This is a genomic window from Candidatus Zymogenus saltonus (genome assembly GCA_016929395.1).
Taxonomy (GTDB): domain Bacteria; phylum Desulfobacterota; class Zymogenia; order Zymogenales; family Zymogenaceae; genus Zymogenus; species Zymogenus saltonus.
Map to the genome: position 1 here is coordinate 1 of JAFGIX010000011.1, position 57,671 is coordinate 57,671.

At 52.0% G+C, this 57,671-nt stretch carries 51 protein-coding genes (1 of these 51 running past the window's edge); 37 read left to right on the plus strand and 14 right to left on the minus strand.

The window, feature by feature from the left end; all coding sequences use genetic code 11:
• Positions 1 to 391: 391 nt before the first annotated feature.
• A complete protein-coding gene (locus JW984_02505) occupies positions 392 to 916 on the plus strand; it encodes an NYN domain-containing protein (GenBank protein ID MBN1572047.1) in 525 nt (174 codons plus the stop codon).
• Between the two features lie 8 nt (positions 917 to 924).
• Positions 925 to 1,779, plus strand: a complete 855-nt coding sequence (locus tag JW984_02510; protein ID MBN1572048.1) for a discoidin domain-containing protein — start codon at positions 925 to 927, stop codon at positions 1,777 to 1,779.
• A 60-nt stretch (positions 1,780 to 1,839) separates the two neighbouring features.
• On the opposite strand, the gene JW984_02515 is transcribed toward JW984_02510, so the two are convergent.
• Positions 1,840 to 3,258, minus strand: coding sequence for a patatin-like phospholipase family protein (locus JW984_02515; GenBank protein ID MBN1572049.1), 1,419 nt, complete (start codon positions 3,256 to 3,258; stop codon positions 1,840 to 1,842).
• A 461-nt stretch (positions 3,259 to 3,719) separates the two neighbouring features.
• Between JW984_02515 and hrcA the strand changes: the two genes are divergently transcribed.
• The 4 genes from hrcA to dnaJ all read left to right on the plus strand — a co-directional run bounded on the left by hrcA (position 3,720) and on the right by dnaJ (position 8,738).
• A complete protein-coding gene (gene hrcA / locus JW984_02520) occupies positions 3,720 to 4,760 on the plus strand; it encodes a heat-inducible transcription repressor HrcA (GenBank protein ID MBN1572050.1) in 1,041 nt (346 codons plus the stop codon).
• A 17-nt stretch (positions 4,761 to 4,777) separates the two neighbouring features.
• Positions 4,778 to 5,584, plus strand: a complete 807-nt coding sequence (gene grpE / locus JW984_02525; GenBank protein ID MBN1572051.1) for a nucleotide exchange factor GrpE — start codon at positions 4,778 to 4,780, stop codon at positions 5,582 to 5,584.
• A gap of 80 nt (positions 5,585 to 5,664) precedes the next feature.
• Entirely contained in the window at positions 5,665 to 7,620 is a 1,956-nt protein-coding gene (gene dnaK, locus JW984_02530) for a molecular chaperone DnaK (GenBank protein ID MBN1572052.1), read from the plus strand.
• A 5-nt stretch (positions 7,621 to 7,625) separates the two neighbouring features.
• Complete coding sequence (gene dnaJ, locus JW984_02535; protein MBN1572053.1) at positions 7,626 to 8,738, plus strand: molecular chaperone DnaJ; 1,113 nt, start codon at positions 7,626 to 7,628, stop codon at positions 8,736 to 8,738.
• Positions 8,739 to 9,734: 996 nt separating this feature from the next.
• Here dnaJ and JW984_02540 read toward each other — a convergent pair.
• The 4 genes from JW984_02540 to rpoH form a co-directional block, all read right to left on the minus strand.
• The gene (locus JW984_02540; protein ID MBN1572054.1) at positions 9,735 to 10,451 is read right to left on the minus strand and encodes a tetratricopeptide repeat protein; all 717 of its coding nucleotides are present in this window, start codon (positions 10,449 to 10,451) and stop codon (positions 9,735 to 9,737) included.
• A 111-nt stretch (positions 10,452 to 10,562) separates the two neighbouring features.
• Positions 10,563 to 11,201 carry an outer membrane protein assembly factor BamD gene (gene bamD / locus JW984_02545; GenBank protein ID MBN1572055.1) on the minus strand — a complete coding sequence of 213 codons (639 nt, stop codon included), beginning with the start codon at positions 11,199 to 11,201 and terminating at the stop codon, positions 10,563 to 10,565.
• 144 nt (positions 11,202 to 11,345) lie between these two features.
• Positions 11,346 to 11,885, minus strand: a complete 540-nt coding sequence (locus JW984_02550) for a helix-turn-helix domain-containing protein (protein ID MBN1572056.1) — start codon at positions 11,883 to 11,885, stop codon at positions 11,346 to 11,348.
• Positions 11,886 to 12,042: 157 nt separating this feature from the next.
• A complete protein-coding gene (gene rpoH, locus JW984_02555) occupies positions 12,043 to 12,894 on the minus strand; it encodes an RNA polymerase sigma factor RpoH (protein MBN1572057.1) in 852 nt (283 codons plus the stop codon).
• A 322-nt stretch (positions 12,895 to 13,216) separates the two neighbouring features.
• Between rpoH and JW984_02560 the strand changes: the two genes are divergently transcribed.
• From JW984_02560 to tsaA, 17 genes are all read left to right on the plus strand, one after another.
• Positions 13,217 to 14,149 carry a patatin-like phospholipase family protein gene (locus JW984_02560; GenBank protein ID MBN1572058.1) on the plus strand — a complete coding sequence of 311 codons (933 nt, stop codon included), beginning with the start codon at positions 13,217 to 13,219 and terminating at the stop codon, positions 14,147 to 14,149.
• Positions 14,150 to 14,325: 176 nt separating this feature from the next.
• Complete coding sequence (locus JW984_02565; protein MBN1572059.1) at positions 14,326 to 15,240, plus strand: diadenylate cyclase; 915 nt, start codon at positions 14,326 to 14,328, stop codon at positions 15,238 to 15,240.
• Positions 15,231 to 16,205, plus strand: coding sequence for a tRNA dihydrouridine synthase DusB (gene dusB / locus JW984_02570; GenBank protein ID MBN1572060.1), 975 nt, complete (start codon positions 15,231 to 15,233; stop codon positions 16,203 to 16,205). The genes JW984_02565 and dusB overlap by 10 nt, the downstream gene beginning before the upstream one ends.
• Entirely contained in the window at positions 16,174 to 17,547 is a 1,374-nt protein-coding gene (locus JW984_02575; GenBank protein MBN1572061.1) for a sigma 54-interacting transcriptional regulator, read from the plus strand. Before dusB ends, JW984_02575 begins: the two co-directional genes overlap by 32 nt.
• A gap of 80 nt (positions 17,548 to 17,627) precedes the next feature.
• Complete coding sequence (locus tag JW984_02580) at positions 17,628 to 18,203, plus strand: D-sedoheptulose 7-phosphate isomerase (protein ID MBN1572062.1); 576 nt, start codon at positions 17,628 to 17,630, stop codon at positions 18,201 to 18,203.
• On the plus strand, positions 18,204 to 19,178 hold the full coding sequence (locus JW984_02585; GenBank protein ID MBN1572063.1) for a deoxyhypusine synthase family protein: 975 nt from the start codon (positions 18,204 to 18,206) through the stop codon (positions 19,176 to 19,178).
• Between the two features lie 244 nt (positions 19,179 to 19,422).
• Entirely contained in the window at positions 19,423 to 19,842 is a 420-nt protein-coding gene (locus JW984_02590) for a hypothetical protein (protein ID MBN1572064.1), read from the plus strand.
• A 27-nt stretch (positions 19,843 to 19,869) separates the two neighbouring features.
• On the plus strand, positions 19,870 to 20,259 hold the full coding sequence (locus tag JW984_02595) for a response regulator (protein MBN1572065.1): 390 nt from the start codon (positions 19,870 to 19,872) through the stop codon (positions 20,257 to 20,259).
• Between the two features lie 95 nt (positions 20,260 to 20,354).
• Positions 20,355 to 22,358 (plus strand): glutamyl-tRNA reductase, encoded by a 2,004-nt coding sequence (locus JW984_02600; GenBank protein ID MBN1572066.1) that lies wholly within the window; start codon positions 20,355 to 20,357, stop codon positions 22,356 to 22,358.
• On the plus strand, positions 22,327 to 23,262 hold the full coding sequence (gene hemC / locus JW984_02605; GenBank protein ID MBN1572067.1) for a hydroxymethylbilane synthase: 936 nt from the start codon (positions 22,327 to 22,329) through the stop codon (positions 23,260 to 23,262). The genes JW984_02600 and hemC overlap by 32 nt, the downstream gene beginning before the upstream one ends.
• An 82-nt stretch (positions 23,263 to 23,344) precedes the next feature.
• Positions 23,345 to 24,988 carry a uroporphyrinogen-III C-methyltransferase gene (gene cobA, locus JW984_02610; GenBank protein MBN1572068.1) on the plus strand — a complete coding sequence of 548 codons (1,644 nt, stop codon included), beginning with the start codon at positions 23,345 to 23,347 and terminating at the stop codon, positions 24,986 to 24,988.
• A gap of 19 nt (positions 24,989 to 25,007) precedes the next feature.
• On the plus strand, positions 25,008 to 26,192 hold the full coding sequence (gene ahbC, locus JW984_02615; GenBank protein ID MBN1572069.1) for a 12,18-didecarboxysiroheme deacetylase: 1,185 nt from the start codon (positions 25,008 to 25,010) through the stop codon (positions 26,190 to 26,192).
• Between the two features lie 125 nt (positions 26,193 to 26,317).
• The gene (gene mnmG / locus JW984_02620; protein MBN1572070.1) at positions 26,318 to 28,177 is read left to right on the plus strand and encodes a tRNA uridine-5-carboxymethylaminomethyl(34) synthesis enzyme MnmG; all 1,860 of its coding nucleotides are present in this window, start codon (positions 26,318 to 26,320) and stop codon (positions 28,175 to 28,177) included.
• 279 nt (positions 28,178 to 28,456) lie between these two features.
• Positions 28,457 to 28,633, plus strand: a complete 177-nt coding sequence (locus JW984_02625) for a hypothetical protein (GenBank protein ID MBN1572071.1) — start codon at positions 28,457 to 28,459, stop codon at positions 28,631 to 28,633.
• Between the two features lie 506 nt (positions 28,634 to 29,139).
• Positions 29,140 to 29,850: a DUF4013 domain-containing protein gene (locus JW984_02630; protein ID MBN1572072.1), complete on the plus strand. Its 711-nt coding sequence runs from the start codon at positions 29,140 to 29,142 to the stop codon at positions 29,848 to 29,850.
• Positions 29,851 to 29,997: 147 nt separating this feature from the next.
• Positions 29,998 to 30,750: a DUF4013 domain-containing protein gene (locus JW984_02635; GenBank protein MBN1572073.1), complete on the plus strand. Its 753-nt coding sequence runs from the start codon at positions 29,998 to 30,000 to the stop codon at positions 30,748 to 30,750.
• 125 nt (positions 30,751 to 30,875) lie between these two features.
• On the plus strand, positions 30,876 to 31,421 hold the full coding sequence (gene tsaA / locus JW984_02640) for a tRNA (N6-threonylcarbamoyladenosine(37)-N6)-methyltransferase TrmO (GenBank protein ID MBN1572074.1): 546 nt from the start codon (positions 30,876 to 30,878) through the stop codon (positions 31,419 to 31,421).
• 387 nt (positions 31,422 to 31,808) lie between these two features.
• On the opposite strand, the gene JW984_02645 is transcribed toward tsaA, so the two are convergent.
• From JW984_02645 to JW984_02655, 3 genes are all read right to left on the minus strand, one after another.
• Positions 31,809 to 32,210: an STAS/SEC14 domain-containing protein gene (locus JW984_02645; GenBank protein ID MBN1572075.1), complete on the minus strand. Its 402-nt coding sequence runs from the start codon at positions 32,208 to 32,210 to the stop codon at positions 31,809 to 31,811.
• Positions 32,211 to 32,431: 221 nt separating this feature from the next.
• Complete coding sequence (locus JW984_02650; GenBank protein MBN1572076.1) at positions 32,432 to 32,833, minus strand: hypothetical protein; 402 nt, start codon at positions 32,831 to 32,833, stop codon at positions 32,432 to 32,434.
• 236 nt (positions 32,834 to 33,069) lie between these two features.
• The gene (locus JW984_02655) at positions 33,070 to 33,825 is read right to left on the minus strand and encodes a tetratricopeptide repeat protein (GenBank protein MBN1572077.1); all 756 of its coding nucleotides are present in this window, start codon (positions 33,823 to 33,825) and stop codon (positions 33,070 to 33,072) included.
• 170 nt (positions 33,826 to 33,995) lie between these two features.
• Between JW984_02655 and JW984_02660 the strand changes: the two genes are divergently transcribed.
• The 13 genes from JW984_02660 (at position 33,996) to JW984_02720 (ending at position 49,621) form a co-directional block, all read left to right on the plus strand.
• Complete coding sequence (locus JW984_02660) at positions 33,996 to 34,949, plus strand: nitronate monooxygenase (GenBank protein MBN1572078.1); 954 nt, start codon at positions 33,996 to 33,998, stop codon at positions 34,947 to 34,949.
• Positions 34,950 to 35,402: 453 nt separating this feature from the next.
• Complete coding sequence (glpK, locus tag JW984_02665) at positions 35,403 to 36,890, plus strand: glycerol kinase GlpK (protein MBN1572079.1); 1,488 nt, start codon at positions 35,403 to 35,405, stop codon at positions 36,888 to 36,890.
• 548 nt (positions 36,891 to 37,438) lie between these two features.
• Positions 37,439 to 39,058 (plus strand): anaerobic glycerol-3-phosphate dehydrogenase subunit A, encoded by a 1,620-nt coding sequence (gene glpA, locus JW984_02670; GenBank protein MBN1572080.1) that lies wholly within the window; start codon positions 37,439 to 37,441, stop codon positions 39,056 to 39,058.
• A complete protein-coding gene (gene glpB / locus JW984_02675) occupies positions 39,055 to 40,332 on the plus strand; it encodes an anaerobic glycerol-3-phosphate dehydrogenase subunit B (protein ID MBN1572081.1) in 1,278 nt (425 codons plus the stop codon). The genes glpA and glpB overlap by 4 nt, the downstream gene beginning before the upstream one ends.
• Before the next feature lie 12 nt (positions 40,333 to 40,344).
• Complete coding sequence (locus tag JW984_02680; GenBank protein MBN1572082.1) at positions 40,345 to 41,574, plus strand: anaerobic glycerol-3-phosphate dehydrogenase subunit C; 1,230 nt, start codon at positions 40,345 to 40,347, stop codon at positions 41,572 to 41,574.
• A gap of 106 nt (positions 41,575 to 41,680) precedes the next feature.
• Positions 41,681 to 42,655, plus strand: a complete 975-nt coding sequence (locus JW984_02685; protein MBN1572083.1) for an MBL fold metallo-hydrolase — start codon at positions 41,681 to 41,683, stop codon at positions 42,653 to 42,655.
• 590 nt (positions 42,656 to 43,245) lie between these two features.
• A complete protein-coding gene (locus JW984_02690) occupies positions 43,246 to 44,910 on the plus strand; it encodes a hypothetical protein (GenBank protein MBN1572084.1) in 1,665 nt (554 codons plus the stop codon).
• 2 nt (positions 44,911 to 44,912) lie between these two features.
• Positions 44,913 to 46,283: a radical SAM protein gene (locus JW984_02695; GenBank protein ID MBN1572085.1), complete on the plus strand. Its 1,371-nt coding sequence runs from the start codon at positions 44,913 to 44,915 to the stop codon at positions 46,281 to 46,283.
• Positions 46,284 to 46,683: 400 nt separating this feature from the next.
• Positions 46,684 to 47,004, plus strand: a complete 321-nt coding sequence (locus JW984_02700) for a tetratricopeptide repeat protein (GenBank protein ID MBN1572086.1) — start codon at positions 46,684 to 46,686, stop codon at positions 47,002 to 47,004.
• Positions 47,005 to 47,230: 226 nt separating this feature from the next.
• Positions 47,231 to 47,860: a tetratricopeptide repeat protein gene (locus JW984_02705; GenBank protein MBN1572087.1), complete on the plus strand. Its 630-nt coding sequence runs from the start codon at positions 47,231 to 47,233 to the stop codon at positions 47,858 to 47,860.
• A gap of 93 nt (positions 47,861 to 47,953) precedes the next feature.
• Positions 47,954 to 48,091 (plus strand): hypothetical protein, encoded by a 138-nt coding sequence (locus JW984_02710; protein MBN1572088.1) that lies wholly within the window; start codon positions 47,954 to 47,956, stop codon positions 48,089 to 48,091.
• A gap of 301 nt (positions 48,092 to 48,392) precedes the next feature.
• Positions 48,393 to 49,124: a hypothetical protein gene (locus tag JW984_02715; protein ID MBN1572089.1), complete on the plus strand. Its 732-nt coding sequence runs from the start codon at positions 48,393 to 48,395 to the stop codon at positions 49,122 to 49,124.
• Positions 49,125 to 49,159: 35 nt separating this feature from the next.
• Positions 49,160 to 49,621 (plus strand): tetratricopeptide repeat protein, encoded by a 462-nt coding sequence (locus tag JW984_02720; protein ID MBN1572090.1) that lies wholly within the window; start codon positions 49,160 to 49,162, stop codon positions 49,619 to 49,621.
• 144 nt (positions 49,622 to 49,765) lie between these two features.
• Here the strand turns inward: JW984_02720 and JW984_02725 are convergent, their stop codons facing one another.
• From JW984_02725 to JW984_02740, 4 genes are all read right to left on the minus strand, one after another.
• Complete coding sequence (locus JW984_02725) at positions 49,766 to 50,569, minus strand: hypothetical protein (GenBank protein ID MBN1572091.1); 804 nt, start codon at positions 50,567 to 50,569, stop codon at positions 49,766 to 49,768.
• 236 nt (positions 50,570 to 50,805) lie between these two features.
• Positions 50,806 to 51,198 (minus strand): hypothetical protein, encoded by a 393-nt coding sequence (locus tag JW984_02730; protein MBN1572092.1) that lies wholly within the window; start codon positions 51,196 to 51,198, stop codon positions 50,806 to 50,808.
• A gap of 233 nt (positions 51,199 to 51,431) precedes the next feature.
• Complete coding sequence (locus JW984_02735) at positions 51,432 to 51,920, minus strand: polymer-forming cytoskeletal protein (protein MBN1572093.1); 489 nt, start codon at positions 51,918 to 51,920, stop codon at positions 51,432 to 51,434.
• 231 nt (positions 51,921 to 52,151) lie between these two features.
• Entirely contained in the window at positions 52,152 to 53,222 is a 1,071-nt protein-coding gene (locus JW984_02740) for an SMP-30/gluconolactonase/LRE family protein (GenBank protein MBN1572094.1), read from the minus strand.
• A gap of 188 nt (positions 53,223 to 53,410) precedes the next feature.
• Between JW984_02740 and JW984_02745 the strand changes: the two genes are divergently transcribed.
• Positions 53,411 to 54,925 (plus strand): hypothetical protein, encoded by a 1,515-nt coding sequence (locus tag JW984_02745; GenBank protein ID MBN1572095.1) that lies wholly within the window; start codon positions 53,411 to 53,413, stop codon positions 54,923 to 54,925.
• A 262-nt stretch (positions 54,926 to 55,187) separates the two neighbouring features.
• Here the strand turns inward: JW984_02745 and JW984_02750 are convergent, their stop codons facing one another.
• Together JW984_02750 and JW984_02755 are read right to left on the minus strand one after the other, a co-directional pair.
• Positions 55,188 to 57,044: a metallophosphoesterase gene (locus tag JW984_02750; protein MBN1572096.1), complete on the minus strand. Its 1,857-nt coding sequence runs from the start codon at positions 57,042 to 57,044 to the stop codon at positions 55,188 to 55,190.
• A protein-coding gene (locus tag JW984_02755) for a methyltransferase domain-containing protein (protein ID MBN1572097.1) crosses the window boundary here: on the minus strand, positions 57,041 to 57,671 show its 3' portion. Its footprint extends 188 nt past the window's final position; only the last 631 of its 819 coding nucleotides appear in the window; the start codon falls outside the window, past its right edge — the gene reads right to left on this strand; its stop codon occupies positions 57,041 to 57,043. Before JW984_02755 ends, JW984_02750 begins: the two co-directional genes overlap by 4 nt.

Below are 57,671 nucleotides of genomic sequence, written 5' to 3' on the forward strand. Positions count from 1 at the left end.
AAGAAAAGAAACGAGATACCAAAGGAAGCCGCCTAAATCGGCGGCCCCGAGAGGACATACTGTACGGAAGGTGCTTGACTTTTACAAATAATTGATACATTTCAAATTCATTCATTGACTTGGTACGTCCATTGTAGTTAAAATGATATATTATTGTTAAATGTAGTGTAATAAAATATAGGGTAAAAATAGCGCAAAATTGTGTAGAATAAGGAAATATAGGTGCAAAAAAGGTGCAAATAGTGCTTGACAAGTTGTATGATGTATACTATTTTAAATACAATATCAATTTTTTAAAATCAAAGCCCTATCTTTGCCCTGCAACGATAGGTTAATAACCGCCAGGGGATTGAGCAATCAATCCCCTGTTTTTTTTATATGGGAGCTACTTATGAGTAATACCGAGAGGGTGGCTATCTTTATCGATGGCAGTAATTTTTACCATGGATTGAAGACCTTTTTAGGACATGCAAGGGTTAACTTTGAAAAGTTCTGTAATGTCTTAACGGAAGGAAGACATTTAACAAGGATCTATTACTATAATGCACCGCTTCCTCAGGATTTTGACAGCGAAAGATATCGAGAACAGCAAAAATTCTTCGAGAGTATTAGAAAAATACCTTATCTTGACCTGAAACTGGGTAAGATCGAAATAAGGGGCGCAGCACTTGTTGAAAAAGGTGTTGATGTACTTATAGCTATAGATATGATTAAGTATGCAAAAAATAATGCATACGATACCGCAATCCTTGTTTCCGGTGATGGGGACTTTGCCCCCGTATTGGAGTTTTTAAAAGACTACGGAAAACATATAGAGAATGCATACTTTAAGAAGGGCAGATCATATAATCTTAGCAATCATTCCGACAGGTTTATAAAGTTAGATAACCTGAATTGGGAAGATTTGATTTTGTAGGATTCATTATGGCAAACGTAGCTTTAGGCAAGAGAGTAGAAGAGGATTGGAGTAATTCAATTGAAGCAACAAATGGTAATGTTTCTAAATACACGGGTAATGCAGGTTTTGCTTATACACCCTGGCCGGATAATTTGACAATTGATTTGGAAAATATTTATGAATTGCATGTAATAAGATTTTTATTGTTTGATGGACTTGGGCGACCTAATAGTAAAACCAGAGACACAAGGATATATAAGTATAGATTATTGACATCTAAGGATCACAGGGAATGGCACCTACATTTTGATACCGGAAAAGATGGTTATAACGGATGGCAGGAATTCGAATTTATTCCACCTGTTCAGGCAAGGTATGTAAGAATTCATGCAATGTGGAACTCAGCAAACAAGTGGTTTCATGTTGTTGAAGTAGAGGCACATGATAGTCCCGCACCTAAAATGACAGCCGAGTGTGTGCTAAAAAGAACTATAAGAAACTCAATTGATAGTAATGAAATTGAATTGGGAGAAACTTATCCCTTGGCAAGAAAGGTATCTGATTTGGCAGATCAAATTGAGGAAATAGTAAATAAACATCCCGACTGGCTCAAAGAAGAACCACTTTTAGAAGTTGTAAAAGAGTTACGCATAAGATTTAGAGATATTAATTTGATAGAACAGAATATTGACTCTATAAGAAGTGAAATTATTGAACCAGTTACAAATGAAATGGATAAAGCTAGTAAGCTGGGTAAGTATTCAAAATACGGTTTTATTTTCGGAATTATCGGTATAATAGTTACAATTATTGGTTTGGTTATTTCAAATTATTCGTATTTAAAAATCATAAATTATCTGAAACAACTCTCAGGCCATTAGTTATCAGCATTTTTTTATCGAAAATATCGATAATAAAAAAAACCCCTGTTTATCCCCCCCTCACTCAACCCCATTACACCTTAGATAATTCTCCAGAATCCTGTCTTTCACCGTCCCCACGACCAGCCTTGCGGCGCACTCGAGGTTGTCGGCCAGCTCCGGTTTGATCTGAAACCGCGTCGGCGTCTTCTGGAACCTCTCCACGATAACGTCAAGCTCGGAGGGGGTGTAGCGCTCGAATCCCTGCTCGTCTCTCAGGCTCTCCAATATGGCCGGGTCCTTGACGAGGTAGGGCGAGATGTATACGAAGTCGATATCCTTGTACCTGGAATTATCTTGGATGAACATGATGGTGATGTAGGCCAGCGTCTTTCCCCGGTAGGCGTATATCACCCTCGTTCGCTCTATGGTTGCGCCCGCCTTCAGCCCGCGGATTAGATTTTCCGAGGCGGTCGGGTCGATTCGCTGGTTGGCGTCGATGATGATCACCATGCCGCCCCTGTACTTCTTGCCCGGACTGTTGTACCTGTCAAAGACGAGCTCCATGATCGACTCGAGGCCCAGGGTGTCCCCCACGCCCCCGTCCACCACGTGGACGTATTTCGGGTTTTCCGGCGTGGAGGTTATCTCGTCCTTGAAAATGATGGGGCCGAATATAAGCGGGACGGCCGCCGAGGCGACCACCGCCCTCGACACCTCCATATCACCTACCGAGATTCCGATGTCCTCGCACAGCTTTATGTTCAGGAGACCCTCCTCGAGCGGCACGTTGCTCTTGCCCATACCGGTGTCAATGAGCTTGCTTCCCAGCTCCTCCTCCGCGTGGGAGCTGAAGACGTCCCTCCTGACCGTGGTGAAGAGGAACTTCGAGCCCGTGTCCATCACCGTTCCGTTTACGATCAGCGTGGGACAGATCCCCTCTATCTGCCTTTTGTATAGATCGTTGAAGGTGGCGTTGTGAAAATAGTATTTGTCGAAGTCCCACTTCAGGAAGTAGGCCCTCTCGACCGACTGGAGAAATATCCTGTGCCAGAGCCAGGGCTTGAAGAGGATATCCCTCTCGATATTTCTCCTCATCTCCTTGACGAACTTGTCGAAAAATGCGGCGTGCTCTTCGATGTTGGTCGTGTCCGACTCCGGCTTGTTCAGGCAGTAGTAGGCGGAGGAGACGCTCCCCCCGGATACGCTGGAGATGTAGTCGATCTCATCGAGGATGCTCCGGCCGTCCGGGAGCTTCGCCTGACGAAACAGCTCCCTGAATACGGCGGCGCTCCAGACCGCTGACCTGCTCCCGCCGCCCGAGACGGTAACCGCCAGGAAGTAGTCGCCGTCATCCAGCGCGTTGTAGGCCTTGGGTTGGGGAATGGGCTGCGAGTAGACGACAAATTTGTTGCTGAAGATGCTGCATCCTGTGGTAGAGGCGAGAAATATTAGAAAGGCAAGAAGAATCGATAGGTTAAGTATCCTCTTAGAAATCATATTTATTCTCCAGAGTTTTTTGTATGTTGGTATAATTAAACAGTCATTTCCAATATTGCCGTTTTGGGAGCGCCGACGATTAGAAATTAAAACGGTGCCCATATCTTAGGACTGAGAACAGCGGGCGGGTCTGTGTCGCCCCCCCCCTTTTTTCGGACTTGAATAGTCTGAAAGCTTATAGATATTTTTCCCATTTGTCAAGAGAAAGGCATGCTTTTTAAGGCCTCCTTTTGTCATCGCTGTGTTATAATTATACATCGGCCTATTTTTAGGTCAATGGCCGTTTTGCCCGCACAATCGGGGAATTTGCCCGGATTTTTTAACTTGACAAAACGGGAAATCGTGGTTATCTTAAAAGATAATAGCACTCGAATGAGCGGAGTGCTAAATTTTTAAAAACACCTTCAAGTTGTCTCGAGACTTTTCATTTCTTGTAGGTTTAGTATAGAGGCGGGTATCTTATGATACCAAAGATCGGGGATAGGGCGAGGGAAGTACTCCTTGCCGTAATAGACGATTTCATAAAGCACGGTGAGCCGGTGGGCTCGCGGACGGTTTCCAAGAGAAAGGATATCGACGTGAGCTCCGCGACGATAAGAAACATCATGTCCGATCTGGAGGAGATAGGTTTTCTCACTCAGCCCCATACATCGGCCGGCAGGGTGCCCACGGATAACGCCTTCAGGTTCTACGTGGACAGCCTCATAAAGGTAAGCGACCTCACGAGGAGCGAGGAGCTGGAGATAGAGCGGAGCGTGAGGCCGCAGAGCTCCGATATAAAGGACGTTATCAAGGAGACATCGAGGGTACTCTCGGAGATGTCTCAATACATCGCGCTGGTGAGCACGCCGAGTTTCACCGATACCGTATTCAGACAGATAGATTTTGTGAGGCTTACGGGGAGCAAGATTCTCACAATCCTCGTTTCAAGCAGCGGGATGATCTACAACAAGATTATCAACGCCGAAGAAGAATTGGATCAGGAGAAGCTGGATTGGATGTCCCGGTATCTCAACGATGTTTTGTCCGATCTGACCCTGGTGGAGGTAAGGGGGAAGATACTCGAAGAGATGCAGAAGGAGAAGAACCTTTACGACGAGCTGTTGATCAAGGCTCTGTCGATCTCGGACAAGGTGATAAACGAGGAGATCATCGATGATGAGATATTTATCGAGGGAAGCGCAAATATCTTCAGCCATCCGGAGTTTACCGACATAAACAAGATGAAGAGGATATTCATGGCTTTTGAGAATAAGCATTACTTATTGAAATTATTGGAAAAGGTCGCGAAGGCCAACGGGATCAAGGTCTTTATCGGATCGGAGAGCAAAATCAAATATATAAGCGACTGTACGATTATCGCCTCTCCCTATGAGAAGGGGGGACAGGTGCTCGGAAGCATCGGGGTGATCGGGCCGATGAGGATGGATTATGCGAAGATCATCCCGGTTGTTGATTTTGCCGCGAGTCTGGTATCGAGGTTTTTGGAAGAAGATGATTAAGGAGATTTTGTCGGTTTATGGATGAAAGAGAGAAGAAAGGGGCACAGGTAGAAGGTGGAGAGGAGATCGATAATGAGATCCCCAAGGAAGATATAGACGAGGCGCTCAAGGAGGCGGAGGATATTTCAGGGGATAGGTCTATGAAGGCGGAGGGCGATTCCGGGGAGGGGTATGAAGGGAGAGATGATAAAAGGGGGGTTGATGAGGGCATGGAGGGTGAGGGCGGGGAGGACGGCTCCTCCGAGGTTGGCGTCGTGAGGGAGGAGCTGGAGAACGCCAAGAGGGAGGCTTCGGAGAAGCACGATCAGTATCTCAGGGTGCTGGCGGAGTTCGAGAATTTCAAAAAGAGGGTCCAGAAGGAGTCGGCCGAATCGAGGAGATACGCCAACGAGGAGCTTCTCAAGGCTATGCTTCCGGTGATCGACAACCTCGAGCGGGCCCTGGAGCACGGCGGCAACGATGCCAAGGACGATCCAATGGTTGAGGGGATCAAGATGGTTCAGAAGCAGTTTCTGGAGACCCTCACGAAATTCGGCGTTTCACAGGTAGAGGCGTTGGGGGAGCCCTTCGATCCGAATTTCCATGAGGCGATGATGCAGATCGCCACGAACGATTCCCCCCCAAACACGGTCGTTACCGAGATAGCCAAGGGTTATCTTTTTAACGACAGGCTTATCAGGCCCGCGATGGTGGGGGTCTCGGTAGCAGCGGGCAATGCCGATGCTCAGGGTCTCTCATCAGACGAAGATGACAAGGCGGAGGGCGAAGATACAGGTAAGGAGGGGGCGGACGATATGAAGGAGGACGGAGAGGGTCTCGATTGAGCCCCGTTCAAGACAGGAAATGACAAAGTATACTAACTATAAATTCACACCATTTTCATTGAGAATGAAGGAGGAAAGATATGGGTAAGGTTATTGGTATCGATCTCGGTACGACAAATTCATGTGTTGCCGTGATGGAGGCCGGAGATCCGAAGGTCCTCACGAATGCCGAGGGGAGCCGCACAACCCCATCGATGGTTGCGTTTACCGACAGCGGTGAGCGCCTTGTGGGGCAGGTTGCGAAGAGACAGGCGATTACCAATCCGGAAAGGACAATCTACGCCGTGAAGCGTTTCATCGGAAGAAAGTTTGACGACGCGGAGGTTCAGAAGGACGTCCGGATTTGTCCCTTTAAGATAATTGAGGCCAAAAACGGCGACGCCCACGTATCCGTTGACGACAAGGATTACAGTCCCGCAGAGATATCCGCTATTATTTTAACCAAGATGAAGCAGACCGCGGAGGATTACCTGGGCGAAAAGGTGCAGGATGCGGTTATCACCGTTCCGGCTTATTTCAACGACAGCCAGAGGCAGGCGACGAAGGACGCCGGGAAGATCGCCGGATTGAACGTGCTCAGGATAATAAACGAGCCGACGGCGGCCTCGCTGGCCTACGGCCTCGAAAAGAAGACCGAGGAGAAGATAGCGGTCTTCGACCTCGGCGGCGGGACATTCGATATCTCGATTCTCGAGCTCGGCGAGGGGGTGTTCGAGGTAAAATCGACCAACGGCGACACCCACCTGGGCGGTGAGGACTTCGACCAGAATGTCATCGAGTACCTGGCCGATGAGTTCAGGAGGGACCAGGGGATCGATCTCAGGGGCGACAAGATGGCCCTACAGAGGCTGAAGGAGGGGGCGGAGAAGGCCAAGATGGAGCTCTCCACCTCGATGGAGACCGATATTAATCTCCCCTTTATAACGGCCGACGCCTCCGGCCCGAAGCACCTTAACATTAAGCTGACACGGGCGAAGCTCGAGGCCTTGGTGGACGAACTCATCCAGAAGCTCGAGGGGCCGTGCAGGACGGCTCTCAAGGACGCGGGCATGTCTTCGGGTGACATAGACGAGGTAATCCTCGTTGGCGGCATGACCCGGATGCCGAAGGTGCAGGAGAAGGTCAAGGCCATCTTCGGCAAAGACCCTCACAAGGGTGTAAACCCGGACGAGGTCGTTGCGATGGGCGCCGCGATTCAGGGAGGGGTGCTGACCGGGGATGTCAAGGACGTCCTGCTCCTCGATGTTACTCCCCTCTCCCTCGGCATCGAGACCCTGGGCGGCGTGTTCACCAAGCTCATAGAGAAGAACACCACAATCCCGACGAAGAAGGGGCAGATATTTTCCACGGCGGCCGACAACCAGACTGCTGTGTCGATCCACGTCCTTCAGGGCGAGCGGGAGATGGCGGCGTACAACAAGACGATCGGGCGGTTCGACCTGGTCGGCATCCCGCCGGCGCCCAGGGGTATTCCCCAGATCGAGGTCACGTTCGACATCGACGCAAACGGCATCATGCACGTTTACGCCAAGGACCTCGGCACCGGAAAGGAGCAGTCCATCAGGATAACCGCCTCGAGCGGACTCTCCGAGGAGGAGATCGAGAAGCTGATAAAGGACGCCGAGGCCCACGCCGGCGAGGACAAGAAGAAGAAGGAACTCGCGGAGGCGAGGAACGAGGCGGACGGTCTCGTCTATACGACCGAGAAGTCTCTCTCGGAGTTCGGCGACAAGCTCGATCCCGCCAACAAGTCCGAGGTGGAGGCGGCGCTGAAGAAGGCCAAGGAGGCGATGGAGGGGACGGACGCGGAGGCGATAAAGGCCGCAACGAAGAGGCTTATGGAATCGTCCCATAAGCTCGCGGAGGCGATGTACGCCCGGGCCTCCTCAACAAGCGATGCGGGGCCGGGCCCCGGACCTGAGCCGAATGCTGGGGGTGCCGGAGGCGGCCCAGGGCCGGGAGCGGGCGCCGATTCAGGCGCGGATGACGTTGTGGACGCGGATTTTGAAGAGGTGGACGAGGATAAAAAGGAATAGTGTAGTTGATTAAGAGAGATTACTACGAGGTCCTCGGGGTCGGCAGAAGCGCGGACAATGAAGAGATAAAGAAGGCTTACAGAAAAGCCGCTCTCAAATACCATCCCGACAAGAATCCGGGGGACTCTCAGGCAGAGGATAAATTCAAGGAGGCCTCCGAGGCCTATCAGGTCCTCTCCGATCGCGAGAAGAGGGACCTCTACGACAGGTTCGGTCACGACGGCCTCTCCGGCGCGGGGTTCAGGGGATTCGGCGATTTCGACTTCGGATTTAGGGGCTTCGAGGATATATTCTCCGACGTCTTCGGCGATATATTCGGGATGAGGGGGAGGAGGCAGAGGGGGATCAGGGGGAGCGATCTGAGGTACCACCTGACGATCGACTTCGAGGAGGCGGTATTCGGGGTGGACGCCAAGGTCAAGGTCCCGAGGATGGAGAGTTGCGAGAGCTGCGACGGGACCGGGGCCGAGCCGCCCACCAGTCCGGAGAGCTGTCCCATTTGTCACGGCACCGGACAGATAAGGACGCAGCAGGGTATCTTTGCCATATCGAGGACGTGCACTAAGTGCCGGGGGAGCGGTCAGATCATCAAGACGCCCTGCAAGACCTGCAACGGCCAGGGGAGGGTGAAGAAGAGCCGCACGATAACGGTGAAGGTTCCGCCCGGCGTGGAGAGTTCGACGAGGCTGAGGCTCTCCGGCGAGGGCGAGCTTGGGACCGGCGGGGCGCCTCCCGGAGACCTCTACGTGGTCATCGAGGTAAGGCCCCATTCGATCTTTCAGAGGGAGGGACAGGACATCTACTGCTACGTCCCGGTTACGTTCCCTGAGGCCGCATTGGGAACGGAGATAGATGTCCCGACGCTGGAGGGTCTGATAAAGATGAAGGTCTCCTCCGGGACGCAGTCGGGGACGGTTCTGACGCTCAAGGGGAAGGGAGTGCCGCACCTCAACGGCCACGGCAGGGGCGATGAGCACGTCATTGTCAAGGTGGAGACGCCCACAAAGCTCACGAAGAGACAGAAAGACCTGCTCAAGGAGTTCGCCCACGAAAGCGGCGGCGAGACCCATCCGGAGAGGGAGGGCTTCTTCGAGAAGGTCAAGGGGATATTCAATTGACGTGGGGACGGGCGGGGAGGCGGGTCGGGTGAGGTGGTGAGGATGTATAAAAGGGAGGCCGGATGGATAAAAGGGGGGCCGGATGGATAAAAGGGGGGTGAGATGGACAAGAGGGACGGTGGAATAGATAGAAGGGACGGCGGAATGGACTAAAGATAGATGGGATGGACGAAAATCTAACGGAGTCGGTGGTGAGGGGGAGGCAAGTCAAAGAACATTTGATTTTATATATTATTTAAGGAAGGGATTATTTCACGATAATCCCTTTTTGATTTTTTTGTACTGTAAATTCGAACTGAAGAAAATATGGAACTGCGGCCTTATGCGGGCCGGCTATCTGTTGGGCCTGTATCTCCGCTACCCGATTTATTCTTCGCAATGGTTTAGAGGGTGAGCCGTTGAGATGCCAATAGGCGTTTAATCCGAAAAAAAATACGGCATCCCGCACTTAGAAACGGCGGTTGATTAAGGTGTCTGCGGCGCCCCTGTCAACCAAAGGTTCCCACCTCCGGGATAAGGAAGAGCCGGAGGACGGCCAATCGGCTTGGGGCATTCAGGGAATAGGATTGCGGCTAAAAGATTTGGGATTGACAAGGGGTTGGCAACTTATGGTGGTTGGTTTAAGGTCAAAAGACTCAGGATTTCTGAAAAGCCGATGATAGGTCAAGGAGATTGACTACCTGCGATGAGCAAATGGGCCGATGGGTCGTTGATCGGTTTGGGATTTCTAAAAGGAAGACGATTTTCGAGAACCGCGTGGTTAATCGATCGGCTTGGGGCTTTCAAAGAGAACTGGGTGACGGTTAAAGAGTTTGGGAGTTTCAAGGGATTGACAATTTATTAATAACCGGCTGCCGGTTAAAGGGTTCAGGGTCTCCGCGGATTTAACAATCTGAAATATTGCCGCCCCTTAAAATAGCGCCGTCCCATTAAACGGTACTGGCCCTCTCAAATGGTGGCGGCCCCTCTTCAAATATTGCCGGCCCCCCCCTGACGTTATGAGATAATGTCCGCCTCTATCATCTGGAGGTAGAATTTGGCCCTTTTTTCATCGGGGTTTTGTTTCAGGGCCTTTTCCCAATATTTTTTTGCTTCTTCGATGTTTTCTTCTATATAGTGGCTCAAGCCGATGGCCAAGAGCGCCTGGGTATAATCGGGCTTTAGGGCCAGTGCTTTTTCCAGTTCCTCTATTGATTCCCGGGGTTTTCCCGATTCTCTCAGTGCGATTCCGAGCTTGGTCCTGATGTCGACGAAATCGGGACTCAGGGCCAGGGCCTTTTGGTACTCTTTTATCGCCTCTTTATATATTCCGTGGGCGTAGTAAATGTCCGCGAGATTAGCGTGGAGGTTTGAGAGTTTTCCCAGGGAGAAGGGATCGAGCCCATCGGTTGTGGTCTCTTCTTTTACGATCTGTTTGGCTTTGGCGTATATTTTCCTGGCCTTTTCCAGCTGACCCATGTCGTTGTAGATTACTGCCAGGTTGAGCGAGGCATCGGTATATTTAGGATTCAACTTGATCGCTTTTTCAAGGGCCTGAACCGCCTTATCAAACTTCCCGTTGTCATGGTGGATAATCCCCACCATGTTGTAGACATCCGCAAACTCGTATCCCTCTTTTATTATCTCGGAAAAGTACTCCATGGCCGCATCATAGTCGTTGTTTATGTAAGCCTCTTTGCCGAGCCAATAGAGATTGCTTTTTAGCTTAATCATGGTCAAAAAGCACAAGGTTTGGGATACGGACTAATGCGATACTTCGCCCAAAGCTTCCGATATAAATCGGGCTTGACTCTTTTAAACTTATGGAGATTAAAATCCCTGAAGTTATTTTAGTTCGGAGAGACGCTTTTTGCTCTCTTCGATGTACCTCTTTGACTGTTCATCGAATCCAAAGCCGGAGTATTTATTTATGACCTCTTCAAAACGTATTATGGCCGCGTTGTATTCTTCCCTGTCGAAATAGTATATGCCCACGTTGTAGTTGTATTCCGCAAGTCTTTCGTGGCACAGTCTTAGGTAGCTCATGGAGTTGGATGTGTATTTGCTGTTCGGGTACGTGAGAATGAGCTGGGAAAATTTCATGGCCGCCTTTTCGGTAGGCGTCTGGTCGCGCTTTGGGTCCGTGGATGACTTGAAGTATGCAAGACCTTCACGAAAGAGGGCATACGGGACATTGTCGTTCAATGGGTGTTTCTTTATGAAGTTTTCGTAGGCTACTGCGGCATCTTCGTATTCTTCATCCGCGAATAGTTTCTCGGCGGTCTTCAGATCATAATCGAGGGTAGGCTCCGGCTCTCCGGTGCTGGTTCTTACGTTTTTATCACCGCCACCACATCCCGAGGCTGCGAACAGCATCGCTAAAGTGGCGATTATTATTACGGGAAGCAATGTAATCGATAGCTTCCGCTTCATATATTTTATTGTGTTTGTTTTTACCGTGTTTGTCCTGAAAAAGTTCAACATCTTATTGACCCCCCTTTTTAAGTCAATAATTACCATTTAAGGGTTGACTTTGTCAACAAAATTCTATTGTTTGTGAAAAATAGGGGTTCCCTTAAAGAACAAGAGAACCCCTATTTAACTCCTTAAATGGAGTGTGTATCCAACTTACTTTTTTGATTTTTCAACTCTGATCTGGTCCTCCGTGTACTCCAACACCTTTTCCTGATTCTTTTCTGAAAGCAGCCTGAAGTTGGAAAGGAGGGATACTTCATCAGGATTGATCTTTTCGGGATCGGCGTCTTTGTAATCGCCGCCGGACTCCATAACGCTCATGACCTCCTGGGTGGACCTGAGAAGGTTTTCGGCCTCCAATGCCTTTTCCCTCCAGATCTCGATTTCGTCGGCCATATCTTTAAGCACCTGATTGTGGAATTCGTCACCCTTTTCCATGATTTGCTCGTTTACCGTTTTCCCCGTGAGCAGCCATTCCATGGAGGTGTTTGTGAAGTCTGCGATCCTCGCGAGAATTGCGGATTCGGGGATTCTCTCCTTATTGAGGTAGGTGGAGAGGGCCGCTGCGGTGATGTTGCATTTTTCGGCAAACTGATACTGCTTGAGACCAGTCTTTTTGATCAGCTCGTTAAGTCTTTCGGAGACTTTTTTAGGGTTGATATTTGTTAGATACTTGTTTTTTCTCTGTCTCATATTTTCACCATTGTAAATAGATTATAAATAATCACAACCTCACGATGCGCTAATATATTGTGTGATAGAATTTCTTATCAAAATTATAAGTAATAATACCACACTTAATTATCTTTGTAAAGGAAAATTTAGGAGGTTAATAGTTTTTTTTATTTTTCTATTTTACGGCGTAATTGTCCATAGCGGGGACATTCCTCAATTTTTTTAATGCTCCGACCTCGATCTGGCGAATCCTCTCCCTTGAAACGCTGTATTTGTCTGCTATCTCTTGGAGCGTTTTGGGCTTTTGTGACATTATTCGGTGTTTTACTATATATCTCTCCTTCTCGTTCAGTACCTTGAGGGCGTCTTTAATATCCTCTGCAAGCATACGCTTCTCTTCGTCCTCTATGAGGCCGGACTCCTGGGCAGGTTCTTCCGATATGAAGTCAATATATGTGGTTTCATCATCTTCATCGCCGATACTGCTGTTAAGCGAGAGGTCCCGGCCCGAAAGCCTCTGGTCCATCTCCCTTACGACGTCGTCATTGACGTCCAGTTCCTTGGCTATTGCGGAGATGTCATCCTCCTTGGTAATGTCGATTCCCAGGGCCCTCTTGGCCCCCTTCATCTTGTAGAAGAGCTTCTTCTGTGCCTGGGTTGTGCCTATCTTGACAAGGCTCCACGACTTTATGATGAAGTTCTGGATGTAGGCCCGTATCCACCAGACGGCGTACGATATAAGCCTGAATCCCTTGTAGGGATCGAATTTCTTTACAGCCTGCATGAGGCCGATGTTCCCCTCTTGAACGAGGTCCATGAGCTTGAGGCCGTAGTCTTTGTATTCATGGGCAATCTTCACCACGAACCTCAGGTTGGAGACAACCAACTTATGGGCGGCGTCTATGTCTTTATGTTCCTTCCACCTGACGGCCAGATCGAACTCCTCCTCGCGGCTGAGGAGCGGATAGCGATTTATCTCGTTCATGTAAATGCTTTGAGGATTTGTCGTTGCCGGTAGTCCATTCATTTTATTTACCTCTCACAAAGTATCATTTTTATTATCAGCACTCATCAAGGAAGAGTGCTAATTGTACCATAAAAAAAATTTATTTAAAAGTAAAATTAGATATAATTATGATTTAAAGTCCTTTTTTTAGGAATTGTATCCCGCTAATACCCGAAATCCGTTCCAAATTTCCCTTCAGTTTCATCCTTATTGCCCCATTTCCATTGACAAGGAGCTAAAATTATTATAAATTCAATTAAACTCTTTTCGTACATATAGATGCACGGGGAGAAGAAAGGATTCACGATATTCGTTAACGTTAAGAGAATAGGGGGGAAAGATATTGATCAGCTTCAAGGATATTTTAAAGCATTTGCCGTTTATAGGCCAAAAGAGCGTGGGGATTGCCCTGGGGAGCGGGGCGGCCAGGGGACTTGCCCATCTGGGGATCTTGGATGTCCTCATGGAGGCGGGGGTGGAGATAGAGTTCGTTTCCGGCACCAGCATAGGCGCCTTTGTGGGGGCGTTTTTTTGCGCCGGTAAGATAGACGAGCTTGTAAGATTTGCCAAGAACTTGACGAGCTGGGAATCTTTGAAGTTTGCCGATTTTATGATACCGAAGAACGGACTCATCGAGGGGAAAAAGATAGAGAAGTTCATGAGGGATCACCTCGGAGACAGGAGGATACAAGATCTGGATATTCCTTTCGCATGTGTCGCAGCGGACTACTACACGGGGGCGGAGGTGATATTGAACAAGGGGGACCTCGTGGACGCGGTGAGGGCCTCCATATCCATTCCGGGCATCTTCAAGCCGGTGCCTGTAAACGGGCTCTTGCTGGTTGACGGTGGAGTGGTCAATCCAGTTCCCGTCGAGGTTGTGAGGGGGCTCGGCGCCGATTACATCATAGCCGTTGATATAAGCCCGAGTATCGCCAACATGACCATATCGAAGGACGTTGACAATTTTAGGCAGGAAGACATGGCGGCTCTGTCCAAGTTCAGATCCGATGGAAGAAATTTGGAACACTCTCCCAACATATTCGAGGTCATCATGGGATCCATCAGCATCATGGAGGCGCTGGTAAATACAATGAGGCTTAAGAGCGAAAAACCGGATATAATCATCAAACCGGATGTCTTCGATTTGGGCCTATTTGAATTCTATAAGTACAAGCTCGGCGTCTCGCGGGGGGAGGAGGCGGCCAAGGGTGTCCTTAATAAGATAGACAGGTTCGTAAAGAGGAGGGAGAGGGCTTTGATAAAGGCGTCTTAAGGGATTGAGTGTCTGCCGATTGAGCTTTATATATTTTTAAATAAAGGCCAACAAGATTTCTGTTCAGATATGAAGCGGGGTCTTAAGAGAGGCCGCCATGAAGTTGATTCGGATGATTTCTGATTAGGGCTTTCAAGTGAGGATTGAAATATTTTTTGGGGATAACCGAGGGAAGTATGAAAAAAAAGAAGGCTGTATCGAAGGAGGCGAAGCTCACCAAGGTAATCCTGGAGAGCGCATTTGATATTGCGGAAAAGCTTAAGGTCAAAGAGACCTTCGTCTTTGCCACCGACCAGCTGCTTCAGGACACAAATCAATTTATAGAGCAGATGGAGAAGGTGGATGCCCTCTTGGTTGTCAGGGGTGAAAAACAGATGGAGCAGTTTTCCGGGAGGCTTTCCAAGGTCTTGAAAATCCCCGATGTCGCCCTTTCCAGAATGAACCAGATCAAGGTGGCGGTTATGCTGGCGCTGTCATCGGGGCTTATCGAGCAGGGGGACAAGATCGTCTGCGTCACGGGTGTTATAGCACTTGGCTTCAATGACACCGTTGTGGTTATAGACACCGGCATCGAGTTCGAGATTTTCAGCTCCGCGAACCTGGTAGATATTTCCAAAATGGTTCGTCCCGACGTGTTTGAGACGGTCTTGAAGCTTTCCATGGAGCTGGCCAACCAGGGGAGAGAGGGGAGGGCGGTGGGTACGATCTTCGTCCTGGGGGACGACGAGAAGGTCCTCCAGCTCTCCCGACAGATCATCATCAACCCCTTCAAGGGCTACTCCGAGGAAGAGCTTTCCATCCACGACCCGGAGCTCAGGGAGGCGATAAAGGAGTTTTCGGTCATAGACGGGGCCTTTGTGATAAGGGGGGACGGCGTTCTCCTTACGGCCGGTCGGCACCTCAACGCCGCCGTGGAGGGGGAGAACCTGCCCCAGGGATTGGGGAGTCGTCATATGGCGGCGGCCGGGATAACATCGTTGACCGACTCCATCGCCATCGTGATCTCCGAGTCCACGGGCAGCGTCAGGATATTTAAAAAGGGAAATATCTTCATGGAGATAGAGAGGCTTTCCATCGGGCCATGGAGATAGGGACGCTCAAACTCCGCTCCCGGGTGCTCGCGGCGCCGATGGCGGGCGTGATAGACCTCCCCATGCGTATCCTCTCAGCGAGCTTCGGGGCGGGTCTCGTTTTTACCGAGATGATAAGCGCCGAGGGAATGGTGAGGGAGCAGAAGAGGACCTTAAGATACATCACGTGCCATCTGGAGGAGATGCCTCTTGGCGTCCAGATATTCGGGAAAAATCCTTCAACGATGGCCCGGGCGGCGAAGATGGCCCAAGACCTCGGGGCTTCCATTATCGATATCAACATGGGCTGCCCGGTGAGAAAGATCACGAGGCAGGGGGCGGGAGCGTCCCTTCTAAAGGACCCCGACCTTGCAGGGTCGATCGTCAAAGAGGTAAGGCGGGCCGTCGATGTCCCCCTCACCGTGAAGATAAGGGCCGGGTGGGACGAATCGGGCGTAAACTTCATCGATATAGGGAGGATGATCGAGGAGGCCGGGGCCGACGCCGTAATACTTCACCCCAGGGTTGCGACCGAGTTTTTTGCGGGAAAGGCTGACTGGGACAAGGTGGGAGAGCTGTCGGAGGCGCTCTCAATACCGGTCGTGGGGAGCGGGGACATTCTGTCCTACGAGGAGGCGCTTGGAAGAATCGAGGAGACGGGTGCGAAATTCGCCATGATCGGAAGGGGGGCGATGGGAAGGCCGTGGGTCTTTTCCCCCGCATCGGATCCCGGGCCCTACGAGATATTGTCGGTGATTCAAAGACATATCGGGCTCATCGTTGACCACTACGGCGGGGAGAGGGCGGTGCCGATAATAAGGAAACACGTCTCGTATTACATAAAAGGTATGAGGGGGGCGGTTGATGTGAGAAGGAGGCTTATGGGAATGGGGGATATAGACGAGATAACAAGCAGTATCGGAGAGTATCTGAAAGAGGGGGGCGAAATAGAAAATGGCGCCAAGAAAATCGGGACCCCCCTTTAAGAGGGCGGTTATCTTTCATCTCGATGAGGACGTTTCAAGTACCTTTCGCAATATCTTGGAAGGCAGAAAGATCGATGTATGGGAGGAGAAGAACCTGAGGGATCTGAGGTTCACCCTCAAGACATACAATCCCGATTTCCTCTTTATTGGATCCGGTTACGTTATCAAAAGGGAAATAGGATTCATATCCTCCTTGAAAAAGGGAACGGACGGCCTCTCGATTGTCGTGGTTTCCACGTTGGGAGACAGGGAGGGAATTCACCCATTCTTGGACGAGTCTATTTTTAGCGTTATCCTCGATCCGTACCATCCAAAGGAGATAGCCCATCTGATAAAGTCCGCCGAGGGAACAAGGAGGGCGGAGATTCAGGATAAAACCCTGAAGGGAATTCTGGATCAGATCGCAAATCCGAATAAATTTTTTATTGGGAAGTCCCCGAACGCCATTCAGGTCAGGAAATCGATTCAAAACGCCAAGAAGGATAACGCCCCAATATTGATAACGGGCGAGGGCGGAACCGGAAAGACCCATATATCATACTCAATCCACGTCAGGCCGCAGTCAGGATTGACCTCCATTCGGATATATGACCCAATATCCGAGCCGGAGAGGGGAAGGGGGCTTGTAAAGTACGTCGAAAGCCTCGGGCACCTGGATACCCTTGTAATCAAGAACACCCAGCATTTAGACTCGGTCGAGCTTAACGGACTGGTTTCGATGATGAAGGAATCGGAGAGGTGGGGCGAAAACCTGCCCCGTTTTATTCTCCACCACAATCCCTCCCACGGCATCCCCCACAGATTTGACGGTTTCTCCTCCCTTAAAAAAATAACGATAGATCCCTTGAGGGAGAGGAGAAACGATATCAGGCTTCTTGTTGACTACTTCCAAAATATCTTCACGAAGCATGTCGACGGTCCGAAGGTGGAAATAACCCCCCCCGCCAGGAAGCTCTTGAAAAATTACCGCTGGCCGTACAACGTCACCGAGCTTATGGGCGTTATCCTGTACGGCATCGTGTCGACCGGCGGCGGGGCGATATACCCCTTTAACTTCCCAGATTTCATCACGATCAGTGACCCGTTTGCCATGGAGAAGATGTCGCTGGAAAATTTCTTTTTGTCCAAGCTGACTCCCGTCATAAAAAAGATGAGCAGACACAACGTCGAGGGTCTGTATCCGATAGTCTTGAGCCGCATGGAGATCCCCCTGATAAAGCTGGTGTTGCAGGAGACGGGGGGAAATCAGCTGAAGACGGCCAAGATCCTCGGGATCAACAGAAACACCTTGATGAAGAAGATCAAGAAGCACAAGATAGTGATAAATGAGATCGATTCGTGAGGGGTGATTCTCCTTGACATAATGGGGCCTTTTCTATATCATTAATCTCTTGAGCACATTTTTGAGATCAGGGGAGTAGGATGGACCAGATCATCAGAGAGGCCTTCATTGACAGCGCAGATATCAAAAGGAAATTTGCCGAGGCCAATGAATCGAAAATCGAGGAGGTTGTCGGAGAGATAGTCGAGGCCTTCAAGCGCGGAAACAAGCTCCTGCTTTTCGGAAACGGCGGGAGCGCCGCGGACTGCCAACATATAGCTGCCGAGTTTGTGAACCGCTTCAAGATAGAGAGGCCTCCCCTTCCGGCCATCGCCCTTACCACGGACACCTCGATTATAACGAGCATCGGAAACGACTACGATTTTTCCGATATATTTGCAAAGCAGATAAAGGCCCTTGCCGCCGAGGGCGATATCGTCATCGCAATAAGCACAAGCGGCAACTCCCCCAACGTGCTGAAGGGTATGGAGGCGGGCAAGAAGCTTGATCTGCTGACGATTCTCTTTTCGGGCGGGAACGGCGGAAAGGCCCTGGAGCTTTCGGATTACACCTTTCTGGTTCCCTCGGGGGATACCCCCAGAATCCAGGAGGTTCACATCACACTGGCCCATGTCCTATGTGAAATGGTTGACTTCAAACTCTTTAAGGGCGCGTAGATGAAGAGAGACCGCTTTGAGCCTCTCGACACTTCAAAGGTAAAGACCTATCCCCTGTCCAGGCGGGAAAGCAAGGTTTCAATCAAAGATGTCTGCACCCCGCCCGTGGCCGGAATGACGCTTAATGACTATTTCAATCGTCTCCCGAACATCTTGGCAGCGAAAGACTTGAAGGACGCCGTCTCCGCCGTCGCCGAGTCGGTAATGGGAAAAAAGACGGTAATCCTGGCCATGGGTGCCCACGTGATCAAGGTGGGCCTGGGGCCGCTGATAGTCGATCTGATGGAGCGGGGGATCGTAAGCCTCGTGGCCCTCAACGGCGCCGGGATAATCCACGACTTCGAGATGGCCTATATCGGTCACACCTCCGAGAACGTGGAGGACGTGATAGGGGGTGGAGAGTTCGGAATGGCGGAAGAGACGTCAAAGATGCTGAACGCCGCTATTGTTGACGGGGCGAAGGAGGGACTGGGATTGGGGGAGGCCGTCGGGAAGATGATAGAGGATGAAAAGCTCCCCCACAGGGATGTAAGTATAATTGCCGGCGGAATGAGAACGGGAACACCCGTTACGGTGCACGTCGCCGTAGGGACCGATATCATCCACATGCACCCGGATGCGTCGGGGGAGGCAATAGGGAAGAGTTCTATGGAGGACTTCAGGAGGTTTGCGGCCGCGGTGGCGACGCTTAAGCGGGGAGTATATTTCAACATCGGCTCGGCGGTGCTCCTTCCGGAGGTGTTTCTGAAGGCCCTGACCCTTGCCAGGAATCTCGGCCACGACGTGGACGACTTCACCGCGATAAACATGGATTTTATGAGACAGTACAGGCCGGAGACGAACGTAGTGGGAAGGCCCACCTCGAAATCGGGGAGGGGCATATCGCTTACCGGTCACCACGAGATAATGCTCCCCCTCCTATTCGGGGGCGTGATCGACGCCGTCTCGGAAGGCAAAAAGGGGTCCAAGGGATAAACTGCTTCGGCTTTTTTTGGGCAGGGGAGTGCTTCAGGATTTTGCGATGCTGTGCGGGATTGGCTAAAGGGTGCGATCGAGGCGCACCGAGGCTTTATTATCCGGGACGGTTTGGGTTTGGCGGAGGGGTGGGGGCTAAAGTTTTTCAATATTTTGAATATTTGCGATACCGATGACCTTGACTTGAGAGATAAAGGTCTATGTTATTAATATCCTGTTAATATTATATCAGGGGTGACTATTTATGGTAGGTGCACAGGGCAAAGATCGAAAAGGCGAGGGGAATGCCGCGGGGAAAAATCCGCAGGGCAAGGGGAAAGGGGGTCTTAACCTTTCCCGGAGTCTTATCCTTGCCGTGATCGTTGCGCTTTCTCTTTTGATAGGCGCTTTTTTCACCTATCGGATCGGTGTGAGGGCCGTATCGGAGATCGAAAATCAGGGGGATCGGCTCTCGGCAGTTCTGCCTTATGGATACGGAGCGAAGGATATTATAAGGCCCCTCTTCGATTTCACGGTTAAGGTCGTCAGGGACGAGATGGAGCCTCAGATGATATTCGGGGTTTTTATTGAATTATTTTCGGCCCTCGAAGATGGAGTATTGACCGAAGGCGAATTTCTGGTTATAATAAATAAGATATACGCCGAAGATAAAATTTGCCTGTAGTCCATAAGACTGTGTTATGGTGGGGATATGGTAGCAAAGAAAACAGTATTGATAGTCGACGACGATAAGTTCTTTCGGGAGATTCTGAGCAAGGAATTTGTCGAGGCGGGATTCAAGGTCATTACCGCGGTGGACGGGGAAGACGGCCTGGAGAAATTCCAGGAGTCCAAGCCGGAGATAGTCATTTCCGACAAGATCATGCCCAAGATGGGCGGGACGAGATTCATGAGCCTGGCCAAGGAAATGGAGTTCAGCAAAGACGTTATCTTCGTAACCATGAGCTCGATGATCAAGGGCGCTCCCCACGAGCACGACAAGGACGTGCTGGGCTCCAGGGTTCATATCCCGAAGTCGACAAATCCGATAGATGTCGTGATAATAGTAGAACAACTTCTCGACAGGAAGCAGAGGGAGTGATTACCTGCTGGCCTGTATTACCTTTTCGGCCGCCGGATAATAATGGCGGCCTTTTATATGCGTCAGGATAATTAAGTAGTTAGGTTAATAGATATATGAGTCCCAAAAACCTCTTTCCCATGTTCATAAAGCTTAAAGGCAGAAAGACCCTGGTGGTGGGAGGGGGAGAGGTGGGGACGAGGAAGGCGGCGGCCCTTATTGAGTCGGGGGCGGATGTCACCGTCGTCTCCCCGGAAGTCACAGATAGGCTCAAACGACTTATCGATGAGGGGAAGGTCAAGTACGTCAAGGGGAGGTTTAAAGAGGAGCTTTTAGACGACGTCTTTATCTGTGTTTCGGCCGTGGGCGACGATGAGACGGATAGCGAGATCGAGAGGCAGTGCCGAGGCCGGGGGGTCTTGGTAAACGTCGTCGATGTTCCGGAGAGATGCGATTTTTACTTCCCCTCGGTAGTCTCCCGGGGCGACCTCACGATAGCCATATCCTCCGGCGGCGTCTCCCCCGCCATGACAAAAAAGATCAGGCAGGACATGGAAGTGATCTACGGGCCGGAGTACGAGGGCGTCATCCAGCTGATGGGGAGCATCAGGGAATACTTGAGGGGGGCGGGCCTCTTCGGAAAGCGCCTTTCCGAGGTCATGGGGAAGGTGGCCAGGCTGCCTCTGGCCAGGATAATCAGCGAAGGTAAAACCAAAGAGCTTAACGCCGTAATCGACAGTCTCCTCAACGGGGACGGCAAGTTGAAGGACGTCGACCTCGACATCGAGCTGGATCCCGTTTCTCGGTGGGGCGAGGAAGGCGTCAAGATATTCGTCGTCGGGATGAGCCACAAATCGGCCCCCGTCGACGTCCGGGAGAAGATGGGCCTGAGCAAGGATTCTATTGAGAAGTTCCTGGAGGGTCTGAAGGAGTTCAACGAAATAACGGAGTGCGTGTTCCTGTCCACCTGCAACCGGGTGGAGATACTCGGGTGTGCCGTCGACGTGGACAGGGCGGTCGAGTCTTCGATCTCCTACCTCGGGAGGTTCCACGGCAGGGTTCCGGAGGAGATGCGGAGCTATTTCTACATCAAGGAGGGGAGGGAGGCGGTCGAGCACGTCTTCAGCGTCGCCTCTTCCCTCGATTCGATGGTCGTGGGCGAGCCCCAGATACTGGGGCAGGTAAAGGACTCTTATCGGGCCGCCACCTCCGCAGACGCCACCGGCATAATACTGAACAGGCTCATGCACAGGGCCTTCTTTGCGGCTAAGCGCGTCAAGAATGAGACCGACATCGCATCGCGCCCCGTATCGATAGGCTCCGCCGCCGTCTGGCTCGCCGAGGAGGCCCTGGGCGGTGTGTCGGGAAAGACGGTCTTCATGATAGGGGCCGGCGAGATGGGGGAGGAGACGCTGCGAAACCTGATAGGATCGAGCGTCGGGTCGATCCTGCTGGCCAACAGGACCCACGAGACCGCGCTCTCCCTGGCGGAGAGGTTTTGCGCGAGGGCGATGCCCTGGGACGAAATCCATAAAGGTCTCGAGGCCGCGGACATCGTCATCTGTTCGACCGGGTCGAAGGAGCCGATAATAATGAAGTCGATGGTGGAGGGGGCCTTTTCTGGAAGGGGGGAAAGGCCGATTACGATAATCGACATCGCCGTACCGAGGGACGTGGAGGATTCGGTCGCCGATATCGACAATGTCTCCCTGTATAACATCGATGACCTCGACTCCGTGATAAGGAGAAACCTGAAGGAGCGGGAGGGCTCGGCCGAGGACTGCAGGAGGATAATCGCCGAGGAGTCGGAAAAGTTCACCCGCTGGCTCGAATCCCTCGACGTGGTTCCCACCATCGTGTCGCTCAGAGAGAAACTCGAGAAGATAGGTGAGGAGGAGACCGAAAAGCTTATCTCCTCATGGAGGGGGATCAATGACAAGGAGAGGGAGGCGGTAAGGAGGCTTACGAATTCAATAATCAACAAGATACTCCACGACCCCACGGTCTACCTCAAGAAGGAGGCGTGGCTCGCCGGGGATATGACCATCGACCTCGTAAAGGGGATCCTCGGCCTTTCGGAAAATCGACATGAAGAAGATCAGGATAGGGACGAGGGGTAGCCGACTGGCGCTGGCGCAGGCGAATACAGTGGCCGGGATGCTGAAGGGTGCCCTTGGCTGCGATACCGAGATCGTCACGATAAAGACGGCGGGCGACAGTGTGAATAACGTCCCCTTGTGGAAGGTGGGGGGAAAGGGGCTGTTCGTTAAAGAGATAGAGACGGCGCTTCTCAAAGGGGAGATAGACATCGCGGTCCACAGTATGAAAGACCTCCCCGCCGAGATTTCGGAGGGGCTTGTTGTCGGGGCCGTCCCCAGGAGGCTCAACCCGGAGGATTGTCTTATCGTATCGAGGCGGGTGGGCGACTCCCCCCCAAGTATTGGAGGCATTGGGGATTTGCCGGAGGGCGCCGTCGTCGGCACTTCGAGCCTGAGGAGGGGCGCCCAGCTCCTCATGATCCGCCCCGACCTCAGGGTTATCCCCATGAGGGGAAACGTGGACACGAGGCTCAAAAAGCTTGGGCAAGGGGAGTGCGACGCGACGGTCCTTGCCGCCGCGGGGATGGACAGGTTGGGGCTGGATGACGTTGAGCGCGTTCACCTTAATCCGGCGGAGTTTATTCCCGCCGTCGGCCAGGGGGCGCTGGCCGTCGAGGTGGGGCGAAGATTCCGGGAAGAGGTCTCATCGATAGACGACGCCGAGAGCCGGGCCGCGGTCCTGGCGGAGCGGGCCCTCGTCAGGACGCTCGGCGCCACCTGCCGCTCGGCCGTGGGGGGGTACGCGAGAATCGTTGACGGGAGGCTCATGCTCAAGGGAAGGGTCCTCTCCCCGGACGGGAGGGATATGTTGGAGGGGGAGGCTTCGGGGGAGATGGAGGATGGAGCAGAGATAGGGAGGGAGCTTGGGGAGGAGCTTTTGGGGAGGGGCGCGGGGAGGCTGCTTGACATGGCGCCGGAGGGTTAATAAAATTTGTTTTTTTTGGGGGGGCTTGGGGTGATGAATTGTTCCTTTTGCTTCATAAAGACTTGGGGGGGTAAGATAGTTGATGGATAAAGGCGGCAGGGAGAAGGGATTCCGCGGGGTGGTATATTTCGTGGGGGCGGGGCCGGGCGATCCGGGCCTCCTTACGCTTAAAGGTGCATGGGCCCTTGCAGGTGCCGATGTTGTAATCTACGACTACCTCGTCAACAAGGAGATCCTCTCCCACACGAGGAAGGACGCCGAGCTGGTCTACGTGGGGAAGATGGGGGGGAAGGCCTCGATGTCCCAGAAGGAGATAAACGATCTCATTGTAAAAGAGGCGAAGAAGGGGCAGTTCGTGGTGCGTCTGAAGGGTGGAGACCCCTTCGTCTTTGGGCGTGGGGGGGAGGAGGCGATGGCGCTCACGGCAAAGGAGATAGACTACGAGGTGATACCGGGCGTCACGTCGGCCACCGCGGTTCCAGCCTATGCGGGAATACCGGTAACCCACAGGGAGTACGCTTCGGCGGTGGCGTTTGTCACCGGGCACGAAGACCCGACGAAGGATGATACGAGCGTGGACTGGGAGTATCTCTCCCGGTTCCCGGGGACGATAGTGATCCTCATGGGGATTATGCGGATAAGGGAGAACGTGGATGCCCTTATCTCCGGGGGGATGGATCCCGACACTCCGGCGGGGGTGATCTCATGGGGAACGACGCCGAGGCAGAGGAGCGTCTTAGGCGACCTCGAGGAGATAGCGGATATCGTCGAGGAAGAGGGGATAGAGGCCCCGGCGGTGATGGTGGTGGGCGAGGTGGTTGACCTGGCCGAGGGGCTGTCGTGGTTCGAGCACCAGCCCCTCTTCGGCAAGAAGATCGTGGTTACCAGGGCCAGGGATCAGGCCTTCGAGCTTACGGATCACCTGAAGAGCCTCGGGGCGGAGCCCGCGCTCCTCCCAACAATCGAGATAGTCCCCCCTCAATCGGATGAACCGATCATCGAGGCGATAAGAAACCTGAAGGACTACGACGTAGTAGTCTTCACGAGTCCCAACGGGGCGAGGACATTTTTTCAGTATCTCGACGGGGAGAACCTCGACGGGCGCTCCCTCGCCGGGATCGAAGTGGCGGTAATGGGTCCGGGCACGGCCCGGGCCCTCCATGAGTTCGGGATATTGGCCGACATAATGCCGGACGACTACATCGCCGAGGCGTTGGCGGAAGCGATCATCGAGGCGAAGGGGGGGGAACTCTCAGGGAAAAAGATGCTCCTCTTCAGGGCCGAGGGCGCGAGGAAGGTCCTTCCGGAGTTTCTTATCGGTGCCGGGGCTGAAGTCGACGACGTTCCCGCCTACAGAACGGTCTGCCCCGACATCTCCAGAGACGAGATGATGGAGGCCCTTGAAGGGGCGGACCTCGTCACATTTACCAGCGGCTCCACCGCGAAGAACTTCAGGGAGCTGGTGGATAAAAACGGCATCCTCGATGAGGCCGATTTCACCATTCCCCCGGCGGCGTCCATCGGCCCGATAACGACCGAGGCGGCCGAAGGGGCCGGGCTTAAGGTGGCGGTGGAGGCCCTCGATCACACCGTATTCGGCCTTGTGGGGTCGATAATGGAGTACTTCGTGGGGCCCCCTCCGGAGCTAACGGGAATCTCAATGGGGGGGCCGGGCGCTCCCGGTGGTTCGCGCCGGCCGAAAGGTGGCAAGGGGAGGAGACGATGACAATATTTGATAGATTGATATGATAGGTATCTCGAAACTATACATGGGGGCGGTGGAGCAGTCGGACGTGATCCGCTACGGGGCGAGGTCGAAGGATCTTCCCTCCCACCTACTCCAGTTCTCCGAGGACAAGAAGCCGGTGGTGGTCTTCAACTGCACCCGGCGCTGCAACCTGAGGTGCATCCACTGCTACAGCGACTCGGAAAACCTCGATTATGCGGGGGAGCTTGACACCGGCGAGGCGAAGGGGCTGATCGAGGACCTCGCCTCCTTCGGGAGTCCCGTTATCCTCTTTTCCGGCGGGGAGCCGCTGATGAGAAGAGACCTCGTCCAGCTCGTGGACTTCGCCGTAGAGAAGGGAATAAGGGCGGTCATCTCCACCAACGGGACGCTGATCACGAAGAGGTGGGCGAGAGAGATGAAATTGAGAAACCTCTCCTACGTGGGGGTGAGCCTTGACGGTTTGAGGAAGACCCACGACTCCTTCAGGCGCACCCAAGGCGCCTTTGACAGGGCGATTGGAGGGGTGGAGAACTGCATGGAGGAGGGGATAAAGGTCGGCTTACGCTTCACGATAAACAGGATGAACATGGCCGAGATCCCGGGGATATTCGACATGGTGGAATCAATGGAGATTCCGAGGATATGCTTCTATCACCTCGTCGTGACAGGCAGGGGGGGCGGCATCACAGACCTAATGCTTTCTCACGACGAGACGAGGGGAGTCCTCGATCTGATCATGGAGAGGACAAAAAAGCTCTTCGAGGCCGGCCAAGAGACGGAGGTCCTGACCGTGGACAACCACGCCGACGGCCCATATATTTATCTTAAGCTCAAGGAGGAAGACCCGGCGAGGGCCGAGGAGGTAATGGGCCTCCTCATAATGAACAAGGGGAACTCCTCCGGTCTGGGGATCGGGTGCGTGGGCTGGGACGGGGAGGTCTACCCTGACCAGTTCTGGAGAAGCCGCCCCCTCGGAAACGTCAGGGAAAGGCCCTTCTCCGAGATCTGGACCGACACCACGAATACGCTCATGGCGAGGCTCAAGAAAAAAGGGGAGTTCGTGAAAGGGAGGTGCGCCTCCTGCCGGTGGCTTGATGTCTGCGCCGGAAACTTCAGGGCCAGGGCCGAGGCGATGACCGGCGACACCTGGGCCGCAGATCCCGCCTGCTACCTCACCGACGAGGAGATCGGGATCGGGTAGGGGCAGGGGGACAGGGTCTTGCTTGTCAGGACTGATTTGATTAAAAAATCCACGCCGTGAGTTTTTTGTTCAATACCCTTTGTAATGTTTTTCACGCCCTTTAAAAAGATAAGATCAAAGGCTCCATGAAGAGATACGATGTAATAGTCGTTGGGGCGGGCCACGCCGGGTGCGAGGCGGCGCTGGCGGCCGCCCGGATGGGGAGAAAGACCCTGCTCATAACCAGCAACGCCGACAACATCGGGCAGATGTCCTGCAACCCGGCCGTGGGGGGGCTGGCCAAGGGGCAGCTGGTAAAGGAGATAGACGCCCTCGGGGGAGAGATGGGCCTTGCCACAGACAGCTCCGGGATCCAGTTCAGGACGCTCAACTCCACAAAGGGGCCGGCGGTGAGGTCTTCGAGGGCACAGGCGGACAGGACGGCGTATCGCGCCTACATGAAGTGGACGCTGGAGAAGGAGGAGAACCTCGACCTCAAGCAGGAGATGGTCGATAAGATCATTGCCGAGGGGGGGGAGGTCTCCGGTGTCGTCACCGCCACGGGGGACGAGTATCTTTCGACCTCCGTGGTCCTCGCCACGGGGACCTTCATGCGGGGGATGATCAGCATCGGCGACTTCGAGTTTCCGGCCGGAAGGCTGGGCGATTTTCCCTCCATAAGGCTCTCCGACTCCCTTATGGAGCTGGGATTTGAGATAGAGAGGTTCGCAACCGCCACAACGCCCAGGGTGGACGGAAAGACGATAGAGTGGGAGAGGACGGAGCTTCAGCCCCTCCAATGGCCGATACGCCCCTTTTCCTTCAGGTCGCCGCCGATAGAGAGGGATCAGCTTCCCTGCTATATAACCTATACCAACGAGAATACCCACAGGGTAATCAGGGATGCCGTTGACGCGAAATACGTGGAGGAAAAGTTCCTCGCCAGAAAGGGCCCACGGTACTGCCCCTCCATCGAGGAGAAGGTGATCTTCTTCCCGGAAAAGGAGCGCCACCAGATATTCCTGGAGCCGGAGGGGATAGCTACGACCGAGGTCTACGTCAACGGGATATTCACGATACTGAGCCTGGAGATACAGCGAAAGATCATCGGCTCGATCCCGGGGCTCGAAGCGGCGGAAATAGTCAGGCCCGCCTATCGGATCCAGTACGACATGATCCCCCCCACTGAGCTTAAGATGTCGCTCGAGACGAAGCGGGTCTCGGGCCTCTACTTCGCCGGGCAGATAAACGGCACCTCCGGCTACGAGGAGGCGGCGGCCCAGGGGATAATCGCCGGGATAAACGCCGCGCTGAGGACCGAAGGGAGGGGGCCGCTGATCCTTAAGCGCTCCGAGGCCTACATCGGCGTCATGATAAGCGACCTCGTCACCAAGGGGACGAAGGAGCCCTACAGGATGTTCACCTCCCGGGCGGAGTACCGCCTGAGCCTGAGGGAAGGAAACAGCATTTTCAGACTGACGCCGACGGGTCGCGACGTTGGGCTTGTCTCGGACGACGACTGGAGGCTCTACCTCGAAAAGAAGGAGGCGCTTAAGAGGGGGCTTTCCGCCGTCGAAGAGAAGATAAACCCGAAGAGAGAGGTGAACGAGATGCTTAACCGCCTCAACGTACCGGAGATAAAAAAACAGGTCACGTTAAGGGAGATATTGAGGAGGCCGGAGGTGACGATCGAGACGATCAGGGCGATCGCCCCCCAGATCTCGGAGGTGGACGACGAGGCCCTATCCGAGGTGGAGGTGGAGGTCAAGTACGAGGGGTATATAAGGCGCCAGGACGAGCAGATAGGGAGGCTTGAGAAGATGGACGGCGTGGTGATCCCGGAGGACTTCGACTACCGGGGGCTATCCGGCCTTTCGCTTGAGGTCACCGAAAAGTTAGAAGGGGTGAGGCCCTCCTCCATCGGCCAGGCCTCGATGATACCGGGCGTCACCCCGGCGGCGATTTCCATCCTCATGGTTCACATGAAGAAGGGGGGGCTGATTTAGTGAGGCCGAAGGTGTTTAGATTTTTTTTGGCGTCCGTCTACAGCCCAACGTCTTGATTCAGGCCGGTTCTGATTTTCCTACTGTCAACTTATCAGAGCGTTCCCGTCCGCAATAGAATCCCTCCGATAATATGTGTATCTAATTGATGGCGTGAAAAATCCATAAAGGGACAATACCTTTTGACATATGGCCGTTGTGTGATATATTAGAGATAAAAGGTTAATATAGTGTTCATTTTTAATGGGGCGGGAAAAACGGGATAATTAAAAGGAGTGATCGATGATCTGGCACATTATGACCATCCTTTGTGGAATACTTACCGTTTTAGCGGCCCTTTTCCCTGAATCTTATTCACACCTTCTTGCCGGTGATTTCAAGGCTATGGTGACGTTTTTTGCGTCTTCGGTTGTACTGTTTGCGGCGCTGGCGTTGGGTAGCTACAGAGACTGGATATAGAGTTCTTTTTGGCAGATTTTTTGTAATCGTGGGTAAAGGTTTCAGATTCTATGCGGAGCTTCGCCTTTAGATATTGGAAAGGCCCTGTTTATTGGTCCATCGGTCGTTGTTAAATTTACATCTCATTCTCTTGGGAAACGGGAATCCAAACCCGTCCTCGCGAAAGCGGGGAACACTGTTGATATTCACTGGATTCCCAGTCAAGCTGGGAATGATGGAATAATTTGAAATGAAGCAGGGAGGGACAATACAATTTATTTATTGTCATTCCCGCGCAAGAGGGAATCCAGAGGGATGGTGTCTTTGGCTTGGGTGACACTGACAAGCTCCGGCTTGTCAGTGAGGATGGCCGAAGGAAATATTGTATTATTTGTCATTCCCTTGGGAAGCGGGAATCCAGACTGATTCTTACTGGATTTTCAATCAAGCTGGGAATGACATAAGAACGGCTTCCTTCGTCCCGCCGAGGGTGGCAAGGGAAACAGAAAAACGAAAAACAGGAGAAAATGATGGATGTCAAAGAGGCGTTTTCGTATCCGTTTGAGGATGATGACTGGGCTATAAAGCTTCTGATCGGCACGGTCTTCGTCTTTATTCCGATAGTAAACTTCTTCAGCAAGGGCTATGCCTACACCGTCTTCAAGGCGGCTGTGAACAACGAGGAGCTCTATATGCCGGAATGGGACGATTTCAAGGGATATTTTATTCGGGGATTCTGGGTGTTTTTCATTCAGCTCTGCTACTATTTTATCCCGCTGTTCTTGATCCTTTTCGGCGTAGGATTGGCTGTAGGGGGATGGTATTTTTATGATTTGAAAAATGGGGACGAGTTTATCGTTGTAGCGTTCATGGGCATATTCTTTTTCCTTATCGGCTTAATCCTCGCATTTATTGCGATAGCCCTTTACCCGATGGCCCTGGCCAATTACGCAAAGAGTGGAGAGAGGTTCGGGGAGGCATTTCGGTTGTTCGATATTATTTCCAAGATATTCATGGTCTTCGGAGACTACGTTATCGCCTATCTTATAATGTTCTGTGTCGTTTTCTTTATCTCCCTTTTGACCATATTGCCTTTTATTGGGCTGCTCTTTTCCATTGCAAACCTTTTCTTGATCTTTTACCTTTACTATCTCGTCTGGTTCGGCCTTATCGGACGCGCCTGCTCGAAGGCGTTTATCGGAGATGTCGGATCTGTACCGGTAGTCCCGGGGAAATAAAGGCGGTGTAGCTATCTTACTGATCGGAATGAAAAATGTACGATGCTTCTGTGTGGATGAACAGAGGTATATGTAATAAAGATATGTTGATGATATGCGATTGAGATTTAGATTTCTTTTTGACAGATTCAGATTTGGGAGACTGCGGTGATAAATATCAATAGGGCGTTTTCTTATCCGTTTGGGGACGAAGAGTGGCCGATCAAGATACTCATTGGGGCGGCGATAAGCGCATGTCCCATAGCGAATTTCATTTCGGTCGGATACATGTATAAAATCTTTAAATCGGTCTTAAACGGGGGTGAGCCTTATTTGCCGGAATGGGACGACTTCAAGGAACTCTTTTTTCAGGGATTATGGCTCTTTCTCATCGGCCTGTGTTACATCGTACCCCCGATGATCGTGGGCTCTTTCGGCATGACGGTCCTCTTTATCGGCGTGCTCGTCCTCTTTGCGAAGGTCAGCGTGGGAGTCACAATAGTAATAATAGGGGTTTCCATTCTTGCGGTAAGTTTCTTTTTGGTGATGCTGATCGCGTTTTTATATCCTATGGCGGTTGCGAACTACGCGAAGGGAGACGAGAATTATACCGACGCCTTCAGGATATTCGACATATTTAAAAGGATCTTAAAGGTCTTTGGGGACTACATAATTGCCTTCGTTGTGATATATGCCGCAGTTTTTGCGATGCTGGCGCTCCTTGTGTTTCCCCTTTTGGGGATAATGTTCTCGATTGTCAGCATATTTTTTGCCTTCTACATTTCATATCTCCTGTGGCCCGCCCTCTTCGGCTCGGCCTGCGCCAATGCGTTTGAGGGAGACACGGCCCCCAAAACCGCCCTGAAGCAGAGAAGGCCCGCAAAGAAAGAGCCCGCAAAGAAAGGACGGAAGTCGAAATAAATTCTGTTCAGGCCTGAAAGATTTTTTTAGGGAGGGGCTGCAGTGGAATTTAGATAAACTTTCGCTTTTCCCGTGTTAATCAAAGGTTGAGTTGTGTTACTCATCCATGAAAAAGGATTTGAACCATGATCGATTTCAAGCTGAAGCAGATAGGAACGGTGAAAAGCGGCCGCAAAGAAGCGTGTCTCTATCCCGAAGATCAGGACCTAAAGATCGACAGGGAGCTGGCCCTCGATCAGTACGTGGAGATGGAGGTTTCGGAGATAGTCGTCGACGAGGAGTACGCCGGTTGTCTTGACGGAATAGAGGAGTTCAGTCACGTTATAGTCCTCTTTCTGACCCAGTTTACCAATGAAGGGGCCCGCCGGATAAAAAGGGTCCACCCCGGGGGATTCAAGGAATTCCCGGTGAAAGGGATCTTCTCCACGCGCTCGCCTGTAAGGCCGAATCCGATCGGACTTACGGTGGTGGAGCTTCTTGAGCGGAGGGAAAACGTACTGGTGCTGAAGGGATTGGACGCTATCGACGACACCGAGGTCCTCGACATAAAGCCCTTCATCTCCTTTCTCGACATGCCGGAAGACCCGAAAGACCCTAAGTGGATACTCGATCTTTTCGACTACATTGCCAAGGAAAAGGGGCGGCTTGTGGAGGAGAGAAAACGGAGTTAAACGGTGTTGGGGGGGGGCGGACTCTGAATTACATATATCAAGCGGCGGACGCAAACAGCGAACGCAAAAGGCGGAAGGCAAATTTTAGACGGCAAACGGGAAAAGGGTGGATGGCAGGCGGGAAACGGCCGAGGGCAGGCTGAAAAGGGCAAAGAGTTGACAATAGGTGAGAGGCGGTGGATAGCCAGCATAACAAGGTTAAAACAACCGGGGCGGGTGGGACGGGGGCGGGCGGCCGGGGCGGTATATCGCGAGCCGGCCGAGCGGCAAATCGCGAGCCTGTCGAGCGGCACATCGCGAGCCTGTCGAGCGACGCCGGATGATTGATAAAAAAAAGCACTCCATATATGAAGTGCTTTTTAAATATGGTGGGCGCTTCCTATTTCATCAATCTTTAAAGCTGTCAAGCCACGCTTCCGCCTCTTTGTATGTGGCAAAGTGTTCGACCTCTGTGCCCATCTCGCTCTCTCTGCTGATCCTCTGAGAAACAATTTTTATTAGCTTCTTGTCCACGACCCTTGCCACCCTGCCCTGTCCCTTTTTATCGGCGATATTCTTAATCTCAACTAAGAGCTGAGAGGTTTCCTGGGACGGGGGCTTCATATCTGAGAGGTCTGTGATGCTGGTAAATCCACTTTTAACTTCAGCCATGACTCTTCTGAAATCCTCAAGCAGATTTGAAACATCGTCAAGACGCTCCCAGAATCCTCTGAAAATAATGTGTGTTCGATTTTTCGCCGTGTCCACGTACATTTCGTACATCTTGGTTTTCGCAATTTCCTTTTTCATGGCAACTTTTCTCCCCTTATCATATTAGAAAGAAATGCGTTGGATTATTTCGATATACCTCAGCAAGAGTCCACAGCCATATTTGAAATAAAAATACTATTGGTGGTTACCTCGCAATATAAAGGCTTGATATACTCGACCGCCATGAAAAAAAGGCATCGAACTATTAATTCGATGCCTATATATTATCTCATCGGTTTTCAAAGCTGTCAAGTATCTCATCAATTTTCAAAGCTGTCAAGCCACGCTTCCGCCTCCTTGTATGTAGCAAAGTTTTCGACATCCAAATCCATATCACTCTCCCTATCAACCCTTCGAGATACGATTTTTATTAACGCCTTATCCACGATCCTTGCTATCTTACCCTGTCCTTTTTTATTGGAAATGTTCCTCATTTCAATTAAGAGCTGAATTACATCTTGGCCTGGTGTTTTCATCTCGGAGATGTCCGTGATACTGGTAAACCCTCTTTTTACTTCACTCATGGCCCGTTTGTGGTCTTCCAACAAATTTGGAACATCGTTAAGATTTTCCCAGAATCCCCTATAGATAATATGAGTTCGATTTTTTGTCGTGTCTACATAGATTTCGTACAAGTCGTTTTTTGCAATCTCCTTTTTCATGGCCGTTTTCTCCACTTATTTTATTAAAGAAATGAGTTGAATCATATCTATTTTATTCAGCGAGAGTTTACAAACATCTTTAAAATAAAATATGGCAATTATGTCATCGGTTTTAGAAACTGTCAAGGAATACACGCATTCTTTTAATGCGTCTGAAAAATCCAAAGATCAGCCAGTAATGCCGTGAAGATCGGTTTGCTTGGACAGTGTTCGAAGGATTGTAGCTTCGACTATCCCTACTCCACCTCCACCTCCTTCAGGTCGAGGCTATTAAGCTTCTTTTTCTCGTCCGTGGGGAGGGTCAGCTCCCCCTTTTCCACCGAATCCTTCAAACCCTTAAGCTTTTTTACGGCCTTGTTGTAGTTCTTCCTGTAGAGCTTTTCATCCGGCTTCAGCTCCATCGCCGCCTTGAATTCATCGAGAGCCCGGAAAAAATCTCCCTTCCAGTTCAGGGCAATCCCCCCAAGGTTGTTGTGGGCGTAGTGTATTGTCGGGTCCTTCTCTATGGCGATGATGTACTGGCTCCACGCCTTGTCCCACTTCTTCAATCCCTCGTAGGCGAGCCCCAGGTTGTAATAATTCCAGCCGTCTTCAGGGTCGAGCCTTATTTCCTCCCTGTAGGCGTCCAGGGCCTTTTCATGCTCCCCCCTGTACCAGTAGACTGTTCCGAGGGAGTAGTTGACGTATTTCATGTTTGGATCGAGTTCTTTCGCCCTGGCAAGCTCCTTGTACGCCTTGTCGAAGGTTGCCTCCTTGACGTCCATCTCGGAATAGAGATAGGCTATCCCCAGGAGATAGTGAAGGACTGGGTCGTTGGGATTTTCCTTTACCTGACCCTTATACTTATTTATTACTCCGTCAAGTTTCCCATCGAGGTGCGCCCTCTCGATCTCGTTTACCCTTGTTTTGAGATCCTGGCCGTATGCCGCGGTCAAAAGCGATACGGCCAAAACGAGAGAGAGGATAACCGGAAGTAGGTTTTTTCTCTTCATATATTTTACCTCATTTAAATTCTTTTGAAAAATCTCAGCCCCCCTATTGCATATTGTAGGCAAATAGTACCAGAGAGAAATGAATTGTTCAAGCCCAATTTCAATTTTCCTTTACCTCCGCTGGAAAAGTTAGTATACTTTCAAAAATAATTCAGTTGCCGGAGGTTATTATGTTTAAGACGGAACTTTGCGATCTGCTCGGTATCGAATATCCGATAATTCAGGGGGGTATGGTCTGGATATGTTACCATGAGCTCTGCTCCGCCGTCTCGGAAGCGGGGGGGCTGGGGATTCTCGCCGCCGGCGGTATGACGGTGGAAGAGCTTAAAAAGGAGATTGAGCTCGTAAAAGGGCTGACCAAAAAGCCCTTCGGGGTGAACATCCCCCTCATGAGGCCGGATGCGGAAGATCTGATAGATGCTGTGATCGCAGGCGGTGCGAACGTCATATCGACGTCCGCCGGGAGCCCCAAGCGTTTCACTGGAAAGATTCACGATGCGGGACTGAAGGTGATTCACGTCTCTCCCAACGTCTCCCTTGCGGAGAAGGGGGCCCATGCCGGCGTGGATGCGATAGTCGTGGAGGGTATAGAAGCGGGGGGACACGACGGCTTTGACGAGATAACCACGGTGGCCCTTGTCCCACAGACCGTCGACAGGGTCTCTATCCCTGTTGTCGCGGCCGGTGGAATTGCGGACGGGAGGGGCTTTGTGGCGGCCCTGGCGCTGGGGGCCAAGGGCGTCCAGGTGGGGACGAGGTTCGCCGCAACCCACGAGGCGAGGGCGCACCCGAAGTTCAAGGAGGCGATTCTCAACGTCACGGACACGGGCACCATCCTGACCGCAAGGACAATCGCCCCGGTGAGGAGCGTCAAAAACTCGCTGACCGAGAGGATAAACAAGGCGGAGATGTCAGGCGCCACAGCCGAGGAACTTGCCGACCTGATAGGGGAGGGACGCTCCCAGCTGGCGTCCCAGAACGGCGACATCGACGAGGGGACGGTCTACTGCGGGCAGATCGGCGGGATGATAACTAGGCTTAAACACGCCGGGGACGTTGTGAGGGAGATGATAGGCGAGGCCGAGGCGATAGTCAAGGGGCTTGGCTCCCTTGTCGGTTCTTGAAAAAGGGGAATAGTTATTGCCTGTCATCCTTTTTGTGCTTGTCATTACATATATATTTGTCATTCCCTATATCTAATGTCATTACCTTGGGAAGCGGGGAACTGAAATAGTATTCATTGGATTCCCAATCGAGTTGGGAATGACATTATAGTTCCCGGTCGGGTTAGGAATGGCTTTATTATGGGCGGAGTAAATATTGTTAAATGCAATTCCCTTTATATTTGTCATTCCCGCGCAAGCGGGAATCCAGAGGGTGGTGTTTGTGCGTTGGGTATCACTGACAGGTTTTGGTCTGTCAGTGGGGGTTCCGGAACCGGGTTAATATAATATGTAAGGTAAGTAAAAAAATTTTGATTTGGAGATAACAGGTGATATAATAAAAAGTTAATGTTATCTTGATCTTTCAAATCAGGGTTCATACACTGTTTATTAATAGCGATAGGGGAGCAAGACATGGGCGGATATATCATGGCCATCGATCAGGGCACAACCGGAAGCAGGGTCTTTATTTTTGATGAAAAGGGGGCCGTTGTCGGAAGCGCGTACAAGGAGTTCACGCAGATATACCCGAAGCCGGGCTGGGTCGAGCACAACCCAATGGAGATATGGAAGAGCGTCGAGGAGACGATGCTCGACGCCTGCGTGAGGAGCGGAGTGGAGCTCAAGGAAATCCACGCCATAGGTATCACCAACCAGCGGGAGACCACCGTCCTATGGGAGAAGGAGACCGGAGTGCCTATCCACAACGCCATAGTCTGGCAGTGCAGGAGGACCGCCGGGATATGCGACGAGCTTAAATCGGCGGGGTATGAGCCGCTCTTCAAGAAAAACACCGGCCTTGTGGTCGACGCCTATTTCTCCGGCACGAAGGTCAAGTGGCTTTTGGATAACGTCCCCGGGGCGAGGGATAAGGCAGAGAAGGGGGAGATACTCTTCGGGACGATAGACACGTGGCTCATGTACAACCTCTCGGGCGGAGAAGTCCACGCCACCGACTACACCAACGCCTCGAGGACCCTGATGTTCAACATAGAGAAGAAGGAGTGGGACAAAAAGATCCTCGATATTCTCGGCGTTCCCGAGGCGATGCTGCCTGTGGTCAAGGACTCCGCCTCCCTATTCGGCCATACGGCGGAGAAGCTCCCAATGGACCGGAAGGTTCCCATAACCGGAGTAGCGGGCGATCAGCAGGCCGCCCTCTTCGGGCAGGGGTGCACGAAGCCCGGCATGGCCAAGAACACCTACGGCACCGGCTGCTTTCTTCTGTCCGTCACCGACGGGATCGTCCACTCGGAGAAGGGGCTCCTCACGACCATTGCGTGCAGCGACGAGGGAAAACCGATATATTCGCTGGAGGGGGCGGTGTTCATCGCCGGCGCGGCGATCCAGTGGCTGAGGGACGAGCTGAAGATTATCAAGGACGCGAAGGAGACCGAGGAGCTGGCCAAGAGCGTCGACGACAACCACGGCCTCTACATGGTGCCCGCCTTCGTGGGTTTGGGCGCCCCCTACTGGGACATGCACGCCCGGGGAGGCATCCTGGGGATAACGAGGGGCTCCGGCAGGAGTCATCTGGCAAGGGCCGCCCTCGAGTCGATCGCCTATCAGACAAAGGACCTCGTCGAGGTTGTGAACGAGGAGTCGGAGGTCGATATGAACCTTCTCAGGGTGGACGGCGGCGCCGCCTCGAACAATTTCCTGATGCAGTTTCAGTCCGACATCCTGGACATCGACGTGGAGAGACCGAAGATGATCGAGACCACAGCGGCCGGCGCCGCATACCTGGCGGGCCTCGGCTCCGGCTTCTGGAAGAGCGGAGCGGAGCTTACAGAGTGCAGGGAGGTGGAGAGGGTTTTCAATCCGGCCATGGACAAGTCGGAGAGGGAGAGGCTATACAAGGGATGGAAGGAGGCGGTTAAGAGGGTGAGCACGAAGTTATGAATTGCCATGTCGTTTCTTTAAGGGGGGCAGGTAGACGTTTTTTTATAGGGAACAAATATTGATTGTCATTTCCGGTCCGTTTGAGAACGACGGGATTGTAGACGAAACTTGATATATTATATATATGTATGTTATATGTCATTCCCTTTATAATTGTCATTCCCATGAAAACGGGAATCCAGGCCTGTCCCCGCGAAAGCGGGGAACCAGGTTGATATTCACTGGATTCCCAATCAAGTTGGGAATGACAGTATAGTTCCAGGTCGAGTTGGGAATAATGTGCTTATAGACGAATATTGTGATATATGTCATTCCCTTTATAATTGTCATTCCCGTGAAAACGGGAATCCAGGCTTGTCCCCGCGAAAGCGGGGAACCAGGTTGATATTCACTGGATTCCCAATCAAGTTGGGAATGACAGTATAGTCCCAAATCGAGTTAGGAATGACAGGATAATTCCCAATCGAGTTGGGAATGACAACATAATTCACGGCCGTGACGGGGATGGAGAAATGGAGTTTGGGCCGGATTTTTAGAGAGGAGTGAAATTGGACTTTCACACGGAAGTTGTTGTAATCGGGGGTGGGGTCACCGGAACGGGTATCGCCCGGGACCTGACCTTGAGGGGGATAGAGACGATCCTCGTGGAGAAGGGTGACCTTGCCGCTGGCGCCACCGGCAGATGCCACGGCCTTTTGCACAGCGGCGGCAGATACGCCGTCAAAGACCCGGAGTCTGCCAGGGAGTGCGTCGAGGAAAACAGGATTCTTAAGAAAATCGCGTCGAGGAATATTGAGGACACGGGCGGTTTTTTTGTGAGGCTCCCCCAGGACGACAGGAGGTACGTAGATAAATTCGTCACCGCCTGCGACGAGGTGGGGATCGAGACGGAGTTCATGAGCCTCTCCGCGGCGAGGAAGATCGAGCCGAACCTCACCGGGAACGCAAGGGAGATAATTCGGGTGCCGGACGCCGCCGTTGACCCCTTCGGCCTCACCATCGACAACGCCGCGGACAGCGAGGCGAACGGGGGAAGGGTGATGATACACACCGAGGCGGTCGGGATTGTTGTGGAGAGATCGAGGGTCAGGACCGTCCTTGTCAGGGACAAAAACACGAGCGAGACGCACAGGATTCGCGCCAAGTTCGTGGTCAACGCTACGGGCGGATGGGCGGGGAACGTGGCGGCTCTGTCCGGCGTCCACGTCCCGTTGAGCCTCTTCAAGGGGAGCCTCCTTATCTTCAACAGGAGGATCAACAATACCATAATCAACAGACTGCGCCCCCCCGGCGACGGCGATATCATCGTTCCCAACGAGCCCACATCGATTATCGGCACCACCTCCATCGAGGTCGGCGACCCGGAGGAGTTCACCGTGACGAGGGAGGAGGTCGAGATGATGCTGGCGGAGGCGGCCCTGATGCTCCCGCCCTCGGTCGATGCCAGGGTGATCAGGGCGTACGCGGGGATAAGGCCTCTCCTGGGTTCTAAGGGAGGCGCCGGCGGAAACGAGGGGGGCAGGGATATATCGAGAAGCTTTTCCGTTATAAACCACGGGGTTATCGACGATGTGAGGGGTCTTGTGAGCGTCGTCGGGGGAAAGCTGACCACATACAGGCTCATGGCGGAGAAGGTCGTGGACCTCATTGCGAAGGAGCTCGGCGTTCATATTCCGTGCAGTACGGCGGAGAGGCCGATTCTCGGCTCCGAGAGCGGGGAGTTTTACAAGCTGGGGAATCGGTTTGACAAGATAGAGATACTGTCGAGAAAGAAGCCGGAGGGGATCGAGGAGATAATCTGCGAGTGCGAGCTTGTAACGAAAAAGGAGATACTGAAGGTGATCGAGGAGACGGGCACCACCGACCTCAACGACATACAGCACAGGACCCGCGTCGGAATGGGCTCCTGCCAGGGGGGTTTCTGCACGTATCGCCTCTTGGGGATTCTCCACGAGCTTGGGATGGTCTCCGACTACAGGGCCAACGACATCCTGATAAGGTTCCTTGAGGAGCGCTGGAGGGGAATAAGGCCGATCCTCCGGGGAGACCAGCTCGTCGAGGAGCAGCTGATGGAGGGCATCTACCTGGGCCTTTTCGCCCTTGACAAGGTCGGAAAGGCTGACGGCGATGACAACGCGAAGGTCGATAAAAAGGATAAAAAGGGATGAACTACGATGTGGTCGTAATAGGGGCCGGTCTCGGCGGATTGATGTCCGGGATAACGGCGGCAAAGGAGGGGAAGAAAGTCCTCATAGTCGGAAAGGGGATAGGGATCATCACGATATTTACCGGGACGATCGACTATCTGGGGCACTATCCGCCGGAGGGAATCCGTCCCCTCGATTCGCCCAGGGAGGGGATCGCGGAGCTTATCGCAAAAAATCCGGATCACCCCTACTCGAAGGTGGGGATGAATTTCATCGAGGGGGGGGTGACTGCCTTCAAGGAGGCCGCGGAGTCGGGTGGCGTCAAATACGTCGGCGATCTCGACAGGAACTTTCTCCTCCCGACCGCCGTGGGAACCATAAAGCCCACCTCCCTTCTCTCCTCCAGCATGGCGGCGGGCGATCTGCGCGACGAGGGGGACGTCTTGATATGCGGGTTTCAGGGCCTCAGGGACTTCTACCCCGCCTATATGGCCCACAACATTTCGACCTTGACCGTCGAGGGGGTCGAGCTTCCCCACTTCAGGGGGAGGACTATCGATCTCAAGCTCGGGGCAGGGAGCTCCGGGATGACCTCCCTCACCCTGGCCCGGAAATTCGATGACCCTGACTTCCTCGAGGGGGTCTCCATGGCGCTTTACGAAAACGTCAGGGACGGCGAGAGGATCGCGACGCCCGCGGTCCTTGGCTTAAGAAGGGGCGACGAGGTGATCAAGTATATAGAAAAGGTGGTCAAAACCAAGATATTCGAGACCCCGACCCTCCCCCCCTCTGTCAGCGGGTATCGACTCTACAAGGCGCTGGAGGCGGTCGTAAGGTCGCTTGGGGTAAAGCTTCTCTTGGGGTATGAGGTCACGACAGCAAAGGTCGAGAAAGACAGGGTGCTCGAGGTGACCATATCGATGGGCAAGAGGGAGATGTTGGTGGGGGGAAAGGCCTTCGTCCTTGCAACGGGGGGGCTTGTGGGGAGGGGGATCGGTTCCTCGGAGACGAACCTCGTCGAGCCGATATTCGGCCTCGATGTTACCGGGCCCAAGACGAGAAGCGAGTGGTTCAACAAGAGCTTCTTCGACCCCGCAGGACACCCGATAAACAAGGTCGGGATATGTGTTGACGAAAACCTCCTGCCTATGATCAAAAACAAAAAGCCGAGGTTCGTGAACCTCTTTGTGGCGGGCGCCCAGCTTTGCGGCTACGACGCCCTGAAGGAGAAATCGGGCGGCGGCGTTACAATATCCTCCAGCTACAAGGCGGGTGTTATGGCATCGAGCCTTTAATAGAGTTACATTATGAGAAAAGATATACATTATCCCGCAGACCAGTGTGTAAAGTGTACTATATGCGTCGAGCACTGCCCGGTGGTCAAGGTAACCGACAAGTTCCTCGGCCCAAAGCAGGTCGGCCCAGATTTTCAGAGATTTCGCAGCGACGGGGAGACCCCCCACGACATCTCACTGGAATACTGCACCGGTTGCAGGATCTGCGACGTGGTCTGTCCGTCGGGGGTCAATATATCGGAGCTGAACACCAAGGCGAAGATTGCCCTCAAAAAGGAAAAGGGGATCTCGATAAGGGACAGGCTCCTCTCCCACGCATATATGTTCGGGCACCTGGGGAGCATAGCGGCCCCTGCCACCAACACCTTTATGAAATCGAAGGCCTTGAGGTGGATCTCGGAGAAGCTCCTCCACCTCGAAAAGGATCTAAGATACCCCTCGTACACCTCGGAGCCGTTCGAGAGGTGGATCGAGAAATACTCCTTCCAGTCGGAGAAGAAGGTGGCCTATTTCTACGGCTGTTTCACCAACTTCAACGACCCCGACCTCGGAAAGGCGGTGGTGAAGGTCCTCGAGAGGAACGGCTATCAGGCGGTCTTCCCGAAGCAGAACTGCTGCGGGCTTCCCCTTCTTGGAAACGGGGACATCAGGGAGGCGAGGAAGCTCGCCATGGAGAACCTCGAGGGGCTTTTTAAGGCCGCCGATCAGGGGCTCAAGATAATATACAGCTCCACCTCCTGCGGCATGATGATAAGGGACGACTACGCAACCTATCTCGACCTCCAGGAGGCGGAGAGGCTCTCCGAGCATCTGGTGGAGGTCTCGGAGTTCCTCTGGGGGCTTTACGAGGCGGGGGAGCTCGACACCGATTTTCAAGAGATCAACATGGTCCTCCCGTACCACATCCCGTGCCACCTGCGCTCCCTCGGGATCGGGTTTCCCTCGATAGACCTGATGGGGCTTGTTCCAGGCCTTGAGGTGGATGAGCTTGGAACCTACTGCTGCGGCCTCGCCGGCACTTACGGGTTCAAGGAGGAGAAGTCCGACATCGCAAACGCCATCGGGGGGGAGCTGGCCGAGCTCCTCTTGAAGTCGGACGCCGAGTTTGCGGCGTCCGACTGCGAGGCGTGCAGGATGCAGATAGAAAACCTGTCGAACAAAAAGGCCGTCCATCCGATCAAGATCATCCTCAGGGCCTACGGGCTTGACAAGAAAGAGGATGAGGACGAGGACGAGGATTAGTGACCGCCTGCGCCCCGAAGGCGGGGGCAGTGACATAAAAAGGGGTGTAGGGACATGAAAGCGTGTATAGGAAAACAAAAAGGGGCAAAGGGACATAAAAAGATATATGGTATCTATTGAAATATCCATTGAAAAAGGCGTCCACACCTTCACGCTCCCCCTCCTCTTTCCATTAAATCCGGTAAACGTCTATTTTATTCCAGGGGAAGTCCCTACGCTGATAGACACGGGGCTTGACACGGAGCCGGCCTGGGAGAAGCTCGTCTCCGGCATAGAGCGGCTCGGCTTTTCGATGGCCGATGTCAGGAGAATAATCCTGACGCACGGCCACATCGACCACATGGGCCTTTGTGGGAAGATCATCGGGCACGTCGACGCCGAGGTATTGATACACCCGGCGGACGAGTTCAGGGTGACAGCCGGGGTCGAAGAGCTCGTAAAGATGATGGAGAAAAACGCCCATCGTTTTGTTTCTATGGGGCTTTCCGAAAGGGACGTAGACAGGATATTCAGAAACTACATAAAGCTTATGAGGCGGTTTTACGCGCCCCTCTCCCGCTGCTCCTTTATCGAGGAGGGGGACGAGATAGACCTCGGGGGCTTTACGCTAAAGGTTGTCGGTACGCCCGGCCACACGGGGGGGAGCATTTCGCTTATCGACGGCAAAGGGGTTCTCTTCTCCGGCGACCACGTGATGAACGGGGTGGCCACAAACCCCCTCCCGGAGATGACGGCTGACGCCGGCGTAGGGCTCGTGCCTTACATCGAATCCCTCAAAAAGGTTTTGGGGCTTGAGCCGAGGCTGATCTACCCCGGCCACGGGGATGCGATCGCGGATCCCCGTGATCACGTTGAGAAAACCCTCGCCTTTCACGACGACCTCTTCGCCAGGGTTGAGAGCAACATCGACGACGGCTGGATAACACCGGCCGATCTGACATCGAGGATATTCCCGGAGCTGGCCGGGATTTACGCCTCCCACGTGGTCTTCGAGGTGAATGGCTACCTCGAGGCGCTCTGCGTAAGTGGAAGAGCGGAGTCGAGGGAGGAGGGGGGCTTGAGCCGGTTTCGCGCCGTTTGAGGTCTCAATAGCCGACTTCCTTCATCTGTAAGATCAACCATTAATCCACATTTTTCACCTGTCTATTGCCTGTCTGATCTTAATGGAAAGAAGTTGCCTTAATATTATAAATGGTGAATTTGATGGCAGCAGAGTCTTTTCGATTTCCCCCCATTTAATATTCAAAAATGTGAGCTGTTTACAGCGAAGGGGGATAAAGCTTTTACGCCCCCGCCCGTTTCTTTAAACCGGAAGACCCCCCGCTCTTTTGTATGGGCGACAGTTCCCGAATCCCCGGTCCTCCTTCTATCCGCGGTGGAGCGGTTGATCGAGCTTGAGGCGCGGATCAAAATTGGTCGACATTCTATCCAGCAAAAAAATTATAAATAAATCGTGTTGACAATGCCCGTAATCCTGATATTATTGAATTCACTGCGGCAGGTCGACTTCCGGCTTTTCGCAAGGGGTCCGGCTCTGTCAAAGTCTTTTTTTGCGACGGCAGGGCGTGAAGGGAAGTTGAGCGAAGGCCGTTATTTATTGATGGGGGGGGAGACGCCCTTCCCCTTTTAAATAAGCAAGTTTAAATGAAACCAAATATCAGGAGCAATAAGGTGAAAAGGAAAATATTGTTGGGGATGGCGGTAGCCTTTGCGGCCTTGATGATTATATCACTTTCGCCCGGCATCGCCGCGGCCCAGGATTACTCCTTTTCGGTCCCGAAAAACTACTCGGATGTCTATATCAATCAAGACGGATCGATAACGATAATATACGGCCTTACGTTCAGCTGCGATTCCGGCGCCCACCCGATAGACATCGTCGACATCGGGCTTCCGAACGGCAACTACAACCTGGGAAGCGCCAAGGCATCGATCAACAACGTTCCCCTCACCGACATCCGTAAATCGACCTACGTTACCGGGGTGGAGGTTCACCTGGGGGCGCAGACCATCCAGCCGGGGCAGACCGGCACTCTGAACTTCTCGATCATCCACCCGAAGATGCTGTTCACCGACGAGGAAAAGGAGGACTACGCCTCGATGGAGTTTTCGCCCACGTGGTACGGCTCCGCCTACGCCCACGGCACGACCGACCTGAGGCTTAGCGTCCACTTCCCGAAGGGAGTTACCCCGGACGAGACCAGATATCACGAGGGTGGCGGAAAGAGGAAGTTCGATTCCACGAGATTCGACGAAGATGGAAGGATCGTCTTCACGTGGATAAATGGGTCCGCAAGCCCGTCAACCCAGTACAAATTCGGCGTGTCGTTCCCCAGCATGTACGTCGCCGAGGGGGCGGTGTCGAAGCCTCCCAAATTCTCCTTTTTCGAGATTATAATCGCTGTTGTGGTTATGCTGGTCACAAATCTCCCCATTATGATATTCGGCGGCTTCTTCTTCATAATAATCTGGTCAATAATCAGGAGCAAGATGCGAAGGATGAAGTATTTCCCCTCCAAGGTCTCCATTGAGGGCGTCGGGATCAAGCGGGGACTGACAGCCCCGGAGGCGGCGGTTCTCCTGGAGCTTCCCCTCGACAAGGTCGTCACCATGATCCTCTTCGGCCTTATGAAGAAGAACGTCGTCAGGGTGGAGGACATGGGAAAGGGAAAGATCCCGAAGGTGATGGCCATCGATGGGGCGAACAAGTCCGGCTTGAGGGACTACGAGATCGAGTTTTTGGAGGCGATAAAGCCGAACGGTGAGGCGGACTTGAAAAAGATGAGTACGACAATGGTAAAAATGATCAAGGACGTCGATAAGAGGATCAAGGGGTTCTCCAGGAGGGAGACGAAGGATTACTACCAGCATATCGTAGACCTCGCCTGGAGGCACGTAACGACCGCCAACACCCCGGAGCTTTTGGGCGAGGAGTGGAGCGACAAGCTCGAGTGGATAATGATGGACAAGAAGTTCGGCGATCGCATGGAGGAAACCTTCACCGGCCGGGAGGTGGTCGCCCCCCGCTGGTACACCCGCAACTACTATCCGACTACTTCCGGGGCCGGGGATGTCTCCGCCAAGGGTGTCGGGGAGTCTATGTCCAAGACGTTCACATCGGGGGCGGACCTGGCGAACAAGATGGTCACCGGCTTCGAGAACTTCTCCGGTAATTTTATCAGGAACATCGAGTCGTTCGCGTCCGGCGTCACGAGGGTTACCAATCCGGCGCCCCAGAGCTCTGGCAGCTACAGCAGGAGCAGCGGCGGCGGCGGATGCGCCTGCGCCTGTGCCTGCGCCGGCTGTGCCTGCGCCTGTGCGGGAGGGGGTAGATAGATATGAAGATCAAGGATTTCTTTAAGAACGAAAAGCCGCTTGAGGCGGGAATATACCACAGCAGGGTCACGGGGGAGGACGGGAGCAACTACAGGCTCCACCTGAGAATCATGGAGTGGGGTAACTCCATCCTCTCCATCAACGCTGCGAGGATACTGCACCTGAACCCCACAGCCACCGAGTTCGCCAAGCTCATCGTAGAGGGTAAGTCGGAAGAGGAGACGGTCAAGATCGTCAAGGGGCGCTACCGGGGCGTGAAGAAGGAGACGCTGAGGGAGGAGTATGGAAAGCTCAAGGGCTTGATAGACTCGATGTCGATAATGGAGGACGTCTGTCCCATAACCTACCTCGACGTGGAGAGGATCGAACCGTTCTCGACGCCGTCGGACGCCCCCTACAGGATGGACCTCGCCCTTACCTACAGGTGCAACAACGACTGCGGCCACTGCTACGTCGATCGGGACAAGGGGGACGGATCCGGCGAGCTGACCACCGACCAGTGGAAGAGGGTCATGGAGAAGCTCTGGGGGCTGGGGATATTCCATGTGGCCTTCACCGGCGGGGAGGCGACGATGAGGGACGACCTCCCGGAGCTCGTCGGCATCGCCGAGGACCTGGGGATGGTCGCGGGACTCCTGACAAACGGCAGGAGGCTCATGGACAAAAAATACATCGGAAGGCTGATAGAGGAGGGAATAGACTATTTCCAGATAACGCTCGAGTCGTCCGACAAAAATATCCACAACAAGATGGTCGGGGTAAAGGGAAATGTCGATGCCTGGGATGAGACGGTTAAGGGGATAAAGAACGCGGCGAAATCGCCCATACACACGATAACCAACACAACCATAACCAAGCACAACGTGAAGACTTTGGGAAAGACCGTGGATTTCATCGCGACCCTGGGCGTTGACGCCTTTGCCATGAACGGGATAATCTACTCAGGGGGCGCCAAGGGGGGGGAGATGGCGATAAGCGAGGACGCCCTTCCCGAAATCCTCCAAGAGGTGATCGATTCCGCCGAGAGAAACGACCTCAGGTTTATCTGGTATACGCCCACGCAGTACTGCAAGTTCAACCCGGTAGAGATGAATCTGGGGATGAAGCAGTGCACCGCCGGGAAGTTCAACATGTGCATCGAGCCTAACGGCGATGTCCTGCCGTGCCAGAGCTACTACGAGCCGGTTGGAAATATCCTCAAAGACGATTGGGAGGCGATATGGAATCACCCGCTCCTCGTCTCCATCAGAAATCGGGAGTATATCATGGACAAGTGCCGCGAGTGCGAGGAGCTGGCCCTCTGCGGCGGCGGCTGCCCGCTGGAGATAAAAAACGGCGAGTTTCTCTGCTCCGAGAGCATGAGCAATCCGTGAGTCTCGCAGGGGGAGGGGGGGAGGGGGGGAGAGGGGGGATTGTGAGAAATAGTTAATCAATTAAGGGGCCGGCCGATTATTTTGCCGGGCCCCTTTTTTATCTAATACTGTTTAACATTGACAACACAGCAATATTAACATACAATATCTTACAAACTATCTGATAAAATTTCAACGGAGGTGGAAAATGAAGAGGCTTTTAGGCGCAATCTTGATAGTCTTTGTTATATCGGTATCCGCGGTGTCATGCTATTCGGATGAGGCCTCGGAATGGTATTACAAGGGGGTTGAATATTGCAATTAAGGTCTGTATGGTAAGTGTATCGAGTGTTTTTATAAGTCAATAGAGCTTAGACCAAAAGTATCAGATGGCTATTTTGTGAGAGGGCAGGCATACTATATGACGGCCAGATATGAAGCGGCGATCTCCGATTTCACAAAAACAATAAAGTATTATCCTAGTTTTTCACCCGGATATTTCTGGAGGGGTAGATCATACAATGAGATAAAAAAGATAAAAGAGGCGTTGTCTGATTTCGATCGGGCGATAGAACTTGATCCCGAAAACGCCGAATACTATGCTCATAGGGGAAGTGTTTACTACAACAATAGAAAGATATATGGACTGGATGAGGCCGAAAGGGATTCTATAAAGGCCTGTAAGTTGGGTGATAATTTAGCCTGTCATCTGCTTCAACTTATACATAAGAACTATAAATAGAAATAGAGTGCAAAAAATAAATGAAAAATTGGCTTATTGGTAAAATCAACAATAAATACACAGGTGATTGAACATTATGAACTATGGGTGTAGAGTTTTTTACTAAATGGCTAATACTTTTCATAAAAATCCTGTTTTTGTCCATCGCTTTTTAACATTGACACTATATCAACATTAACATATAATATTGTGTACAATATAGTCAATCTGCTTTCCGGGGAATAAAATGAAGCTGAAAAAATCAAAAGAGATTATGCCAAAGAGTTGTGGTGGATGGTTTGTATGTATATTGGCGATACTTCTACTACTAATTGTTTCATTTCTTTCTATTAGGTACATTCTTCTACCCAAGGAAGAAAAATTGTATCGAAAAGGAATGTCTCAACTTAATAATGTCACTTTGATATATGAGAGAAAATTTGCAGCACTGGAGTATTTCAATGAGGCATTGGAGATTAATCCCGACTACTGGATCGTCTACAGAGAAAGATCTCAAATATACTTATCTTTGGCAAGATATGATGATGCCATCTCCGACCTGACAAGGGCGATCGAGCTGAATCCATCCTCTTCAAAGAGTTATTACTACAGGGGCAATATCTATTTTGAATTGGAGGAATATGAGAAGGCGATAGAGGATTACGGCAAGGCAATTTCAGTATATCCCAAAAGTGGATCATATTATAATGCCAGAGGCGATGCATATAGAAAATTAGACAATATAGAAAAGGCGAAAGCAGATTATTATAAGGGATGTAAGCTCAAAGAAGGTTCTGCTTGTGGAAGTCTTAAATTAATCATATTAAATGAAAAAAAAGGAAAAATTGAAAACCAAAAAAAAGTAGTGATTTTTTAATATTTTTATAGTGTTGACTCCTTTGTGAGAAAATTTAGTTAAATGAGATTAGCGGTTAATCTCGAAGGAAAAACCTCGTAAAAGGAGTCGAAAATGAAGGATTGGTATAAAGAGTGGCAGGATCGGAAGGGTAAAGAGGCCAACTTGAAAAATCAAAAAGAGATAAAGGACAAGCTGGACAAGCTCGGTGGAGTTACAAAGGAGTCTGTTTTTGCCATAAAATACGATTAAACAATAAACCTGAATCCAAAAGGGATTCGTTTCTGAAAAAAGGAGGTTTAAAATGACCGGTCTCGAAGAAGCCATAATTGCGGGATTTATAGTTGAATCTGTTTCTTCAACTTTTACGTTTCTATTTTCAAAAACGGAAGCCGAAGTTGAAAAGATTTGCTAATTAGAAAATATAGCTTGACAAGAAAAATATGGTTGGTATATATAAATAGCAATATTAAGGGAATATATTACATAAATAGTACACAAAGAAAAAAGTATATATTGGTAATTTATTATAATTATATAAAGGGATGTTATTATGAAAAGAGAAAGGATAGTGAGCAACCTTATTTTGTTCTCCGCCCTCCTGATTACCCTTGCCTATCTCCTCGCGTGTGCAACAGTGCCTGCGCCGGATATGCCCAAAAGGACATACGTTGAAGAATGGACGGTGATCAAGCCCAAATTTGACAACTCGGACATAAAGAAAATCGGCGTGGTGAAGCTGTCGAACGCAACGTTGAGAAAGGGCATCGAGGACAATATTACCGCAAATATTGTCGCTTATCTAAGGGAAAAAGGAGACTACGGGATAGTGATTATCAACGAGACAGTAGACGGGCTGCCCACTTCATCGCTCGCCCAAAAGCTCGGGAAGCAGTACGGGGTGGACGCGGTACTGTTCGGAAATCTTGATTTTTACAACTACGACAGCAATACGTGGCAGGAGTATATTAAGGGTAACGCGTACACGTCCGGCTTCATCGGGTACTACGGATACATCTATTCAAAGCGTTACGGAACCGAAAGCCATTACGTAACGTGGATGAAGAGATCGGTCTCCATGACGGTTACATACAACTTCATCAATTCAAAGACAGGGGAGGTCTTGTGGACGGAAACCGCCGACGGGAAGAGCTGGATAAAAGGAGGGGTGGACGACGTCTCCACGAGGGACGAGAGCGTTTTCTTTAAGGGGGCCCAGGAGGAGATCATTACGTGCCTGAAGGAAATACTAAACTACAAAATGAAGTATAGAAAATATATTTAACCGGTTGCTTGACCGACCGGTTACGGAGGTGTGCCATGAAGAGATTATCCGCTGTTATCATTTTATTATTTGTATTGTTAGGATCTATTTCCGCCCACGCACAGTCGGCGGAGGAGTGGATAAGGCAGGGAAAAAACTATTTAAAAGACCCAGACTCATACTACTGCGATAAATCAAATTACGAGGAAGCCTTTAAATGCTTTAATAACGCGGTTATTGCAGACCCCAATTTGGCGGATGCGTACTACTGGAGGGGAAAGGTTCTTGTTTGTATAGCAGTGAGAAATAAATCTAATTCTAATCCTGGATGGCGTGAATATATATTAATGGCTACAGCCGATTTTGATAATGCTATAATGATAGAGCCGGATTATGCGGAAGCTTTTTGCTTTAGAGGTTCTGGATATCACGTTTTAGAAAATCATGCAAAGGCATTTGCTGATTTGGAAAGGGCGTGTGAGTTGGGCTGTGATTGGGCATGCAGTATAGTAAAATAGGAATTGTGAAAGCGGGCGTCAGGGAGGTCTTGGGACATCTGTTTTTTTTGGGTGTGGGGGGAGGTAAAAGTAGTCCTTTTTATTTGGTGTAATAGACTTACCGCTTCTTTATTCAGGTGAAGGCGTCTCCCCTCTATAACAACACTATTTATAAAACTCCACCCTGCGGGTTGCGAAGATGTCGCTTCTCTCCGTGATCTTCTTGTCATCGGCCTCGGCCGGGTCTATGACCTCTGATGCGAAGCACTCCTTCTTATCGCTCATGGTGAGGATATACTTCCCCTTCGGCGATACTATCTGGGACCCCCCAGTGAAGCTGTTTTTGCGGCCGCCGTTTTCCTCCTCTCCGATCCTGTTTGCCGTTGCGATGAATACCCTGTTCTCGATGGCTCTTGCGTACATCGCCCGCTGGCAGTAGGGCAGCACGAGGTTTGCCGGGTGAAGGATCACCTGGGCTCCTTTCAGGGACAGGGTCCTCGCCGCTTCCGGGAATATCCAGTCGAAGCATATCATCATCCCGAGCCTCGCGCCCCTGTACTCGAAGACCCGAAAGCCGGTGTCTCCCGGCTCGAAGAAATCCGCCTCGTCGTGGAAGAGGTGGACCTTCCTGTAGTTTGCGATGATCTCCCCGTCGGCGATGAAGAACGACGAATTGTAGATAGAATCGCCCTCCCTCTCGGAGTAGCCCCCGCAGACGGCGATCGATCTCTCCCTCGTTATCTCGATGAACGGCGAGAGGTGCTCGTTTTCGTTCAGCGGAAACGAGACCCTTTCGACCTCTCTTCTGTATTTGAATGTGTAGCCGGAGAGAAAGAGCTCCGGAAAGAGGATGACGTCAGGGTTCGAGGAGGAGGTGATTTCTTTGATGAAGCCTGACGCCCTATCGAGGTTGTTTTTTATGTCCAGGAGGACCGGTTTGAACTGGACCAACGAGATCTCCAGATTCATCAATTCATCCTTATAATCAATATGGCGGTTTTTTTTCTTATATAAAAAGCCGTCCTTACGGATGGACGGCTTGGATCGGCTTGTTTGTTCACAGCTTGTTTAAGTTCTATATTTATATGTGTCCCTAAAGAATCCTATCTTTTTTTGTTAACGGGGGATTTGAAATACTCCCCCCCACTTTGACTTTCGACCTTTGGCAAGGCTTAAAAGTCCGCTTAAGTTTGAATGCTATGGAATCACTTTTTTAAAGCCCTGCAGCCGAAAAAGACTATCGGGAGCTGCATGATTGACCAAACGATCGGCCCGAAGAGCTGTGATTCAAATCCGGGGGGTTTTGAGAGAATCATGTAAAAGATGTGTAAGAGCGTCAGTACAAGGGTGACGGCTCCCAGAAGTATTGCAAGGATAAATCCCCATCTGGTTTCCCGCGCACAGATTGGGATCAGGATCAAGGCCGCTGTCGTCATTATCGTGTGGCGCAGTCCGCCAAGCGTCAGGAGGTAGCTTATAGTGTCCGGGGCTTCGAAACGAAAGCCGATGTCAAGCCCCATGAAAATCCACCAGACGCTTAGGACGAGCCCAATGAGCAAACCCAGGGTGTTATTGGAGATTTTTAAGGAGTTTTTCATCTCGGTTATCTGTTTAAGGAGGCTTTTTCAGTCGGTAAGCTTGACCCTCTCCCGCTGTGCTTTCTGCCCTAGTTGGATATTTTTAATCCTGACCGGCTCCCTCAATTAATGACTATCTATTCCGGCGATCCCCCACAGGATTCCGGCGACCCCTCATTAGATGTTTTAAAACTCAGGTGAAGTCCCTGTTTCAGGATTCAGGCGACCCTCTCTAAATTTCGGCGACCCCCTGACTAATAGGTGGTCTCCTCTTCCGATGCTTCCGAGACATCTCCCATCGTTATGGCGGATGCGGCCTCCGTTTTCGCCTTCTTCTTTTTACTCATGGTGATGTTGCCCTCGAAGATGGCGCCGTCCTCTATAACCAGGCGGGAGGCCTCTATATCGCCGATGATCTGTCCTGTAGGCTTGGCCTCCATGAAGTTATCGGCGATTATATTTCCAACCACCTTTCCGGAAATCTCCACGTCTTCGGCGGTGATGTTACCTTTTATCTCACCGGTCTCCCCGACTACCACCTTGGAGGAGATATCCAATTCCCCCTTAAAATTACCGTCGATACCCACGCTCTTATTTCCCGTAATCTTCCCCTCAACAGTAATTCCCTCCGCGATGTAGCAATCACAATCGAGGCCGCTTTTAGTTTCTATGTAGGACGGTTGCGGCGCCGCCCTGCCGACATCCCCTGTGGACCCTGTTCCCTTTTTGTCAAATATCCCCATGAACTCTTCTCCTCTATTTAGTAACAATTGAAAGAATATAACAGTGTAGAAGATTTGTCAAGAAATTCTTGGTTTTGTTACAAGAATAGCCAAATATTATTGAAAAATCGATCGATACAAAAGCTCTCGATTGGTTATCCACAGAAATCCGATAGATGTCGAGATTCTCACGATTTTTTCAAAGGCAACCACGGCATTAAAATCCGGGATTGCCGTTAGGTTTAAGGCCCTTTAAGGGACGGCGACTTTCCCCATCGCGTTCTCTACGAGGCTTCCCAGATACAGGTATCCGTCGTGCTCGACGACGTTGGTTATCTGGAAGAAGGAGCCTGCCGGGTCCTGGAGGTTGTGGACGACGTTGCCGTTTACGTCAAGGCCCAGGATGAAATCGTAGTTTTTTGCCGAGGGGAGGAGTGCCTGGGGCAGACGGCTCACTATCTTTCTTAGGCGCGGTCTCGGGAATAGTATCTTGTCGGCCGTGGCGTCCCTGGGTGAGACGAGTGTCAGCCAGAACGTATCCTTTCCGTTCGAGGATATTCCGTCCGGAAAGCCGGGAAGGTTGTCGATAAAGACCTCATGTTCGCCCCGCTTTTCGCCGGAGAGCCAGTATCGCAATACCCTGTACATTCCCATCTCGCAGATCAGGACAAAGGATTGGTCTGGGCTTATGGCCACGCCATTGGCGAAGTGAATGCCGTCGATGAAAAGAGTGGTCTCTTTTGTCTTCGGGTCGTATTTCAGGAAGCGGCCGTTGGGCCTGTGCTCCATCAGCTCATCGTAGAACTCGAGTTCGTTGAACTTGGAGGAGCCGTCGGTGAAGTAGATAACGCCGTCTTTTGCAATGTCCAGGTCTTCGGTGTTTTTGAAGGGTATGCCCCCCTCTTCGGTTGCAAGGGTGGTCACCTTGCCTTTGGGATCGATCGACAACAGCCCCTTCTGTCCGCACGCGACGATCAGGTTTTTTGAGCCGTCGAATTTGAGCCCCAAGGGTCTGCCCCCCGTTTGGGCGTAGGTCTCACGGCTTTGGCCGTCGGGGGAAAGTTTCACGATGGAACCGTCCTCCATTCCGCCGTAGATATTGCCGCCGTCGTCTATGGCGACGTCCTCCGGGCCGACGCCCGCGCCCTCTCCCAGCCTCTCGATTTTGGAGAGGTAGTCGTTCGGTTCGTAGACGCCGGTGAGCTCGGGCGCCTTAAGCGGCGAGTAGGGGGCCGGATCGATGGGGACGGGCCACAGGAGAAGGTACGCGGCTAATATTCCGATTATTGCAAGGATTGTAAAGGCAACTGTTTTTCTGCTCATGGTTTCACTCCGTTACAAGTTATCAATTGAAAGTTATATTACTTCATCAAGTTAAGGATTTGCAAGACATTTGTTATTTATTAGTTTTCTTTAACTTTTTTCTTGACACTCTCACTAATCTTTTGATAATATTTCCTTGAGTTAGGTCCAAGACTTTTTAATTTCTATATTAAGTTTAGGAGGTCAGGATGAAAAAAATTGTAGTATTAGCAATTGCTATTGTATTAGCCACCACGGCGTTTACGGCCCTGGCGGCGGAGACCACCTTTAACGGTGAATATAGGGTTCGGGCTTGGAACGAGTACAACTTCGACAAGAAGGTGGAAGACATTAGCGCACCTTTTATTCTTCCGGGACATGAAAACGCCCAGTACGACGGCTGGTTCGACCAGAGGTTCAGGCTTACCATCACCCACACGAGGAGCGAGTTCCTGAAGGCGGTGATCAAATTCGACCTCGTCGAGGATACCTGGGGACAGCAGAGAAACCTGCTTATTAACAACAGCGCTGCCGGAAACTTCATCGACTGGGCATACATCGAGTTCACGCTGCCGACCCTCGGGACGTTCACAGTGGGGAAATTCCCAATGCAGTTCGGATACGGCCTGATGCTGAGCATAGGCCAGGACGAGACGCCGGGTATCGAAGGTATAAAATGGTCCAACGCATGGGGGCCGGTCGCCCTATCCGCCTACTATTTAAAGGGCACCGATAACATAACGTCCGGATCGGGCAATCCGTGGTACAACTGGGATACCGATATCTACGCGATGGACGTCAAGATCACGCCGATGGAGGATCATCTGATCGAGCTGTTCGGCGGAGTAATGTTCGATAACAACGCCGACACGAATGCTCCTTTCAGCGGAATTCTGTGGAACTCAACAACATACTGGTGGAACGGCGACGGGGAATATTCTGCGGTGGTCGGCTTCTGGGGACTCGCCTATACGGGAAACATAGCCGACATGATCGACATTAAGCTCGAGAACAGCTGGCTCTACGGCCACGCGACCTATATATCCTCTTTTCCAACTGATGGCCCCGGCGCTTTTGCTGATCCCGACAGCTTCACGATTTACGGATGGAACGTCTATGCCGATGTCTCTTACTACAACGACCTGTTCAGGCTCGGCCTGGCATTCCTCATGGGGAGCGGTCAGCACCACTACTGGAACGACATAAGCCTTACAAACGTGAACATCAATTACTTAATGGGTGACGGTTTCAAGTGGGCGAATATCTTAGGAAGCTGGGGAGGATTAAACTCGGTCTATAATGGAGCTATGGGAGTAGGTTGGCCCACCGCCGAAAACCTGACGTCCGTAAAGCTCTACTTCGAGATTTGCCCGGTGGAGAAGCTGAGCCTGAATCTCGCCGTTGTCTGGGCAAAGTGGACGGAGGACGTGGGAGAAAACTTTGCAGGTACCAGGGCAGCCCTGGTTACAGCCAAGGGCCCCGGATATCCCCATCCCGCATCTCTTTACGGTAACTACTGGTATCAGTCGTGGGATGCCGGCGACGACCTGGGCTGGGAGCTCGACTTTGGCTTCTCCTACGAGATCATGGAGGGGCTGACATATTCGTTAAGCGCGGGCGTGCTCTTCACCGGCGACTCGTGGGATTACGAGAAGGCGGACGGCACCCGCGGCGACTGGGGCGAGATATGGTCCATCACCAACCAACTGCTGTATGAATTCTAAGGGGGTCGGAAGGATTTTTTGAATGAGTAGGAGGGGAGGAGTTCTTTAAAAGAGGAATTTCAAGGAGTCCCGAAGGATTCCGGGATTCAAATATTAAAATAAAAGCCCCCGGCCCGATTACTATCAGGTCGGGGGCTTTTTAATGCTTTTCGAGGTTTGGGGCTTTTTTTGCGAACGGCGGGGTCTGGGATTTAACGCCGAAGCTTTTCTTTGCCCCTCCCTCCGGCCGGATGAATTGAAAGCCCCGCTTGGGCCATTGGGCCTACCTCCCAAAGACCATCCTGCCCAGGCTGTGCTCGATCGATTTGTGATACTGCCATTTAGCGAGCTCCCCCGATCTTGCAGACAGGCGTCCGAAGTTGATTCCCCACTCCTCTCCCAACTTCGGCGGGTCGGCCCCGAAGGCGGAAAGGGGGATCTTGAGCTCCAGCTGATAGAAGCCGTCGGCGCTTTTCGGAGAGATGTACGCCCCCGCCACGCAGCCGGAGTCCCAGGACGGGTCGGCCTTCCTTTTTTTCCCCTTTCCCTTTTCGATCTTCCTGTCCAGTATGACGCCCAAGGGATTGACGAAGAGCTGGTATGTGGTGCCCGAGTCAGGATCGGGCGAGATGAAGAGGCCTATGGAGTCGTCCCTAAAGACGTCGCCGTCACGCCCCTCTGCGTTAATGACGAGGTCTTCCGTGTCCGCCATGCACGATGCGAGGACGTAGAGGTTTTCTTTATCTCGGCCGAAGAGAAAGAGGGTGTCTGAGATCAACGACGCCATACCTTTGGGATCTGAGAAGGTGGATTCCGCCACAGCATTCTCCCACTCGCCCCCATCGACCCTGCCGTCTACCGTGACACCGGTAATCCTCGGAACTTCAAGCACCCTCCTCATTTTGACGGTCCCCCTGAAATCGTAGCTCCTGTCCCGCCGGTAGGGATAAGTGACCTTGAACCTTGGGAGAGGGTATGGATTATCCTTGAGGCGCGCCGAAAATGCCGCCGTTTTTTTCTCACCCGCCGGTATTTCAACTGTCGCCTCCTTTGGAGAGATCTCCCAGCCTGTGTCCTTCGTCTCCCATTTGATCTCAAACGGCAGGTTTGTCTCTCTGTTATTCTCTATGTCAATCCTCAACTCGCTCTTCTTTTTCGAGGATTCGGTGCCTAAAAAGAGCTCCCCGGGGACAACGTATCTGTCTTCAATCCTGTCGAAAAACTTGAGATCCTCTATCGTAACGAAGTCCGCGGGAAGCTCCTCCTCCCCCTCGAGGGGGACAACCTTTATCGTGAGGTCGTCGTCCTTTATTTCTACCTTGACGCAGCTGTAGAAGTGCCCCTTAATCGATACGTCGTCTTCCATACTCCCGCCTGAGGAGCCGACCATTGTGTAATAAATCCCGTCGTAGAGGCTGGAGCCGTAGCGGTGGAGGTGGCCCGAAAATACGGCGTCGACGCCGTTGGCCGTAAATATCTCGTGGAGCCGGTCGGCCTTTCCCGAGGGGAGCGTTAAATACCAGTAGGGCCTGTGGAGAAAGACGAGGGTCAACCTGGCGTCTCTGTGAGCCTTAAGATCCGCCACGAGCCAATCGATCCTTTCTTCCGGCAGGGAATCGAGCGTCATCCATCGGCCGTTTTCAAAGAGGACGAGGTGGATCCCGTCGTAATCGGTGCTGTAGCTGGTCTCCCTCTTTGTGCGCTTTGACCATATCTTCTCCGAAGCGCCGCTCCAGACGTCGTGGTTTCCGGGAAGGATGAGGAGCCGCCGCCTGATTTTCCTCACGATCCTGAAATACTCGCGCCACTGGGCGTTGATCACCCCCTCGTCCACCGTGTAGCCCTCGATCTGATCCCCGATAGTCACGTAGAGGTCGGGGCGCTCCCCCCTCGCCCCCCTAGATTTCTCGACCACGGCCTCGTATATCCCCTCCCGGTGCCCCGCCGTCCTGTCCCCTAATATGACGATGGTGACATCCCCTTCCTCCCTTGCCGCGGCCGCGGTCGAGCCCGCAGCCGTCAGAATAATGGAAAGGGAGAGTGCGATTCCTATCCCGACCTTTACGGCTCCTTGACGTGCAACGTTTGACCTTCCCCCGGCCCTCTTTTTGGCTGAAAATCTCATAGCCCTGAAAATCATCCCTTTCTCGCCGAGACCCTGTTCCAGTGGAAGAGGGAGACCCCCTCGGGCCTCGCTATCCTCTCCGACAGGATATCGAGGACCCGGTCTATGCTCGCCTCGTCTATATTGCCCCTCTTGACCATCCTCTCCTTTGCTCCCTGGTAGATGTTGAGGGCGTTTGTCATCCACGCCCTGTACCTCTCCGGGTCGTCTTCCGTGTATATCTCCGGTTCGTAGGTCAGGGTTATATCCACCGCCCCGGCCCTCTTGAAGATGTCGAAGAGCTTTCGCCCAATGAAGGGGTCGCCCCCCAGCTCCATCTGGAGGGCGCAGAACTCCCGGCAGACAGCCTCCAATCCATCCACCTCAGGGTGATAGAATACCACCGCCAGGTCGTTCTCCTGGGCCTTGATGAGGCCGCCTTGCTTAACGACGCGAAACATCTCTTTTGCCACGGCGACGGGATCGGGGATGTGCTCCAAGAGGTAGCGGCAGTAGCAGAGGTCGAAGGACTCGTCTTCGAGGCCCGAGCTCAGGACATCCGAGTTTATGAGCGTGAGATTCGGGTTTCCCCCCATCTTTGCGACCGCCTCGTCATACTGGGCCTTCGATATCTCGACACCGGTAATCTGCGCTCCCTTATAT

Excerpts from the sequence above, each read along its gene's own strand:
- JW984_02505 (MBN1572047.1), top strand. The coding sequence starts at position 392 with ATGAGTAATACCGAGAGGGTGGCTATCTTTATCGATGGCAGTAATTTT.
- JW984_02510 (MBN1572048.1), top strand. The coding sequence starts at position 925 with ATGGCAAACGTAGCTTTAGGCAAGAGAGTAGAAGAGGATTGGAGTAAT.
- JW984_02515 (MBN1572049.1), bottom strand. The coding sequence starts at position 3,258 with ATGATTTCTAAGAGGATACTTAACCTATCGATTCTTCTTGCCTTTCTA.
- hrcA (MBN1572050.1), top strand. The coding sequence starts at position 3,720 with ATGATACCAAAGATCGGGGATAGGGCGAGGGAAGTACTCCTTGCCGTA.
- grpE (MBN1572051.1), top strand. The coding sequence starts at position 4,778 with ATGGATGAAAGAGAGAAGAAAGGGGCACAGGTAGAAGGTGGAGAGGAG.
- dnaK (MBN1572052.1), top strand. The coding sequence starts at position 5,665 with ATGGGTAAGGTTATTGGTATCGATCTCGGTACGACAAATTCATGTGTT.
- JW984_02540 (MBN1572054.1), bottom strand. The coding sequence starts at position 10,451 with ATGATTAAGCTAAAAAGCAATCTCTATTGGCTCGGCAAAGAGGCTTAC.
- bamD (MBN1572055.1), bottom strand. The coding sequence starts at position 11,201 with ATGTTGAACTTTTTCAGGACAAACACGGTAAAAACAAACACAATAAAA.
- JW984_02550 (MBN1572056.1), bottom strand. The coding sequence starts at position 11,885 with ATGAGACAGAGAAAAAACAAGTATCTAACAAATATCAACCCTAAAAAA.
- rpoH (MBN1572057.1), bottom strand. The coding sequence starts at position 12,894 with ATGAATGGACTACCGGCAACGACAAATCCTCAAAGCATTTACATGAAC.
- JW984_02565 (MBN1572059.1), top strand. The coding sequence starts at position 14,326 with ATGAAAAAAAAGAAGGCTGTATCGAAGGAGGCGAAGCTCACCAAGGTA.
- dusB (MBN1572060.1), top strand. The coding sequence starts at position 15,231 with ATGGAGATAGGGACGCTCAAACTCCGCTCCCGGGTGCTCGCGGCGCCG.
- JW984_02575 (MBN1572061.1), top strand. The coding sequence starts at position 16,174 with ATGGCGCCAAGAAAATCGGGACCCCCCTTTAAGAGGGCGGTTATCTTT.
- JW984_02580 (MBN1572062.1), top strand. The coding sequence starts at position 17,628 with ATGGACCAGATCATCAGAGAGGCCTTCATTGACAGCGCAGATATCAAA.
- JW984_02585 (MBN1572063.1), top strand. The coding sequence starts at position 18,204 with ATGAAGAGAGACCGCTTTGAGCCTCTCGACACTTCAAAGGTAAAGACC.
- JW984_02590 (MBN1572064.1), top strand. The coding sequence starts at position 19,423 with ATGGTAGGTGCACAGGGCAAAGATCGAAAAGGCGAGGGGAATGCCGCG.
- JW984_02595 (MBN1572065.1), top strand. The coding sequence starts at position 19,870 with ATGGTAGCAAAGAAAACAGTATTGATAGTCGACGACGATAAGTTCTTT.
- JW984_02600 (MBN1572066.1), top strand. The coding sequence starts at position 20,355 with ATGAGTCCCAAAAACCTCTTTCCCATGTTCATAAAGCTTAAAGGCAGA.
- hemC (MBN1572067.1), top strand. The coding sequence starts at position 22,327 with ATGAAGAAGATCAGGATAGGGACGAGGGGTAGCCGACTGGCGCTGGCG.
- cobA (MBN1572068.1), top strand. The coding sequence starts at position 23,345 with ATGGATAAAGGCGGCAGGGAGAAGGGATTCCGCGGGGTGGTATATTTC.
- ahbC (MBN1572069.1), top strand. The coding sequence starts at position 25,008 with ATGATAGGTATCTCGAAACTATACATGGGGGCGGTGGAGCAGTCGGAC.
- mnmG (MBN1572070.1), top strand. The coding sequence starts at position 26,318 with ATGAAGAGATACGATGTAATAGTCGTTGGGGCGGGCCACGCCGGGTGC.
- JW984_02625 (MBN1572071.1), top strand. The coding sequence starts at position 28,457 with ATGATCTGGCACATTATGACCATCCTTTGTGGAATACTTACCGTTTTA.
- JW984_02630 (MBN1572072.1), top strand. The coding sequence starts at position 29,140 with ATGATGGATGTCAAAGAGGCGTTTTCGTATCCGTTTGAGGATGATGAC.
- tsaA (MBN1572074.1), top strand. The coding sequence starts at position 30,876 with ATGATCGATTTCAAGCTGAAGCAGATAGGAACGGTGAAAAGCGGCCGC.
- JW984_02645 (MBN1572075.1), bottom strand. The coding sequence starts at position 32,210 with ATGAAAAAGGAAATTGCGAAAACCAAGATGTACGAAATGTACGTGGAC.
- JW984_02650 (MBN1572076.1), bottom strand. The coding sequence starts at position 32,833 with ATGAAAAAGGAGATTGCAAAAAACGACTTGTACGAAATCTATGTAGAC.
- JW984_02655 (MBN1572077.1), bottom strand. The coding sequence starts at position 33,825 with ATGAAGAGAAAAAACCTACTTCCGGTTATCCTCTCTCTCGTTTTGGCC.
- JW984_02660 (MBN1572078.1), top strand. The coding sequence starts at position 33,996 with ATGTTTAAGACGGAACTTTGCGATCTGCTCGGTATCGAATATCCGATA.
- glpK (MBN1572079.1), top strand. The coding sequence starts at position 35,403 with ATGGGCGGATATATCATGGCCATCGATCAGGGCACAACCGGAAGCAGG.
- glpB (MBN1572081.1), top strand. The coding sequence starts at position 39,055 with ATGAACTACGATGTGGTCGTAATAGGGGCCGGTCTCGGCGGATTGATG.
- JW984_02680 (MBN1572082.1), top strand. The coding sequence starts at position 40,345 with ATGAGAAAAGATATACATTATCCCGCAGACCAGTGTGTAAAGTGTACT.
- JW984_02685 (MBN1572083.1), top strand. The coding sequence starts at position 41,681 with ATGGTATCTATTGAAATATCCATTGAAAAAGGCGTCCACACCTTCACG.
- JW984_02695 (MBN1572085.1), top strand. The coding sequence starts at position 44,913 with ATGAAGATCAAGGATTTCTTTAAGAACGAAAAGCCGCTTGAGGCGGGA.
- JW984_02700 (MBN1572086.1), top strand. The coding sequence starts at position 46,684 with ATGACGGCCAGATATGAAGCGGCGATCTCCGATTTCACAAAAACAATA.
- JW984_02705 (MBN1572087.1), top strand. The coding sequence starts at position 47,231 with ATGAAGCTGAAAAAATCAAAAGAGATTATGCCAAAGAGTTGTGGTGGA.
- JW984_02710 (MBN1572088.1), top strand. The coding sequence starts at position 47,954 with ATGAAGGATTGGTATAAAGAGTGGCAGGATCGGAAGGGTAAAGAGGCC.
- JW984_02715 (MBN1572089.1), top strand. The coding sequence starts at position 48,393 with ATGAAAAGAGAAAGGATAGTGAGCAACCTTATTTTGTTCTCCGCCCTC.
- JW984_02720 (MBN1572090.1), top strand. The coding sequence starts at position 49,160 with ATGAAGAGATTATCCGCTGTTATCATTTTATTATTTGTATTGTTAGGA.
- JW984_02725 (MBN1572091.1), bottom strand. The coding sequence starts at position 50,569 with ATGAATCTGGAGATCTCGTTGGTCCAGTTCAAACCGGTCCTCCTGGAC.
- JW984_02730 (MBN1572092.1), bottom strand. The coding sequence starts at position 51,198 with ATGAAAAACTCCTTAAAAATCTCCAATAACACCCTGGGTTTGCTCATT.
- JW984_02735 (MBN1572093.1), bottom strand. The coding sequence starts at position 51,920 with ATGGGGATATTTGACAAAAAGGGAACAGGGTCCACAGGGGATGTCGGC.
- JW984_02740 (MBN1572094.1), bottom strand. The coding sequence starts at position 53,222 with ATGAGCAGAAAAACAGTTGCCTTTACAATCCTTGCAATAATCGGAATA.
- JW984_02745 (MBN1572095.1), top strand. The coding sequence starts at position 53,411 with ATGAAAAAAATTGTAGTATTAGCAATTGCTATTGTATTAGCCACCACG.
- JW984_02750 (MBN1572096.1), bottom strand. The coding sequence starts at position 57,044 with ATGATTTTCAGGGCTATGAGATTTTCAGCCAAAAAGAGGGCCGGGGGA.